General features: G+C 64.6%; 55 protein-coding genes, 1 tRNA gene and 2 pseudogenes (1 of these 58 cut by a window edge). 35 read left to right on the top strand and 23 right to left on the bottom strand.

The window, feature by feature from the left end; translation table 11 throughout:
- Positions 1–1,835: the 5' portion of an alkyl/aryl-sulfatase gene (locus tag BUA05_RS03895; RefSeq protein ID WP_158093681.1), read on the bottom strand. 124 nt of this gene lie to the left of the window's left edge; the window shows 1,835 of its 1,959 coding nt (coding positions 1–1,835); it begins with the start codon at positions 1,833–1,835; its stop codon lies off the left edge, out of view.
- A 183-nt stretch (positions 1,836–2,018) separates the two neighbouring features.
- On the opposite strand from BUA05_RS03895, the gene BUA05_RS03890 reads away from it, so the two are divergent.
- On the top strand, positions 2,019–2,681 hold the full coding sequence (locus BUA05_RS03890) for a DUF2490 domain-containing protein (RefSeq protein ID WP_072673516.1): 663 nt from the start codon (positions 2,019–2,021) through the stop codon (positions 2,679–2,681).
- An 11-nt stretch (positions 2,682–2,692) separates the two neighbouring features.
- Here the strand turns inward: BUA05_RS03890 and BUA05_RS03885 are convergent, their stop codons facing one another.
- The gene (locus BUA05_RS03885) at positions 2,693–4,051 is read right to left on the bottom strand and encodes a sigma-54-dependent transcriptional regulator (protein WP_245790076.1); all 1,359 of its coding nucleotides are present in this window, start codon (positions 4,049–4,051) and stop codon (positions 2,693–2,695) included.
- Positions 4,021–5,703: a sensor histidine kinase gene (locus tag BUA05_RS03880; RefSeq protein WP_072673354.1), complete on the bottom strand. Its 1,683-nt coding sequence runs from the start codon at positions 5,701–5,703 to the stop codon at positions 4,021–4,023. The genes BUA05_RS03885 and BUA05_RS03880 overlap by 31 nt, the downstream gene beginning before the upstream one ends.
- 211 nt (positions 5,704–5,914) lie before the next feature.
- On the opposite strand from BUA05_RS03880, the gene BUA05_RS03875 reads away from it, so the two are divergent.
- The 7 genes and pseudogenes from BUA05_RS03875 to BUA05_RS14890 all read left to right on the top strand — a co-directional run.
- A complete protein-coding gene (locus tag BUA05_RS03875; RefSeq protein ID WP_072673353.1) occupies positions 5,915–7,303 on the top strand; it encodes a dicarboxylate/amino acid:cation symporter in 1,389 nt (462 codons plus the stop codon).
- Positions 7,300–8,262 (top strand): alpha/beta hydrolase, encoded by a 963-nt coding sequence (locus tag BUA05_RS03870; protein WP_245790075.1) that lies wholly within the window; start codon positions 7,300–7,302, stop codon positions 8,260–8,262. Before BUA05_RS03875 ends, BUA05_RS03870 begins: the two co-directional genes overlap by 4 nt.
- 2 nt (positions 8,263–8,264) lie before the next feature.
- Complete coding sequence (locus BUA05_RS03865) at positions 8,265–11,330, top strand: TonB-dependent receptor domain-containing protein (protein WP_084662458.1); 3,066 nt, start codon at positions 8,265–8,267, stop codon at positions 11,328–11,330.
- Between the two features lie 229 nt (positions 11,331–11,559).
- Entirely contained in the window at positions 11,560–12,537 is a 978-nt protein-coding gene (locus BUA05_RS03860) for a M14 family metallopeptidase (protein WP_245790079.1), read from the top strand.
- 89 nt (positions 12,538–12,626) lie between these two features.
- Entirely contained in the window at positions 12,627–13,109 is a 483-nt protein-coding gene (locus BUA05_RS03855; RefSeq protein ID WP_245790074.1) for a (2Fe-2S)-binding protein, read from the top strand.
- Positions 13,109–15,382 (top strand): xanthine dehydrogenase family protein molybdopterin-binding subunit, encoded by a 2,274-nt coding sequence (locus BUA05_RS03850; RefSeq protein WP_245790073.1) that lies wholly within the window; start codon positions 13,109–13,111, stop codon positions 15,380–15,382. The genes BUA05_RS03855 and BUA05_RS03850 overlap by 1 nt, the downstream gene beginning before the upstream one ends.
- A 16-nt stretch (positions 15,383–15,398) precedes the next feature.
- A pseudogene (locus BUA05_RS14890) lies at positions 15,399–15,884 on the top strand (nucleotidyltransferase family protein); the annotation flags it as partial.
- Between the two features lie 26 nt (positions 15,885–15,910).
- Here the strand turns inward: BUA05_RS14890 and BUA05_RS03840 are convergent.
- Positions 15,911–16,915 carry an XdhC family protein gene (locus tag BUA05_RS03840; RefSeq protein ID WP_072673349.1) on the bottom strand — a complete coding sequence of 335 codons (1,005 nt, stop codon included), beginning with the start codon at positions 16,913–16,915 and terminating at the stop codon, positions 15,911–15,913.
- 274 nt (positions 16,916–17,189) lie between these two features.
- Between BUA05_RS03840 and BUA05_RS03835 the strand changes: the two genes are divergently transcribed.
- From BUA05_RS03835 to BUA05_RS03800, 8 genes are all read left to right on the top strand, one after another.
- The gene (locus BUA05_RS03835; RefSeq protein ID WP_143150255.1) at positions 17,190–17,780 is read left to right on the top strand and encodes a helix-turn-helix transcriptional regulator; all 591 of its coding nucleotides are present in this window, start codon (positions 17,190–17,192) and stop codon (positions 17,778–17,780) included.
- A gap of 197 nt (positions 17,781–17,977) precedes the next feature.
- Positions 17,978–18,514 carry a hypothetical protein gene (locus BUA05_RS03830; RefSeq protein ID WP_143150254.1) on the top strand — a complete coding sequence of 179 codons (537 nt, stop codon included), beginning with the start codon at positions 17,978–17,980 and terminating at the stop codon, positions 18,512–18,514.
- Complete coding sequence (locus BUA05_RS03825) at positions 18,511–19,113, top strand: hypothetical protein (protein ID WP_072673346.1); 603 nt, start codon at positions 18,511–18,513, stop codon at positions 19,111–19,113. The genes BUA05_RS03830 and BUA05_RS03825 overlap by 4 nt, the downstream gene beginning before the upstream one ends.
- Before the next feature lie 21 nt (positions 19,114–19,134).
- Positions 19,135–20,175 (top strand): hypothetical protein, encoded by a 1,041-nt coding sequence (locus BUA05_RS03820; RefSeq protein WP_072673345.1) that lies wholly within the window; start codon positions 19,135–19,137, stop codon positions 20,173–20,175.
- 173 nt (positions 20,176–20,348) lie between these two features.
- Positions 20,349–21,083, top strand: coding sequence for a C39 family peptidase (locus tag BUA05_RS03815; protein ID WP_158093682.1), 735 nt, complete (start codon positions 20,349–20,351; stop codon positions 21,081–21,083).
- 12 nt (positions 21,084–21,095) lie between these two features.
- The gene (locus BUA05_RS03810) at positions 21,096–21,947 is read left to right on the top strand and encodes a hypothetical protein (RefSeq protein ID WP_086616496.1); all 852 of its coding nucleotides are present in this window, start codon (positions 21,096–21,098) and stop codon (positions 21,945–21,947) included.
- 32 nt (positions 21,948–21,979) lie between these two features.
- A complete protein-coding gene (locus BUA05_RS03805) occupies positions 21,980–22,570 on the top strand; it encodes a peptidoglycan-binding domain-containing protein (protein ID WP_072673343.1) in 591 nt (196 codons plus the stop codon).
- Positions 22,571–22,587: 17 nt separating this feature from the next.
- Positions 22,588–23,967 carry a transporter gene (locus BUA05_RS03800; RefSeq protein ID WP_143150253.1) on the top strand — a complete coding sequence of 460 codons (1,380 nt, stop codon included), beginning with the start codon at positions 22,588–22,590 and terminating at the stop codon, positions 23,965–23,967.
- A gap of 238 nt (positions 23,968–24,205) precedes the next feature.
- On the opposite strand, the gene BUA05_RS03795 is transcribed toward BUA05_RS03800, so the two are convergent.
- Positions 24,206–24,499: a hypothetical protein gene (locus BUA05_RS03795; protein ID WP_072673342.1), complete on the bottom strand. Its 294-nt coding sequence runs from the start codon at positions 24,497–24,499 to the stop codon at positions 24,206–24,208.
- Between the two features lie 220 nt (positions 24,500–24,719).
- Between BUA05_RS03795 and BUA05_RS03790 the strand changes: the two genes are divergently transcribed.
- The 3 genes from BUA05_RS03790 to BUA05_RS03780 are packed head-to-tail and all read left to right on the top strand — an operon-like array spanning position 24,720 to position 26,241.
- On the top strand, positions 24,720–25,202 hold the full coding sequence (locus BUA05_RS03790) for an Hsp20/alpha crystallin family protein (RefSeq protein ID WP_084662453.1): 483 nt from the start codon (positions 24,720–24,722) through the stop codon (positions 25,200–25,202).
- Positions 25,199–25,450, top strand: coding sequence for a hypothetical protein (locus BUA05_RS03785; RefSeq protein WP_245790072.1), 252 nt, complete (start codon positions 25,199–25,201; stop codon positions 25,448–25,450). The genes BUA05_RS03790 and BUA05_RS03785 overlap by 4 nt, the downstream gene beginning before the upstream one ends.
- Positions 25,447–26,241 (top strand): universal stress protein, encoded by a 795-nt coding sequence (locus BUA05_RS03780; protein ID WP_072673339.1) that lies wholly within the window; start codon positions 25,447–25,449, stop codon positions 26,239–26,241. The genes BUA05_RS03785 and BUA05_RS03780 overlap by 4 nt, the downstream gene beginning before the upstream one ends.
- A gap of 46 nt (positions 26,242–26,287) precedes the next feature.
- Here the strand turns inward: BUA05_RS03780 and BUA05_RS03775 are convergent, their stop codons facing one another.
- Positions 26,288–26,959 carry a response regulator transcription factor gene (locus tag BUA05_RS03775; protein ID WP_072673338.1) on the bottom strand — a complete coding sequence of 224 codons (672 nt, stop codon included), beginning with the start codon at positions 26,957–26,959 and terminating at the stop codon, positions 26,288–26,290.
- Positions 26,949–28,817, bottom strand: a complete 1,869-nt coding sequence (locus BUA05_RS03770; protein ID WP_158093683.1) for a PAS domain S-box protein — start codon at positions 28,815–28,817, stop codon at positions 26,949–26,951. Before BUA05_RS03770 ends, BUA05_RS03775 begins: the two co-directional genes overlap by 11 nt.
- Before the next feature lie 243 nt (positions 28,818–29,060).
- Between BUA05_RS03770 and BUA05_RS03765 the strand changes: the two genes are divergently transcribed.
- Positions 29,061–29,639: a CC0125/CC1285 family lipoprotein gene (locus tag BUA05_RS03765; RefSeq protein ID WP_072673510.1), complete on the top strand. Its 579-nt coding sequence runs from the start codon at positions 29,061–29,063 to the stop codon at positions 29,637–29,639.
- Between the two features lie 639 nt (positions 29,640–30,278).
- Complete coding sequence (locus tag BUA05_RS03760) at positions 30,279–30,641, top strand: response regulator (RefSeq protein ID WP_086616498.1); 363 nt, start codon at positions 30,279–30,281, stop codon at positions 30,639–30,641.
- Positions 30,642–30,987: 346 nt separating this feature from the next.
- Here the strand turns inward: BUA05_RS03760 and BUA05_RS03755 are convergent, their stop codons facing one another.
- From BUA05_RS03755 to yghU, 3 genes are all read right to left on the bottom strand, one after another.
- A complete protein-coding gene (locus BUA05_RS03755) occupies positions 30,988–31,410 on the bottom strand; it encodes a CBS domain-containing protein (protein WP_211277604.1) in 423 nt (140 codons plus the stop codon).
- Between the two features lie 233 nt (positions 31,411–31,643).
- Positions 31,644–31,718 (bottom strand) — tRNA-Gln (locus BUA05_RS03750).
- Positions 31,719–31,792: 74 nt separating this feature from the next.
- On the bottom strand, positions 31,793–32,659 hold the full coding sequence (gene yghU / locus BUA05_RS03745; protein WP_072673335.1) for a glutathione-dependent disulfide-bond oxidoreductase: 867 nt from the start codon (positions 32,657–32,659) through the stop codon (positions 31,793–31,795).
- 177 nt (positions 32,660–32,836) lie between these two features.
- Here yghU and BUA05_RS03740 point away from each other — a divergent pair, with 177 nt between their 5' ends.
- Complete coding sequence (locus BUA05_RS03740) at positions 32,837–34,930, top strand: NAD(+) synthase (protein WP_072673334.1); 2,094 nt, start codon at positions 32,837–32,839, stop codon at positions 34,928–34,930.
- Complete coding sequence (locus tag BUA05_RS03735) at positions 34,930–35,829, top strand: DMT family transporter (RefSeq protein ID WP_072673333.1); 900 nt, start codon at positions 34,930–34,932, stop codon at positions 35,827–35,829. The genes BUA05_RS03740 and BUA05_RS03735 overlap by 1 nt, the downstream gene beginning before the upstream one ends.
- Before the next feature lie 96 nt (positions 35,830–35,925).
- On the opposite strand, the gene BUA05_RS03730 is transcribed toward BUA05_RS03735, so the two are convergent.
- Both BUA05_RS03730 and BUA05_RS03725 read right to left on the bottom strand, forming a co-directional pair.
- Complete coding sequence (locus tag BUA05_RS03730) at positions 35,926–36,522, bottom strand: FMN-dependent NADH-azoreductase (RefSeq protein WP_072673332.1); 597 nt, start codon at positions 36,520–36,522, stop codon at positions 35,926–35,928.
- A gap of 105 nt (positions 36,523–36,627) precedes the next feature.
- Positions 36,628–37,329 (bottom strand): pirin family protein, encoded by a 702-nt coding sequence (locus BUA05_RS03725; RefSeq protein WP_072673331.1) that lies wholly within the window; start codon positions 37,327–37,329, stop codon positions 36,628–36,630.
- A 117-nt stretch (positions 37,330–37,446) separates the two neighbouring features.
- Between BUA05_RS03725 and BUA05_RS03720 the strand changes: the two genes are divergently transcribed.
- Positions 37,447–38,349, top strand: coding sequence for a LysR family transcriptional regulator (locus BUA05_RS03720; RefSeq protein ID WP_072673330.1), 903 nt, complete (start codon positions 37,447–37,449; stop codon positions 38,347–38,349).
- 92 nt (positions 38,350–38,441) lie between these two features.
- Here the strand turns inward: BUA05_RS03720 and BUA05_RS03715 are convergent, their stop codons facing one another.
- From BUA05_RS03715 to BUA05_RS14460, 4 genes are all read right to left on the bottom strand, one after another.
- On the bottom strand, positions 38,442–39,074 hold the full coding sequence (locus tag BUA05_RS03715; protein WP_072673329.1) for a glutathione S-transferase: 633 nt from the start codon (positions 39,072–39,074) through the stop codon (positions 38,442–38,444).
- Complete coding sequence (gene trhO, locus BUA05_RS03710; RefSeq protein ID WP_245790071.1) at positions 39,071–40,009, bottom strand: oxygen-dependent tRNA uridine(34) hydroxylase TrhO; 939 nt, start codon at positions 40,007–40,009, stop codon at positions 39,071–39,073. The genes BUA05_RS03715 and trhO overlap by 4 nt, the downstream gene beginning before the upstream one ends.
- The gene (locus BUA05_RS03705; protein WP_072673328.1) at positions 40,006–41,082 is read right to left on the bottom strand and encodes a branched-chain amino acid aminotransferase; all 1,077 of its coding nucleotides are present in this window, start codon (positions 41,080–41,082) and stop codon (positions 40,006–40,008) included. Before BUA05_RS03705 ends, trhO begins: the two co-directional genes overlap by 4 nt.
- A 709-nt stretch (positions 41,083–41,791) precedes the next feature.
- On the bottom strand, positions 41,792–42,343 hold the full coding sequence (locus tag BUA05_RS14460; protein WP_072673327.1) for a hypothetical protein: 552 nt from the start codon (positions 42,341–42,343) through the stop codon (positions 41,792–41,794).
- A gap of 35 nt (positions 42,344–42,378) precedes the next feature.
- Here BUA05_RS14460 and BUA05_RS03695 point away from each other — a divergent pair, with 35 nt between their 5' ends.
- Positions 42,379–43,143 carry a TlyA family RNA methyltransferase gene (locus BUA05_RS03695; protein WP_072673326.1) on the top strand — a complete coding sequence of 255 codons (765 nt, stop codon included), beginning with the start codon at positions 42,379–42,381 and terminating at the stop codon, positions 43,141–43,143.
- A gap of 125 nt (positions 43,144–43,268) precedes the next feature.
- Here the strand turns inward: BUA05_RS03695 and BUA05_RS14685 are convergent, their stop codons facing one another.
- Complete coding sequence (locus BUA05_RS14685) at positions 43,269–43,478, bottom strand: hypothetical protein (protein ID WP_178139135.1); 210 nt, start codon at positions 43,476–43,478, stop codon at positions 43,269–43,271.
- Between the two features lie 325 nt (positions 43,479–43,803).
- Here BUA05_RS14685 and BUA05_RS03685 point away from each other — a divergent pair, with 325 nt between their 5' ends.
- The 5 genes from BUA05_RS03685 (at position 43,804) to BUA05_RS03665 (ending at position 47,581) form a co-directional block, all read left to right on the top strand.
- Positions 43,804–44,352, top strand: coding sequence for a TspO/MBR family protein (locus tag BUA05_RS03685; RefSeq protein ID WP_072673325.1), 549 nt, complete (start codon positions 43,804–43,806; stop codon positions 44,350–44,352).
- Positions 44,353–44,534: 182 nt separating this feature from the next.
- Positions 44,535–44,786 carry an accessory factor UbiK family protein gene (locus BUA05_RS03680; protein WP_072673324.1) on the top strand — a complete coding sequence of 84 codons (252 nt, stop codon included), beginning with the start codon at positions 44,535–44,537 and terminating at the stop codon, positions 44,784–44,786.
- A gap of 15 nt (positions 44,787–44,801) precedes the next feature.
- Positions 44,802–45,401, top strand: coding sequence for a DNA repair protein RecO (gene recO / locus BUA05_RS03675; protein WP_072673323.1), 600 nt, complete (start codon positions 44,802–44,804; stop codon positions 45,399–45,401).
- A 13-nt stretch (positions 45,402–45,414) separates the two neighbouring features.
- Positions 45,415–46,473 carry a 3-isopropylmalate dehydrogenase gene (gene leuB, locus BUA05_RS03670; protein WP_072673322.1) on the top strand — a complete coding sequence of 353 codons (1,059 nt, stop codon included), beginning with the start codon at positions 45,415–45,417 and terminating at the stop codon, positions 46,471–46,473.
- Positions 46,474–46,477: 4 nt separating this feature from the next.
- Complete coding sequence (locus BUA05_RS03665; RefSeq protein WP_086616503.1) at positions 46,478–47,581, top strand: glycosyltransferase; 1,104 nt, start codon at positions 46,478–46,480, stop codon at positions 47,579–47,581.
- Positions 47,582–47,709: 128 nt separating this feature from the next.
- Here the strand turns inward: BUA05_RS03665 and BUA05_RS03660 are convergent, their stop codons facing one another.
- The gene (locus BUA05_RS03660; protein WP_072673320.1) at positions 47,710–49,056 is read right to left on the bottom strand and encodes a phospholipid carrier-dependent glycosyltransferase; all 1,347 of its coding nucleotides are present in this window, start codon (positions 49,054–49,056) and stop codon (positions 47,710–47,712) included.
- A gap of 42 nt (positions 49,057–49,098) precedes the next feature.
- Positions 49,099–49,506 carry a hypothetical protein gene (locus BUA05_RS03655; protein WP_072673319.1) on the bottom strand — a complete coding sequence of 136 codons (408 nt, stop codon included), beginning with the start codon at positions 49,504–49,506 and terminating at the stop codon, positions 49,099–49,101.
- A 101-nt stretch (positions 49,507–49,607) separates the two neighbouring features.
- Between BUA05_RS03655 and BUA05_RS03650 the strand changes: the two genes are divergently transcribed.
- Genes BUA05_RS03650 through BUA05_RS03640 form a run of 3 tightly spaced genes read left to right on the top strand, consistent with a single transcriptional unit; the run spans position 49,608 to position 51,985 of the window.
- On the top strand, positions 49,608–50,141 hold the full coding sequence (locus tag BUA05_RS03650) for a TetR/AcrR family transcriptional regulator (RefSeq protein WP_072673318.1): 534 nt from the start codon (positions 49,608–49,610) through the stop codon (positions 50,139–50,141).
- A gap of 10 nt (positions 50,142–50,151) precedes the next feature.
- Positions 50,152–51,369: a trans-sulfuration enzyme family protein gene (locus BUA05_RS03645; RefSeq protein WP_072673317.1), complete on the top strand. Its 1,218-nt coding sequence runs from the start codon at positions 50,152–50,154 to the stop codon at positions 51,367–51,369.
- A gap of 10 nt (positions 51,370–51,379) precedes the next feature.
- Complete coding sequence (locus BUA05_RS03640; RefSeq protein ID WP_072673316.1) at positions 51,380–51,985, top strand: 2-hydroxychromene-2-carboxylate isomerase; 606 nt, start codon at positions 51,380–51,382, stop codon at positions 51,983–51,985.
- Positions 51,986–52,110: 125 nt separating this feature from the next.
- Here BUA05_RS03640 and BUA05_RS03635 read toward each other — a convergent pair.
- A pseudogene (locus tag BUA05_RS03635) lies at positions 52,111–52,368 on the bottom strand (GIY-YIG nuclease family protein); the annotation flags it as partial.
- Between the two features lie 165 nt (positions 52,369–52,533).
- On the bottom strand, positions 52,534–53,196 hold the full coding sequence (locus BUA05_RS03630; RefSeq protein ID WP_072673315.1) for a M15 family metallopeptidase: 663 nt from the start codon (positions 53,194–53,196) through the stop codon (positions 52,534–52,536).
- A 218-nt stretch (positions 53,197–53,414) separates the two neighbouring features.
- Between BUA05_RS03630 and apaG the strand changes: the two genes are divergently transcribed.
- A complete protein-coding gene (gene apaG / locus BUA05_RS03625) occupies positions 53,415–53,828 on the top strand; it encodes a Co2+/Mg2+ efflux protein ApaG (RefSeq protein WP_072673314.1) in 414 nt (137 codons plus the stop codon).
- A 39-nt stretch (positions 53,829–53,867) separates the two neighbouring features.
- Positions 53,868–54,668 (top strand): LysR family transcriptional regulator, encoded by an 801-nt coding sequence (locus tag BUA05_RS03620; protein WP_072673313.1) that lies wholly within the window; start codon positions 53,868–53,870, stop codon positions 54,666–54,668.
- 123 nt (positions 54,669–54,791) lie between these two features.
- Here BUA05_RS03620 and BUA05_RS03615 read toward each other — a convergent pair whose 3' ends face one another.
- Entirely contained in the window at positions 54,792–55,382 is a 591-nt protein-coding gene (locus BUA05_RS03615) for a hypothetical protein (protein ID WP_143150252.1), read from the bottom strand.
- A partial coding sequence (locus BUA05_RS03610) for a transposase (protein WP_178139134.1) occupies positions 55,379–55,717 on the bottom strand: 339 nt, incomplete at its 5' end. The genes BUA05_RS03610 and BUA05_RS03615, both read right to left, overlap by 4 nt.

Below are 55,717 nucleotides of genomic sequence, written 5' to 3'. Positions count from 1 at the left end.
AGGAACAGCAGCGCCAGCAGCAGCGCGCGCGGGCCGCGCACAGTGACCTGCGGCGTTTCCGGCAGCATCCCGACGCGCCCGATCAACACCCGGCCATTGGTTTCCAGCATCGCCTGTTCCGCGCGGTCAGTCAGCTCCAGTCCGATCATCAGGCGGCCTATGCCAAACCGTTCAGGCGCAAAGCGGGTGGCAGCGGAATCGAGCAGTTCCTGCGTGGCGACCCCGGCGATCAGATCGGTGCTCTGAGTCGCTGCGCTCCGGACGGTGCCTCCGCGCAGATCCCGCGCTGCGGCAAGGAACTGGTTGCGCCAGATCGCACTTTCGGACTGGTAGCCCTGCTGTTCGTAGCTTTCCGCCAGCAACATGCGCGCTGCCGTATTGTCCGGCTCAGCAAAGACGAGGTTCTGGAGCAGATCGGATGACCAGCGGTAATCTCCGCCCGCCATGGCAGTGCGGGCCAGCGCCAGCACCCGCTCGCCGCCGCCCAGCGCATCGACAAGCTTCGCGGCGCGCTCGGTCGGAGGGTGCGGGTGGAGGTTGGCAGGAACGGCATCATACCAGCCAAGATAGAACTGGTAGATCGCTTTGGCATTGTGGCTGTAGGTGCCGTAATAGCCGTGGGTCGACCATTCCTGCCCGAGATCGCTGGGCAGTGTTACCGCCTCGGCAATCTCGGCCATGGTCTCGCCGCGGTTCATCCGCCGCACGGTCTGATCGTGGAGATAGCGGTAATTGTCGCGCTGCGCCTCGAGCCATTTCGTGCCTTCCGCGCGCCCGAAGATGGGCCAGCAATGGCTCGAAATCACGTTGTCGCTTTTCGGGGCATAGCGTGTCGCCGCCTCGTCGAGATAATGCGCCCATGCCCGCGCATCGCGCACCTTCGCCCCGCGCGGGGTAAGGATGTTGTGCATCGTGCAAGTCGCGATCTCGGCGGCGAGAAAGGTCTTTTCGGGCGCGATGAAGACGTTGAACTCCGCCGGAGCCTCGGAACCCGAGACAATCTGGAATTCAAGCGCGACCCCGTCCACCACCCGTGTCTCGCCAGTCGCGCCAATGGTGGCGGTCGGCGCGATCAGCGACAGGGTCCCGCCCGAAACCGCCATGCCGATCCCGCTGCCCATCTGGCCCTTTGGCCCGGGCTCCATGCCGGTGGCGAACTGATAGGCTGCGCGCCGCAGCATTGCGCCGCCGGCCATGATGTTTTCCGACGTCGCCTCTTCCATGAAACTTTCAGGCGCGATCACAGCCACGCGGCCTTCCGCCGCATCCGCCGGGTCGATCACCCCGCGCACGCCGCCGAAATGGTCGGCATGGCTGTGCGAATAGATCACCGCGCTGACGGGGCGTGTCCCCAGCGTGGCGTTGATGAGCCCCATCGCCGCCCTAGCCGTCTCGACGCTGGTGAGCGGGTCGATCACGATCCATCCCGTCTCGCCCCGGATAATGGTCATGTTGGCAAGGTCGAAGCCGCGCACCTGCCACAGGTTATCGGTGACGCGGTAAAGCCCGTGATGCTTGAGATGGCGCATGTGCCGCCACAGGCTGGGGTGAACGCTGTCAGGGGCCGGGCCGTCGACAAAGCCGTAGGCATCAAGGTTCCAGACCGGATCGCCTGCCGCATTGCGGATGACCGGGTCGGGCAGGCTGGCAATGAATCCGCGGGTGGAGAATGCAGCATCGCGCGTGCCGTCAGCGGGAAGCGCGGCAGCGGCAGATTGCTGCGCGGCAATGGTCGCCTCTGACACGGGCGATGCCGTGTTTGCAGGTTGTGCATTCACACCGGTAGCCGCCAGTATCGCCAGCCCGGCGGCCGCACCCAAACCCGATTTGTTCATTGTTTTCTCTCCTCGTCCCACATTGCTGATGCCCGTGCCGGAAAACACATTCAAGCAATCTTGCAGGCCGAGCATCATCGGTTGACAGGCAGGAAGGCCAAGCGCGGGCTTATCACCAATGCCAATCTGCGGCATGTTACTCCCCATCTCGCGCCGTTCGGCTGGCATGACAAGGAGTTGCCGATGCGTCTGTTTCCGTGCGCCATCGCGGCCAGCCTGCTTGCTACACTCGCAGCTGCAACCGAGGATGATTTCAACATCTGGCTTGGCCAGTTCGTCACCATCAATGCCAGCGATGCCATCTTCGTGCGGGTCGAAGCGCAGGAACGCTTCACCAACGACGCTGGCCGGCTTGGCCAGTTGCTGCTGCGTTCGCTGGTGGCTTACCGGGTCGACAGGGATGCAAATATCGGGGCGGGCTATGCCTTCATCCTCACCGACCCGGTCGGGCCGGGGGCACTCAACGAACATCGCTTCTATCAGGAGCTCAATATCCGCCTGATCGGCACACAGGACGGCGTGACGCTGGATTCGCGCACCCGGCTCGAACAGCGCATGTTCGAGGAGCGCGGTGGCACTGCGTGGCGGTTGCGGCAGTTCGTGCAACTGCGTGCACCGATCAGCGCGGCGCTCAAGCTGGTCTCCTATAGTGAACCCTTCATCGAACTCGACCAAACCGGGGTGCAGCGCGGTGGCCTGTCATTATGGCGCAACTTTGTCGGGGTCTCGATACCGCTTGCCAGACGCGTGGAGCTGGTGCCGGGCTATCTCAACCAGCATGTCGTGCGCGCCGGGCCGGACCGCACGGATCATACGGCCAACGTCAACCTGTTCATGACGTTCTGAAGAACGCGGCTTCATCCCTGACGGAAATCACCGGGCCTGAGGTTGTGGCGCGCGAGCTTGTCGTAGATCGTCTTGCGCGGGGTCTGGAGCATGTCCTGCAGCCGCGTCACATCGCCTCGGCATTGCCGCAGCGCGTCGGCCAGAACGGTGCATTCGAAATCGGCAAGGATCTGTTGCAGGCTGCGTTGCCCCCCATCTGCCGCCGGGCCGGAATCAAGATCCGTCAGACCCAGCATGAAGGCGCGGGCATAGCCGTTGAGTTCGTGCAGGTTGCCTGGCCACGCGTGGGTCTGGACGTGCCGCCATTGCGCCTCGCCGATGGTGCGCGTCTCTTGCCCGAGTTCGCGCGCGTGCTGGATCACGAAATGGCGGAATATTTCGGGGATGTCTTCGCGCCGGGCGGCCAGCGGCGGCAACGCGATGCTGATGGCGCCAAGCTTGTGTTCGAGCGTATCAGCATGGAGGTCCGCGCCGTTCTCGTCAGCGCCCGGATGCCGGGCGATGATGATGCGCAAATTCAGCGGACGCGCGCGATCCGCCCCTATCGGCAGGACGTTGCGCTTTTCCAGCAGGGCCATCAGCCGCGTTCTGAGCTGCCCCGTCACGGCATCGATCCCGTCGAGAAAAAGGGTGCCGCCATTGGCGCGCTCTGCCAGTCCCGTGCGTGACAGGCCCGCACCCGGATCGCGCCCGAACAGCAGCAATTCGGCATCCTCGTGGGTGAGCACCTCGGCATCAATGGTGACGAAGGGGCGGGTGCGACGCGGGCCAAGGTCGTGGATCAGCCGCGCGGCGAAGCTCTTTCCGGTGCCCGCTTCGCCCGTCAGCACGATGTCGATCTCCGAGCGGGCGACAGCCTCGATCACCGAGCGCAGCTTTTGCGCCGCTGATGAGGTGCCGATGATCGCCGATCCGGCGCTGCGGCCCAGTTCCTCGCGCAGGCGCCGGTTTTCGAGCGCAAGCGCACGCCGTCCGGATGCGACCCGCACCGCGCGGATGAGATCGGCCGAGGAATAGGGCTTGGTCAGGAAATCGGCTGCGCCGTTCTTTAGCGCCTCGACCGCCATGGCGATGTCGCCATGCCCGGTCGTCAGGATCACCGGAAGTTCAGGATCAATGTCGCGCAGGCGGGCAAAGAACGCGAGACCATCCATCCCCGGCATGCGGATGTCGGTTACCACGATGCCGGGATGTTCCTCGCTCAGTGCCGCGAGCGCGCTGTGGGCGTCTTGAAAGGCGACCACGTCTGCGCCTTCGAGCATCAATGCCTGAGTGGTGGCATCGCGCAAGGCGGTGTCGTCCTCGACCAGCACGACATGCAGAGGGGCATCGGACGAAGTCATGCGGCGGGGATCATCATGGTGAAACATGCTCCTGTTTCGTTGTCTTCCAGCACCAGATCGCCGCCGATCCGGCCCATGATGTCGCGCGCAATCGCAAGGCCCAGCCCGATCCCCTCGGGCCGTCCGGTGATGAAGGGCTGGAACAGCGTGTCGCGCAGTTCGGTGGCAACACCCGGCCCGTCGTCGCTGACGCTGAGACGGACCTGCTGCCGGTCGGCCGCTACCGCGATGGTGATATGGCCGCCTGTCCCGCAAGCCTGAAGCGCGTTCTGAAGCAGGTTCACAAGCACCTGTTCGAGCTGCACATGCTGGGCGCGCACCATCACCGCCGCTTCGTCATGTTCAGGCAGTACGAGCGTGATGCCGCTTTGCCGGATCTGGTCGCGCAGCAGCAGCAGCGATCCCTCGATCACCTCGGTGAGCGGGATGTCCTTGGGCTCGCTTGGGGTGCGGCGGCTGAACTGGAGCGATTCTTCGGTGATCCGGCCGATCTTGTCCGCCAGCCCTGCGATCTTGTCGAAATTGCCCGCCGCCTCGTCCTTGCGGTCGGCAGCCAGCAAGCGCCCGCCGCTTTCGGCATAGACCCGCATTGCAGCGAGCGGCTGGCGGATTTCATGCCCCAGCCCCGCGGTGATCTGGCCGAGCGTGGCGAGCCGGTTGGCCTGCTGCAACTGCTCGCGCAAGGCGGCAGTCTGCGCCGCGACTTGCGCTGTCGCCCGCTCGCTGCGCTGGCGCAGCCAGATAAAGCCCCCCGCGCCCGCAAGGCCCAGCAGCGCCAGGCCGAGCACGCCGGCAAGCCTGCCATTGGCAATCGCTGTCGACAGGCGCGGGGCCGGGTCGGCGAGCAGATGCAGTTCCCAGCCGACCGGCGCAATTGGCTGGATTTTCTCGATCATCCTGATCCGCGAAGTGGCAGGGCCAGCCCATGGCAGCGCCAGCGTCTCGATCTGCGCGATACCGAAGCGCATTGCATCGCGGGCCGGATCGCGCGCCGGACGTGCGCCAGCGGCGGTTTCCGCCTCTGCCGCCCGAAACCGCCAGTCGGGATTGCTGGCGAGCAGCACGATTCCGTCCAGGTCGGTCACGAACACCCCGTCTTCGGCATCGCGCCATTTGCGTTCAAGGCTGTCAAATTCGACCTTTACGGCCACCACCCCGAGCGGGCGGTCGGCCGGGCCGACCCGTTCTGCAAGATACAGGCCGGGGCGTCGGCTGACGGTGCCGAGCGCGAATTCGGTATGGGTGCCATCGCGCAGCGCCCCGGCAAAATAGTCGCGAAAGCCGTACTCCGATCCGACGAAGCTGTCTGGCCGGTCCCAGTTGCTGGCTGCCAGCGTGAGCCCGTCTGCATCCATCAGATAGATCGCTGCCGCATTGGTTTGCCGTGCCAGCGCGGCAAGGCGGCGATTGAGCACACTGCGCTCGCTGCGGTCGCCAGCCAGCAATGTGCCGACCTCGGGGTCGACCGCCAAGACCCGCGGCACGAGGCTGAACTTGTTGAGCTCGCTCTCCAGCCCGGCCGCGAGGATGGCTGCCTGACTGGTTGCTGCGGTGCGGGTTTCTGCAAGTGCGCTCACCCGCATCGCCCGGTCGAGCCCGAGCATCGCAAGCGCACCGATTAGCAAGGCAGCCACCAGCGCGATCAGCAGCAGATGCCAGCGGCCCAGCCTGTGTCCCATGATGCCTGCGGTGCTCCTCTGGGATGTGCTTGTGCGCTTTTCCGCATTCCGGGCAAGAAATTTGTGCGGATATTCGCACAGGAATGGCGCGCGATCCCGCTAATCCTTTGAATATGCGAACCGCCGATTCTGTGGGTGATTTGCTTGCGAGCACGGCCTTGTGGCCCGATTCTGGGGGTTGAGAGACAGGATCCGGGGAAACCAGCGACCAATGGGCGCGCACGCAGCCATCACACCGGGGGCCATTGCCCTGCCGGCGAAGAAGCCGCTCTATCGCCAGCTTTATGTGCAGGTGTTGGCGGCGATCTTCGTCGGCGCGCTGATCGGCCACCTCGCGCCTGAGGCTGGCACGGCATTGAAGCCGCTGGGCGATGGCTTCATCAAGCTGGTCAAGATGATCATCGCGCCGGTGATCTTCCTCACCGTTGCCACTGGCATTGCCGGGATGAGCGACATGAAGCAGGTCGGCAGCGTCGCGGGCAAGGCCTTTGCCTATTTCCTGTTCTTTTCCACGCTGGCGCTGATCATCGGGCTGATCGTTGCCAATGTCGTCCGTCCGGGTGAAGGGCTGAACATTGATCCGGCCACGCTCGATACTGCCGCAGTCGAAGGCTATGCCAAGACTGCCGAGGCGCAGTCGATCAGCGGATTTCTGCTCAATATCATTCCCGAAACCCTGTTCAGCGCGGTGACGGACGGCAACATCCTGCAAGTGCTGCTGGTCGCCATCCTCGCCGGCGTCGCGATTGCCGCGACCCGCCCGCACAGCGATCTGGTGATGGACGTGCTGTCGTCCTTCAGCGAGGTGGTGTTCAAGCTGGTCCACATGCTGATGAAGTTCGCGCCGATCGGGGCCTTCGGCGCGATTGCCTTTACCATCGGCGAATTCGGATTGGGCTCGCTCGCCAACCTCGCGGCGCTGATCGCGACCTTCTACGTGACCTCGCTGCTGTTCGTTCTGGTGGTGCTGGGGGTGGTCGGTTACCTCACCGGCTTCTCGATCTTCGCCTTGATCCGCTATCTGCGCGAGGAACTGCTGCTGGTGCTGGGCACGTCATCCTCCGAGGCCGCGCTGCCGAGCCTGATGGAGAAGATGGAAATTGCCGGTTGCCGCAAGGCGGTGGTCGGGATGGTGGTGCCGACCGGCTATTCCTTCAATCTCGACGGCACCAATATTTACATGACGCTGGCCGCGCTGTTCATCGCGCAGGCGCTGGGGATCGACCTTTCGTTGTCGGAACAGCTCGCGCTGGTGCTGGTGGCGATGATCAGTTCCAAGGGCGCGGCGGGTGTGACGGGGGCGGGCTTCGTGATCCTTGCCGCCACGCTGTCGGTGGTGCCGAGCGTGCCGGTGGCGGGGATGGCGCTGATCCTGGGCATCGACCGGTTCATGAGCGAATGCCGCGCGATCACCAATTTCATCGGCAATGCGGTGGCGACGATCGTGGTGGCGCGGTGGGAGAACGCGCTCGATCGCGAGCGGCTGGCGGCGGCGATGGCGGGCATCCCCATGCCGCTGCCCGAGGAAGACATCGAACGCCACGAACGCAGCGGCCCGGTGAGCGAGAAGATCGCAGAAATGCTGGAGAAGACCCCGTGATCCCTCGTCGTCATCTGCTGGCGCATGGAGTTCTGCTGACCATGCTGGCCGGAGCCTGGCCGCTTGTGCCGCTTGCCGCCGCGCAAGGCACCCCTGAAGAAATCCTGCTGTGGCCGGGCCGTGCGCCTGCCAATGGCAACGTCACAGGGCCTGAGGTGCTGGGCGACAAGGGCGGTGCCTATGGTGCGGTGTGGAACATTTCCACCCCGCGCATGCGTGTCTATCGCCCGGCCAAGCCCAATGGCGCGGCGGTGCTGGTGGCGGGCGGAGGCGGCTATTTCCGCATCCAGCTGTGGAAGGAAAGCACCCCGGCCGCCGAATGGCTGCAGGCGCGCGGCTTCACCGTGTTCGAACTGATCTATCGCCTGCCCAATGATGGCTGGGATTCCACCGCTCCGTTCATGGATGCACAGCGGGCGATGAAGATTATCCGCAGCCGTGCGAGCGAATTCAGCCTCGATCCCGCAAAGATCGGAATCATGGGCTTTTCCGCAGGCGGCCATCTTGCAGGCTTCACCGCCTATCAGCCCGACCGCGCGCTTTACGCCGGGGCCGATGCTTACGAAAAAGCCTCGGCGCGGCCCGATTTCGCGGTGCTGCTGTTTCCGGTCGTGACCCTGCGCAGGCCCTATGACAACACCCGCACCCGGCGCGAGATCGTGGGTGACAAGGCCAGCACCAAGGCCGAGACCGAATGGTCGCTCGATACCCATGCGGACAAGCACGCGCCGCCCACCATCATCTTTGCCGCCGCCGACGATGCGATCACGCCGCCGGGCCATGGCATTTTATTGTTCGAGAAACTGGTCGCCGCCGGGGCGAGCGCGGAGCTGCACATGTTCCGCGACGGCGGGCACGGCTGGGGTCTCGGCAAACCCGATCAGGTCATCAGCCAATGGCCTGCGCTGTTCGAGCACTGGGCGCGCTCGATTGAAATTATTGAAAAACAGGGAGAATGAATATGTCGACACGGCTTCTGGGCAGGCTTGCTCTGATGTGCGGTGGCAGCCTGATCGCCGCCACCGCGGTTAACGCGCAGGATAATGCCGCGCCAGATGCAGCTGCGGAGGTAACCACTGACGCGCCGCGGCTGGAGCGCGAGATCATCGTCACCGGCACCCAGATCCAGGGTGCCAAGATCAACGATGTGTTGCCGGTGACCGTTGTCGACGAGATCGACATCCAGAACATCGCCGGGGCATCGGGTGATGATCTGTTCCGCGCCATTCCGCAGGCGGGCGGCGTCGCGTTCAACGAACAGAACGATGTGTCCCAGAACAACGCCCGCGGCGATGTCGCCTCGATCAACCTGCGCGATCTTGGCACCGGCAACACGCTGGTGCTGATCAACGGGCGGCGCATGGTGCTGAGCCCCGGCTTCCAGACCGAGCTGCTGGTGCCTGTGGTCAGCGCGGATGCCAATGAAATCGCGCCGGGCAGCGTCCGGCGGCTCGAAGTGCTGCGCGACGGCGCTTCGGCGATCTACGGCGCAGACGCAGTGGCCGGCGTGGTCAACACCGTGCTGCGCGGCAACCGCAAGGGCGGGTTTGTCGAGGCGGAATGGCGCGGGTCGGAAGGTACCAGCCTTTACAGCACCATCTTCAACGGCGGCTATGGCTTCGACTTCGCCGAAGGGCGCGCAAACCTCACATTCTATGGCAGCTATTTCCACGAAAATGGCATGCCGTCTTCCGAGCGTCCCTATTCCGCCGATGACAATCGGCTCCCGCTGGTGGAGGGCACCGATTTCGAGGGTGATACGCAGTTCAACAACCGCAACACCTTTGGCCCGTTCGGCCAGTTCGACATTCAGGCGCCCAACAACGCCACGCCGATCCGCGATGACGACTTCTATCTGCAGCCATCCAGCTTTCCCGGCTGCCGGCTCGATTTCGGCGATGGCCTGTGCGCCCGTAACGGCACCACGCCGACGCCCGATGTGCGTTATAACCGCGCCTTCGGCACCACGCTGATCAGCGAAAAGACCCGCTACAACGCAGCCGCATTGTTCAGTTACGAACTCTCCAACAGCCTTGAGGCCTATTTCGAAGGCACCTATTTCCGTTCGGAAAGCAGCCGCAACATTACCCCCGCAGCGATCCTCAGTGCGGTGCCGGTGGGGATTTCGCGCAATGCCTACTGGAACCCCTTCGGTGCGACGACGCTGCCGGACGGAACGGCCAATCCCAACCGTCTGGCGGGCACCAGCATTCCCGCTGGCGGCGCGGACCTTATCATGGAACGTTACCGCTTCGTCGATGTCGGCCCCCGCACCGTGGATGTCGACAAGGACACCTATCGCCTCGTCGGCGGCCTGCGCGGCAATTTCGGCGCGTGGGATTTCGACACCGGCTTCGTCTATTCCGAAGCCAAGCTGACCGACCTCGAAGGCAACCGCGTCTCGCTGACGCTGATGCAGGAGGCGATCAACCGTTCGACACCCGATGCCTATAACCCCTTCAATGGCGGCTGCGTGACCGGTGATCCGGGTCAGGGCGATTGCACCCCCAACCCGCAAAGCGTGATCGATCCCTTCGTCATCGACGTGTTCCGCCGCGGCGGCACCACCCTTGCGTTGGCAGATTTCAAGGTCAGCAACAGCAGCCTGCTCGCGCTGCCCGGCGGCGATGTCGGGATTGCGGCGGGGATTGAATGGCGGCGCGAAACCTTCTTCGACGATCGCGACCCGCGGCTTGATGGCACCATCACATGGACCGACAGCGTCACCGGCGTGTTCAACGAAAGCGACGTGGCGGGCACCAGCCCCTCGCCCGATACCAGCGGCGCGCGGCAGGTCTGGTCGGCCTTTGCCGAAGCCTTTGTCCCGCTGGTGAGCGAGGATATGGATATCCCGCTGATCGAGTCACTGAATCTCCAGCTGGCGGGCCGGATGGAGCATTTTGCCGACATCAACGAAACCGCCGTGGTCCCGCGCGTTGCGGCCTCGTGGATGGTGATCCCCGGGATCAGTTTCCGCGGTGCCTGGTCGCAAGGTTTCCGGGCGCCGAACCTCGTTCAGGTCAATGACGCCGGCACCACCCGTTCCAACACCCGCGATGATTTCGTGATCTGTCAGGCACAGGTTGAAAAGGGCATCATCGATGATCTCGGCGTGTGTCCGGGGGCGGGCGTGATCAGCTTCCGTTCGGGCACCGACCAGCTCGAACCGGAGGACAGCACCAGCATCAACCTCGGCCTCGTGCTCGAACCGAGGTTCCTGCCCGGCCTGACGCTGACGGCGGATTACTGGCGCGTGAAGCAGCGCGGGCTGGTGGGCACCTTCGGGGATGACAATGCGATCGCGCTCGATCTGCTGCGGCGGCTCACGGGCGGCGTCAACCCCAACGTGGTCCGCGCCGCTCCGACCCAGGAAGAGATCGACCTGTTCGCCGGGACCAGCCTTTCTCCGGCGGGCGAGATCTTGTTTGTGGACGATCCCTATCTCAACCTCGACAGCCGTGTTTCGAAGGGCTGGGATTTCGGTCTGCTCTACAACGTCCCCGATTTCGGCATCGGCAAGTTCCGTCTGCGCTTCAACGCGGCGCGTCTGGACAGCTTCGTCCAGTCAGCCGGCCCTGATGCGCAGGAACTGATCGATGGGGTTGCCAGCGGGGTTCTGCCACCAGAAGTCGTGGTTGGCGGACTTGGCGAAGTGCTCGAGCTCGACGGACGGCCCAAGTGGCGCTTCAGCGGATCGGTCAACTGGGATACCGGGCCGGTCGACCTGTCGCTTTTCGCGAATTACGTCGGCGAGGTCTGGAACACCAGCGTGACCCGTGACAACCCGATCGTGTCGGATAATCCCAACGCGAACTTATTCCGGGTGAATGATTTCCTTACCATCAATGCCGCGGTCGCCTATACCATCGACAATGACACCGCGCTTGATGGTACCCGCCTGCGGTTCGGCATCAACAACCTGTTCGACAAGGATCCGCCGCTGGCTGATGAAACCTATGGTTACCTCAGCGCGCTGCACACGCCGCGCGGGCGGGTGTTCCGGGTCGAACTGCGCAAGCCGTTCTGATGCGGAGTGCGGCGCGGTGGTGAGGCACTGGCCTGTCATTGCCAGCCTTGTCATGGCAACGGGGGCGTGCGCGCATGCGCCGTCCCCCGCGCCGCCCCCGACTACGGCTGCGCCGGCCAGTCCGGCAACGGGAGAGTGCCGAACCGCGTCGGCCAGCCTCCATTTCGATTTCCCAGGCGCGTCGGCTTCGGCCTGCGCGGTCACCGGGGAGCGGGAATTCACCTTGCTGGTGACCCCCGAACATGCGCCCCCGATCAATCCCAGCCCGTGGTATGCATTTCGCTACGAGGCCGAAGGCAGCGCTCCGGTCACCGTGATATTGCGCTATCTCGGCGGGCGCCACCGCTATGCGCCCAAATATCATGACGGCAGCACATGGCGCGATCTGCCGGTCGAGCCGGGTGAAACGGACATGGCGGCAAAGCTGCACCTGCCACCGGGCAAGGCGCTGATTGCCGCGCAGGAGATCATCACGCCGGGCGATGCCCGTGCCGACCTTCAACGCTGGAGCGGGGCAACCGGATCGCCGGTCTTCACGCTCGGCCATTCGCATGATGGGCGCGCGGTGGAGGCGATCCGGCTGGGCCGCGCCGATGCGCCGCGGTTGGTGGTGCTGCTCGGCCGTCAGCATCCTCCAGAAGTCACCGGGGCAATCGCCATGCAGGCCTTTGTTGATCAACTGGTCGCGATGATCGGGGGCAATGCGAAGGAAACCGGCGACCTGCAGTTCCTGATCGTGCCGATGCTCAACCCCGACGGCGCGGCGCGCGGCCACTGGCGCGCCAATCGCGGCGCGGTGGATATCAATCGCGATTGGGGGCCCTTCACCCAGCCTGAAACCCGCAGCGTCAAGACGTGGCTCGATGCCTTGCCGCAGGGCGTGCGCCCGGTTCTGATGGTGGATTTCCATTCGACCCGCAGCAACCTGTTCTACGTACAGGGTGATGAGGCAAGCCCGCAGCAGCGGCGTTTTCGGGCGGCATGGCTGGATGGCCGCGAGACGGCCTTTGCCAGCTACCCCTTCACGATCGAACCGCGCAACGCCAATCCGGGCAGCGGCACGGCCAAGAACTGGTTTCACGCCACCTATGCGATCCCCGCCTATACCTACGAGGTCGCCGACGACGCTGATCGGGATGGAGCACGCAGCGCGGCCATGGCGCTTGCATCTGCCTTGCCTGCCGCCCTTGCAGCGATGGAACGCTAGCGCCTCGCACCTTCGTCGTCTTTCCCATGGCCTGCGGGGCAACGGGTTGCTATACACAACCCATTCGAGGAAACGGGGAGTTCTGCGCAGTGGCAATTGCCTTTACGGTCAATGGCAAAGGGGTGAGCGTCGAGGCCGAGGCCGATACGCCGCTGCTGTGGGTGCTGCGTGAGGATCTGGCGCTTACCGGCACCAAGTTCGGCTGCGGGATCGCCGCCTGCGGGGCCTGTTCGGTCCATGTCGACGGGGCGTTGACCCGTTCGTGCAGCGTCCCCGTCAGCGAGATTGCGGGCAGGGCGGTGACCACCATCGAAGGGCTGAAGGGCGCAGACGGCACGCTCCACAAGGTGCAGCAGGCCTGGATCGATGCGCAGGTCCCGCAATGCGGATATTGCCAATCGGGCCAGATCATGGCCGCGGTCGCCCTGATCGAGCGCAATGGCACGCCGTCCGATGCCCAGATCGACGAGGCGATGACCAATATCTGCCGCTGCGGCACCTATCCGCGTATTCGCACGGCGATCCTCGCCGCAACCGGCAGCGCCGCTGCGGCCGTGCAGGGAGAGGCATGATGGCCGACAATCCCAATCCCGACATCGAAGAGACCGAAGCCGCCGCCGCGCCCATAGCGCCGGTAAAGAAGAAGGGCGTCAAGCGGCGCATCTTCCTGGTCGGATCGGCGCTGCTGGTGGGCGGCGGCGCGTTCGGCCTGTACTGGGCCGACAGCAGCGCGCGTGCCCGGGCCAAGGCGCTCACCACCGCAGAGGGCGAGCACAATTTCCTGACCTGGATGAAGATTGCCGAGGATGACACGGTCACGGTGTTCTCTCCGCATATCGACATGGGGCAGGGCACGCACACGGCGCTGGGCCTGATGCTGGCCGACGAACTCGATGCCGCGTGGGACAAGGTCAAGGTCGAACAGGCGCCGTCTGATGTGGCCTTTTCCAACACCGCGCTGGTGCAGAGCTTCCTCGGCGAAATGAGCGGCTATCCCGGTGTCATCAACGCGTTGCCGGTGGCGGTGATCGGGATGTTGACGCGGTCGCAGAAGATCCAGATTACCGGCGGTTCGTCGGCGGTGCGCTTTACCGGCCAAGGCGGGATGCGCGTTGTCGGCGCGGCCGTGCGGCTCGCACTGATCGAGGAGGCGGCGAGCCGGCTGGGCGTGCCTGCGGGCGAATTGACCACGGCTGACAGCGTGGTGACGCATGCCGCATCGGGCCGCAGCTTGCGCTATGGCGAACTGGCGGCAGGCGCGGCGGAACGCTCGCTCACCCGCGATCCGGTGCTCAAATCGCGCAAGGATTACAAGCTGATCGGCAAGCCCGTGACCCGGCTCGACATCCCGGCCAAGGTCGATGGAAGCGCGGTTTATGGCATCGACTTCACCCTGCCTGACATGCGCGTGGCGACCATCGCGGCGGCGCCGGTGCGCGGCGGCAAGCTCGAATCCGTCGACGAGGCGCCCGCGCTGGCCATGCCGGGGGTTGAGAAAGTGGTGACGCTGGACGACGCGGTGATCGTCGTTGCCAAGGGATACTGGCAGGCCTTGAAGGGCCTCAATGCGCTCTCGCCCAAGTTCACCGATGGCGGTCATGGTGCGATGTCGACTGCGGCGATCTACGCTGCGCAGGACAAGCTGCGCGAAGCGGGCAAGCCCGATGGCGAAGCGGGCGCGGGTGATGTCGATGCGGCGTTGATGGCGGCGGGCGACAAGACCATCACCGCCGATTTCCGCGTTCCTTTCTTGCACCATGCGATGATGGAGCCCTTCGCGCTCACGGCCCATTTCAAGGATGGCAAACTGCACCTGTGGGGCGGGTTGCAGGACCCGATCGGTGCGCGTGATCGCGCAGCCGCGGCTGCGGGGCTGGAGATGGATGATGTGATCTTCAATCCGATGATCATGGGCGGCGGCTTTGGTCGGCGGTTTCCGGGCGTGACCGAAATCATCGATCAGGTCACGGTGCTGGCCATGCAGGTGCCCTATCCGGTCAAGCTGATCTGGAGCCGCGAGGAAGAGGTCCGCCATGGTACCTATCGTGCGCAATCCTCGGCCCGGCTGTCGGCCACGCTCGGCGATGATGGCCGGATCGCGGCATGGCGCACCGATTACGTTCAGGGTGACAATTCCGAAAGCGAGGCGGGCTTCATCTATCAAGTCCCGGCCACTTCGCGCCGCCATTTCGGTTACACCTCGAACCAGATCGACGGCCCGTGGCGTTCGGTCAATTCAACCCAGATCGGCTTTTACAACGAAAGCTTCATCGACGAGCTGGCCGATGCCGCGGGCGAAGATCCTTACCAGTTCCGCCGCAAACATCTGCCCGAAGGTTCGCGCCACCAGAAGGTGCTTGACGCCGTGGCCGAACGGTCAGGCTGGGGTGCGCCCTTGCCCGAAGGGGCCGGGCGCGGGATCGCGATTGTCGAAAGCTTCGGCACAATCGTGGCCGAAGTGATCGAAGCGACGGTCAAGGACGACGGCAGCCCGAAGGTGCTCAAGGCCTGGGCGGTGGTCGATTGCGGCACAACGGTGAACCCGATCAACGCCGAAGCGCAGATTGCAGGCGGCATGATCATGGGGCTCTCGTCAGCCATCGGCGAGGCCATCACGCTGGAAAAGGGCGCGGTGGTTGAAAGCAATTTCAACGATTACAATCTGTTGAAGCTGGTCGATGCCCCGCCAATGATCGATGTCCACTTCATCGAAAGCGATGCGGCGATGGGCGGGATTGGCGAACCCGGCGTGCCGCCGGCCTCGGCCGCGCTAGCCAATGCGCTGTTCGCGGCGACCGGAAAGCGTATCCGCGCCCTGCCTTTGCTGACGCAGGCGAAGGCCTGATCACCGGACGCGCACCATGACCCTTGAAGGCTGGGGTGCACTGGTGCTCGCGGCAGGAGCTGGGCGGCGTTTCGGCGGAGGCAAACTGCTCGCGCTGCTCGGCGGCGTTCCGGTGATCCGCCGCACGCTCGACATGGTGCTCACGGCAGGGTTCGGTGAGGTGGTGGTTGCCGTCGGCGCCGATCACGAAGCGGTTGCGGGCGCGGTTCAAGGCCTGGCGTGCCAGATCGTGTCAACGCCTGACTGGGAGGATGGCATGGCCGCCTCGCTGCACACCGGCCTTGCGGCGCTTGCCGAGCCGGGGAAGGGCCTATTCGTGTTCCTTGGCGATATGCCGCTGGTGCCGGTTCACCTGTGCCCGGCGCTCGCCGGCATGGCAGAAGAAGCAGGCTATGCTGCCCGTCCGCGCGTGGGCGGCAGGCCCGGCCATCCGGTCGCCTTTGCTCCAGCGGCGCTGCCCGATCTGGCGCGGCTGACGGGCGATCAGGGCGCGACCGGATTGCTCAATCGGCGTAGCGCAGGGGTGGCCTATCTCGATACTGATGCGATGGGCGCGGTGCTGGATATCGACAATCGTTCAGATCTCTCCGCTGCCGAGCGGGCGTGGAAGGCGCACGCCACCTGTGCCACCAGCGACAGCGCGATGTCGCGCGGAGCCTTGCCGAAGCCGTGAAGCCCGATCGGCGCGTGGAGCCGGGCAATGTCTGCCTCGCTCACCCCGTGGCCGCGAAGCTTGGCTATGCGCGCCTCAAGCCGCGCCCTTGCGCCGATCGCGCCGACATGGAACGCATCCGAAACCAGCGCAGCGGCCAGTCCGCGCTCGTCATCCTCGCGATCATGCGAAAGCACCGCGATCGCGGTCCAGCGGTCGATGCCGATCGCAGCAAGTGCCTCAGGGGCAGCAGCGCGGTGATAGGCAATCCCGGGAAAGGGCGGCTGATCGGGGCCACCCGGCGTGATCAGCACCGCCTCCATGCCCGCCTGCACGGCCATCGCCGCAGCGGCCAATGCGGTTCCATCTTCGCCGATCAGGACAAGGCGCGGGACGGGCTCGAACAGTCTGGCATAGTGTGCGCCATCCCATGCGAAAGCCGGTGCATCGCCGCCAGCCACCACATTGCGGGTTGCGCCATCACTCTGCCACAGCACCGGACGGCGCGTGACATGGCTGTCCAGCAGGGATGCCACCGCCTGATCTGTGGCCGCGACCGGTTCGACCAGCACCGTGATCCCGCTGCCGCAGGCAAGTTTGATGTCGATCCACGGGCTGCCCTCGCCATAGCGCAGCCGCCGCGCTGCGCCCGCCGCCATGGCCTCGCGTCCATGGCGGGCGACATCGGCTTCGATGCAGCCGCCCGAAAGGAAACCCCAATAGTCATCGGCGCTGATCAGCATCTGCGCGCCCGGATCGCGCGGGGCGGAACCTGAAATCTCGACCAGTGTGGCGATTGCGCAAACCTCTGCGCGCTGCTGCACATCGGCCAGCGGCACCCTGATATCGTCAATCTGGCCCGCCAGACGCCAAGTGGTCATCGGTTGTTGGTTCCCTGCTGCCGCGCGACATTAGAAGCCCAAAGCAATTGCGGCAATCGCAAGCCGGAGCCTGCGGCACAAGGCCGTTCTGCGATCCGGACGCATCTCCGCCTCCGCGTCTGACCTGCAACAAAGAGAGACGCGACAGGGCCTATCGGGAAGTTTGCGGATGGCCGATCCTTGCGAAATTCAGGCATTTCCAAGGTGCATCGTTCAAGCCGTGTCCGCTGCGCGTTAGCGGATGGCGGCCAGCAGCCAATCGCAGGGGACCCAGATGACCACCGCCCACAAGACCAGTTCGCATTCAGCAACAAGCCCCGAAGTCGCATCCCTGCTCGACTGCCTGACGCGCCTCGATGGCAAGGCGCGCGTGATCGTTGATCGCGGCGGCAAGGTGCAGGCGAGCTCGCGCAATCCGCTGCCCCAGGCAAGCGAGGCGGAATGGGACCGTGCCAGAACCCTGTGGCCCGATGGCCAGGGTGCGGCCCGCGCGGGAACCATTGCGCGGCTGCTGGCGGTGCGCGGCGATGAGACCGAGATTGCCGTCATGGAGCCGCCAGCTGGCGGCCCGCCTCTGCTGGTGCGGGCAGCGGCGGTGGACGAAGAGCATGTGTGCCTCGTGCTCGCCATCCCCGGACATAATGGATTGCCGCGCATTGCCGACCTGCAGAAGCTGTTCGGCCTAACGGATTGCGAGGCACGGATCGTTGCCGACCTGATGGAGGGCCGCGCACCGCAGGCGATTGCGAAAAAGCGCAGCAACTCGATCCACACGATACGGGCGCATATCCGCCAGTGTCATCAGAAGATTGGCGTCAAAACCAAAGAAGAAATGTTCAGCAGAATAACAAGTTTCTGCATATAGAAAATTTTGACTAGCCAATAATCGCGATGGACGAAATTTATATTGTCATGATGCAATAGTTAAATTTTGTTTAGTATAAAACCGTATTTTTGAAACCCTGCATTTCATCGATCCTTACAGACAATCAATGGCCGCATAAGTTTTTGGATGCGAACATTATTTTCGCTTGCCCGATCTGGCAGGCAACAGGAGGGATCATGCCACAGGCCCATTGCGCCGCTGCACATCGACTGGCTTCGGGATTGGTGCCGGGATTGGTGCCGGGATTGGTACCGGGATTGGTGGTGGCCGTGCTGTCTGTCGGCCTTGCGCAACCGGTGCTTGCCGGTGATCAGGCCGCGTCAACCCTTCCCGCGCCGGCTCCCGCCAAGGAAGGCGAGATCATTTATGCCCGCGATGTGGGCCACGCCATTGGCGATCCGCATTTTCCCGGCAGAAGCCATGCGACGGTGACGGCGCCGACCGGGGCCATCACCGGCACCATCGCGCTCGGCCTTGCTCCCTTGACCGATAGCGAGACATCGCGCGTCACCAGTTCGCTGCCGCTGACAGCACCGCTGGCCGCGATGTCGGACTTCGCGCCGCTCGGCGGGGGTGCGCAGCCATCGCAGACGGGCGCGCTTGTCGCCTCTGAAACTGCGAGTCTTTCAGGCGGTTCGGCCATCGGTCAGGCAATGGGGGCGCTGTCAGGCGCGCTTGGCAGCCTCTCGGCCATTACCGGAGGTCGCCCGTGAGCCGTCTCGCGCTGATTGCGCTCGCTGCGGGACTGGTCTTGCCGCCGGGCAGCCTTGCCGCAGAAGCCGGCGAACAGCCGGTTGACAAGGTGATCCTGACCGGCGGCGAGGGCGCAGGCCATAGCGGGCGGCTAGCTGTCAACATCGTGGCGGGAAACCGCAACCAGCAGGTATCAAGCGCGGTTATCGCGATCGGCGATGTGGCTCTTGGTCAAGACCGGATCGTCCAGCACGCCGATGCGGGCAGCGCCGATCGCGCCACCCGGATCGTGCTCGGGCCGGGGGCATTTTCGGGGCTTTCGGGCCTTGCCAGTATCAACATCACGGCCGGAACCCACAACCAGTCTGCCAATCTGGCGGCGCTGGTGATCGGCCAGGCGGGCGCGCTGACGGACCAGCAGCTCCAGCAAACGCGCGCGCCGATCGAACCATCCGGGGGCACGGCACTCGCCGCGACCGGGCCGAACGACCTCATCGCCATTGACGATGATGCCTTCGGTCAGGGCAGCGGCGTGTTCCAGGCCAACCTGATTGGTGGCGAGAGGAATTCCTCTGCCAACACCTTCTCGCTGACCGTGACGGCCAGCGGGCAACCCTGAGGTAAATGAAGGAGAAGTGAGATGAAAAAGCTATTGCTTGCAACCACGGCGGCCGCAGCATTCGTTGCCATGCCCGCCATGGCGCAGAACCACAACGGAGCGCCGCTCGATGTCGAGGTCGATGCCAGTGTCGACATTGAATACAGCAACAACATCGACACCAGCCTCACCACCGATGCGACCTTCGTCAAGCTGGTCGGCATTCTCGGCGGTGCCTTTGTCACCGGCGAAATCGCGGTCGACAGCGCGGCGGTGGCGATCACCGATGCCAAGCAGCTGCTGCAAGGTGTTGCCGTCACGTATCGTGAGGAGAACGAGCTCAACGGCGAGAACGGCTATGTCGATCCGGTGTTCGGCCCGGGCTGGAGCGAAGCGGGCAATGACCCGAATGACGGCCTGATCGATGGCGTGCTCGAACCGCAGATCCGGGCTGGCTATTTCGCCCCGGTGATCAACACGGTCGATAGCTTCGCGATCGATTCCTCGGGCAATACCGGGATCAACCTGGCTGCCGGCTACTTCAACATGCAGATGAACTCGGCAACGCTGGCGACCTCGAGCAATGCTTCGGATGATGCCGTTGGCGGCTGGTCGGAAGCTTCGACCACCGCGTTCCAGTCGCAGCTCGGCGTGAGCCAGCAGGGAACGCCGGGCTTCACCTCGCCGGGCGATGATCCCGAATTGGGCGGTGACAATAACAACTTCCGCGACCGCAATTCGGTGCTTGGCGGGACGATCGCCGGTTCGGGCAATATCGGTGTCAACGCAGCGGCGGGTAGCCTCAACCAGCAGGCCAACCTGATGACCCTCGCGGTGGCGAACGATACGACCCTCGCCGAAGCCAATGCCGGGCTGATCCAGACCTCGACCCTGAGCTTTGTCGAGCAGCAGGACAGCCAGAATCTGGTCACCGGCCTGGTGATCGACGGCACCTCGGGCAACGTCGGGGTGAACTTCGCCTCGGGCGTGGGCAACCAGCAGCTCAATGCTCTGACCATCGCCTCCTCGGCGGGCGGTGCGCCTGCCAATGGCGGCGGGACCGGCGGCGGCGATCCGGACTGATCGTCGTCAGGCTACGGGCTTCCGCCACATTGCGACCCATGGGCGGAAGGCCACCGGCAGATCCAGGTCCCCCCGAGCAAGGATCTGCCGGCCGTGACGGGGAAGGGCTTCGCGCCCTTCCCCTGATCACCTGGGGGGAAAAACAATCAGGGGCGCGATCAGGGGAGAGGGTGATGGCACAGATGAAGCATCCGATGCAGACACGGCTGGCGTTCGTTCCCGGACTGCTGGCCTGCGCTCTGGCTGGCGGCTGTTCGACAGTGCCCGAAGGCACGGCAACCCCGCTATGGCTTGGCGCGGTGAGCACGACCGCTCCCACGCTGGCTGTCTCTCTCGACAGCTGGAAAGATCGCAAATTCACAAACCTCGTGCGCCAGCGCACCGATTTCAGCTGCGGCGCGGCCGCGCTTGCGACCATCTTCAACTACGCCTTTGGCCGCCAGACCACCGAACAGCAGGTGCTGGTCAACATGCTGCGCGTCGCTGATCCCGACATCGTGCGGCAGAAGGGCTTCTCCCTGCTCGACATGAAGACCTATGCCCAGTCGGTCGACTATCAGGCCGAAGGATACCGGGTCGATTACGCGACGCTGCGTGAACTTGAAGTGCCTTCGATCGTGCTGCTCGACATCCGGGGTTACAAGCATTTCGTGGTCGTCCGCCGCGCCTGGGATGACCGGGTGGCGATCGGCGATCCGGCGCTTGGCAACATGACCATGACCCGCCCGCGGTTCGAGGAGGCCTGGAACGGCATCCTCTTTGTCGTCTCGGGCGAAGGCTACGTTGCCGACAACATCCTGCTCAACCCGCCCGAGCCGCTCTCCGCCAAGCGCCTGCTCGAGCTTACCGCGACAATACCCGGCGCCGAGCTGGCCGAATTCGGGTTCGGCCCGCGAATTTCGTTCTGAAGGAACATGACAATGTGTACGTTTCGCAAGTCTGACCGCGCCAAGGCCCGGCGCAGCTCCACCCTCATCGCGCTCGCCTGCGCGCTGGCTGCGGCCCCGGTTGCCGCCGGCAAGCCCGACCTTTCGGCCCTTGGCGGGGCGATGCTGGTTGCCGACGACGAGCTGGCCGACATGCGCGGCAAGTTTGTGACCCCGCAATCGGTCTCGTTCTTCGGGATCACCATGCTCACCAGCTGGCAGGATGCGAGCGGGGTGACCACCCTTGCGCGGCTGCTGTTCAGTGTCGATTTCCTGCCGGGCGGCAATGGCGGGGCGCCGGTTCCGCAACTGATGATCGCGTGGTCGCGGGGTGGCGAGACGGGCGGCGATCCGGGAATGGATGTCACCGATATCCACGAAGGTTACGTGCCCTATATCCCGCCGCAGGATGCCTTTGGGGTGGGCGCGCTGGAGACCTTTTCGGGGGCTGCGCAGGCCAATGTCATCGCCGGGGCGGATAATCGTGCGCTCAACGGGATGCAGGTGATGATCGTGCCGTCCTCGGCGGTGCCGGCGCTGTCGCAAGCGGGGATGAATGCCGCTGGCGGCCCCGTCGACATCGCCTTTCCCGATGGTGACCGGATCCACTTCCGCATGGCCGACAACCAGCTTGGCATCATCATGAGCGGCAATGGCGGGCTCGACAGCACCAGCCAGCTTGCGGGCGGCGATATCGGCCAGCTGCTCCAGCAGACCATTCTCGTGAGCGACAGCAACATGATCGAGAACCGGGCGTCGGTGATCTTCGGCGTCGATGCCTTGCAGAATCAGCAGATCGTGCGCGCGCAGGAGGCGCTGAGCGCAATGAAAGGCCACGGCTTCTGACGAAGGCGGGCCACAATCGGGGAGACATCGAGATGAAAATGCATTTGCTTGCGCCAGGCCTTTTGGCGGTTGCACCGCTGGTTGCGGCCAACGCCCAGGACAACCCGCGCCAGTTTGCCGTCGAAGGCGCCGGAATGCTGACCTGCGAGCGCTTTATCGCGGCACGGGGGGATACCACCTCGCCCGATTACCAGCGCATGATCGGCTTCATCGAAGGCTATCTGAGCGCGGCCAATCTCTACGAGCCCGATACCTTCGATCTGACCCCGTGGCACAATGCCGCCGCGCTTGATCTGATCGTCGAGAACCACTGCGCGCAACACCCTGAAGACCGGCTGGTCGGGGTGACGCAGCGGATGGTGGGGGGGCTGCGTCCGTACCGGATCGCGCGCTTTTCGCAGATGCTCGAGGTGGGCGACGGACAGAACCGTGCCTTTGTTTACGAGACGATCCTGCGCCGCGCGCAGGCCGCGCTGCAATTGCGCGGGCTTTACTCAGGCGCCGAGGACGGCACCTACACGCCCGCCTTGCGCGACGCTTTCCGCGATTTCCAGCGCAGCGTCAGGCTCAATGAAACCGGCGTGCCGGACCCAGCCACCCTGTGGAAACTGCTTAATCCATAATGATCGGGAGAAGGATGATGACCAGGAAGTTTTCGTATCCGATGACCGCGATGGTTGCGATTGCGGGTGTGCTTGCCCTGCAACCAGCGGTTGCTGCCGCCCAAGACTTGCCGGATGGACCCGGTGATGTCGAAACCTTGCGCGAGGAGGTCGAAAGCCTGCAGCAGCGCGAAGCAGAGTATCGCCGCCGGCTGGCCGAGCTTGAGGCGCGGCTGGCGCTGATCGAAAAGGCCGAAGCCGTGCCACTCGCCTCGATCGAAGCGGCCGAGGCGGCGGAACTGCGCGGAGCCTATATCGCGCCGCAGAAGCTGGCGATCCCCGATGATCCGGCGCTCGCCTTCTTCCGCAAGCAGGACCTTGATCGCGGTTTCGTGCGAGCGGCGCAGGATGAACCTGCGCCGGGCAGCGGGGTGGAAGGAGAGGAACCGGATCGCCGTTCTCCCGCCCCCAGCGATGCGGTGGTCGAAGTCGCGCAGGAACAGCAGGGCCGCTTCGGCGACCGGCTCGGTTTCGACCTCGGGCTGGGCTATTCGCATTTCGATAACGCGCGGATTTCGCTCAATGGCTTCCTCGCGCTTGATGCGATCTTTCTTGGCACGATCAGCATCGATCAAATCAAGTCGGATATCTTCACCTTCGATCCGACCATCCGCTACGGTATCACCGACCGGCTGTTTGTCGATGCCAACGTGCCGTTCCTCTACCGCACGTCCAATTTCCGTTCCGGCGGGGCGGGAGGCTCGGCCTCGGCGCTGGTCGAGCGAACGGTTCACGACGAAGGCTTCGGCGATGTCAGCATCGGGGCGAGCTACCGGGTGAAGGCCGAGACCCTGCGTTCGCCCGATGTGGTGGTGAGCGCGCGGGTCAAGTTCCCGACCGGGCGCGATCCCTTCGGCGTCGATTTCATCGAGGTCGAGAACACCGAAGGCAATCTGCAGGTGCCGGATCGTCTGGCCACCGGCAACGGGGTCTATGGCGCATCGCTCGGCGTCGCAGTGCTCAAGACAATCGATCCGCTGGTGGTGTTCGGCAACCTGACCTATTTCCGCAACTTCTCCCGCGATTTCGATGATATCGACGAGAATCCGGGTGATCTTCCCGGACGGGTCGATGTGGGCGATGCGTGGCAGTTCGGCGCGGGGCTGGCCTTTGCCCTCAATAACAAGTCGAGCATCTCGATGTCCTACAGCCAGCGGCTGGTACAGCGCACCCACCTGACCCCCGAAGCCCAGGAACGCCGCGCGGTGGTGGGCAGCCAGGCCAATGTCGGGATCGCCAATTTCGGCGCGACCTTCACGCTCGGGCCGCGCCTTGCGCTTGTCACCAATCTCGGGATCGGGCTGACCGATGACAGCCCGGACATGTCGCTGGCGATCCGCCTGCCGTTCCGGTTCTAGGGGAGGTTTCGCCCTTTCGGAGCTCCTGACGCGACCAGGGCGCTTCGGAATGGTCGGAAGGCGCTCTGGCTGGCAGTCGGCGCGGCTTTGCGTGAAGTGCAGACAACCGGGAAGCGCTTTGGGGGCAGCACGCTTGCCGCGATTGCCTGCACCGCCACTCAACCACAGCAGTGCCGCCATGCCATATCCGTGAATGCCCCGAGGCTTTGCCGCACCCGGTTTCAGCGCCGAACGGAAATCAGGACGTCTCGCCTTCGCCCTGCGGCTGTTCATCCGCAGTGGCGGCCTCGGGCGCAGCGCCTTGGGCTGGCACCGCGTCAGGGGGGACATTGGTCATCGGGGTCTGCGGCAGTTCGACTTCGACACCGCCGGGCGCGGTCGTCCATTCGGTGCTGGGCGGCGGCGCGGACGCAGCGCGATTGCCGCTCATCTGGTCGAAATAGTAATATATGGCTGCGGCGATCGCGACGCCTGCCAGCACGATCAGTATCCACGTGGTCGTGCGTTTGGGTTCAGTCTTGTACGAGGTCATGTGATCGGCCTTTCATCCATCTTGCGAGGTGATTTCTGCGAGACTCTGCGGCCCGGCCCACTGCGCCCATCCGGTAATTTCCGGAAGTGCGCAGGTCTGTAGGTTTACCGATCCCGCCTGCGCCGCGGCGCGGATAGTCTGCCTGCGTGCTGACCGGCCTGACCAGTTGCCGCCACGGTGGCGGCACGGGGCTGCAAGGGTCAAAAGGAGGAAAACAGCGATGAACAGACAGGCAATGGCGGAGATGCGGCCATCTCCCGATCAAGGCGTTTCGACAATGTTCCGGCGCCTGCGCCACGAGATCGACCAATTGTTCGATGATCTGACCATGCCGGGCCCTGTCCGGCGCGTCTTCCAGCTGTCCAATGGTACGGATTTCAGCCCGCTGGTTGAGCTCAAGGACAAGCAGGATCATTACGAACTGGCAACCGAACTGCCCGGTCTCGAGGACAAGGACATCAATGTCGAATTTGCCGACGGCGTCCTGTCGATATCAGGCGAGAAGCGCGCCGAATCGCAGGAAAAATCAGGCGACAGCCTGATCAGCGAACGCAGCTATGGCGCATTCGAACGGCGGTTGAGCCTGCCTTCGGATGTTGATCCCGAACGGATCGAGGCGAAGTTTCGCCACGGCGTGCTCAAGCTCACGCTCGGCAAGGACAAGCAGGCGACGGGCCGCGTCCGCAAGATCGCGGTCGATTGAGCGTGACACAAGCGCCCCATGTCAGCGGCGGCATCCCGCCGCTGCCGCCCGACCGGATCTCGCCGGATGAGCCGCCCGGGATCATGCCGGTGCCGCCCGAGCCTGCGCGGCCCGAACTGCCCGAAACCGCGCCACCTCTGCCCGATAGTGACGAGCCGGGGCGGGGGCCTGACGAATATCCGCCTCCGCCCGATGATGCGTCCTTGGGGCGCAGGCGGATCGATAGGAACGCAAGGGGTGCCGTATGAAGAACATATTGTTGCTGGTGCATGATGATGCCGGACAGGAAGCGCGCCTGCAGGCGGCGCTTGATGTGACCCGCGCGATGGGCGGCCATCTCGAATGCCTCGAACTGCGTCATCTGCCGATGCTGGCGATGGGCAATTACTCCGGCGGCGCAGAGGCCGTCGCGCTGGTCGAGCTCGAACGCGCCCAGCGCGCGTTGCGCACCCGAATAGAGCAGCGGCTGGCGGGTGAAGACGTGCGGTGGTCGTTCGGTCTGAGCTTTGATCGGCCGGTCGATGCGCTGGCCCACGGGGCCGATCTGGCCGACCTCATCGTGCTGTCGTCGCGGCTGGAGGAAGATGGAGACGAGGATGTCCGCCCCCAGTCCCTGCCGATTAAGTCCGGACGGCCGCTGCTGGCGGTGCCGCCTGCGGTGCGCGGTGTTGCGCTAGGCAAGCCGGCGCTGATCGCGTGGGACGGGTCAGACCCCGCGATCGAGGCGGTGCGTGCCGCGGTGCCCCTGCTGCGCTGCGCTGCCGAGGTGGTGCTGCTGGCCGTCGATCCGCCCTCTGGCAGCACGCCAATGGCGACGATTGCAACTTACCTGTCGCGTCACGGCGTGGTGCCGGAACTGGTCGAACGGCGCAGCGATGATACGGTTGCAGCGGTGCTGGTCGATCATGTCCGTGCGATCGACGCCGGGTTTCTGGTGATGGGTGCCTATGGCAGCCCGCGGCTTGCGCAGGCGGTGTTCGGCGGGGTGACCCGGACGATGCTGAAGACCTGCCCGGTTCCGCTGCTGCTGGCGCATTGATCCGATTGCGCGCGCGAAGGTCTTCGGCATCCTTCGCAGCGCCCGGTCATTCGCCCTGGCGCTGGTGTGCGATCAGCGTATGCGCTTCAAGCCAGCGGCGTTCGGAACCCAGCCCGGCGGCAAAGGCGATGCGCAGGGCATCGGCAAAGCTGTGCACGCCCAGCTTGTCCATGACATTGGCGCGGTAGACTTCCACCGTGCGGGCGCTGATGCCAAGGTCATAGGCGATGGTCTTGTTGGGATAGCCGCAGGCCAGACCGTCGAGCACTTCCTGCTCGCGCGTTGTCAGGCGCCCTAGCTGGGTCTTGGCCCAGTCGGAGCGATTGCGCTGCTCCTCGCTATTGCTGATTATCTCCAGCGCCGAATTGACAGCGGTTATGACACTTTCGCGGTCGGCGGGCTTTTGCAGGAAATCGATCGCTCCGTTCTGCATCGCCTGCACCGCCATGGCGATATCACCGTGGCCAGACAGGATGATGATCGGAAAATTGAAGCCTTGGACTTTCATCTCCTTCTGCAAGGCAAGCCCATCCATCCCCGGCATGCGGATGTCGATCATGGCGCAGGCTGGCACCATCTTCTGGGCTTCCTTGAGGAAAACCTCCGCACTGGCCCAGCGTTGCACCTCGTAGCCTGCATGGGACAACAGGAAATCGAGTGATCGCCTTACCCCTTCGTCATCATCGACGACATGGACAAGCCTGTGCTCACTGGGCATCGTCATTCTCCTGCGTGAAATGTGGAAGGGTGAAGACGAAGGCCGCCCCACCGCCGGGTGCCGGTTCGTACCAGATCCGTCCCCCATGGGCCTCGATGATGGAACGGCAGATGGGCAGACCCAGTCCCATGCCGTCGGTCTTGGTGGTGCTGAAAGGTTCGAACAAGCGCGCGGCCCGGTCAGGCGATACGCCCGGCCCTGTGTCGCTGACCGTGCAGCGTATCTGATCGGCTTCAGCTGTGATTGCGACGGTGACCTTGCCGTTTGCGCCGACCGACTGGATGGCGTTCTTGGTCAGGTTGAGGATGACCTGCTGGATCTGCACCCTGTCGACCAGGATCGGAGGGATCCCGGCCGCGCAGTCGACGTTGCAGCCAATATTGCGATAACGGGCCCTTGCGGCCTCGAAATAGACCGCATCCTCAGCCAGCTTGGACGGGTCTTCCAGCGTTTTTTCCAGATCCCCGCGTGACAGGAACCCGCGCAAGCGGCGCAGGATGTCGCCTGCGCGCAAGGCTTCGCGTCCGGCCTCGGCGAGGGCTTCGGCCAGAACCACTCGGCTGGCTGGGTCGCCGTTCTTCAGGATGTCGGCAGCGGTCTGGACGATGTTCGTGATCGCCATGAGCGGCTGGTTGAGTTCGTGGGCGATGGTGCTTGCCAGCGTTCCCATCTCGTGGACGCGCGATATATGGGCCAGTTCGCGCTGCAATTGTTCAAGCTCGGCGTCGGCCGCCTCTTTCTCGCTCAGGTCCTGCATGAAGCCTGCGATCATCTGCTGCCCGCCGCCAAAGGCCTCGGCAATCTGGAGCGTATGGGGAAATTCGCTGCCGTCCTTGCGTCGGCCGATCAGGCGGCGTTTGCTACCCATCATCCGGCTTTCGCCGGACTGGCGATAGTGCCGCATGTAACCATCATGCGCCTTGCGTTCACGCTCGGGCATCAGCATCGAAACGTCGCGACCCAGCACCTCACTTGCCGAAAAGCCGAACATGGCCTCGGCGGTCGTGCTGAACAAAAGGATGCGGCCACTGATGTCGATCACCACCAGGGCTTCGGGGATGGTTTCGAGGATTGATCGCAGCAGCACGGCATTCGCCTCGAGCGAGCGGGCCTGAAATTCCTCGCTGGTGACATCGCGCACAACCTCGCCGAAGCCGCCCGGCAGCACATCGTCGCCTTCGATCCGCGTGATGATCACTTCGGCACGAAAGCGGGTGCCATCCTTGCGCATCCGCCAGCAGCGGTCGCGGAACACGCCGTTCCTGCGGGCAAGATCGATCTGGGACGCGGGTAGTCCCTCAGCCTGGTCTTCCGCATTGAACTGGAAGCCATAGGTCTGGCCCACCGCCTCGGTTTCGCGCCAGCCGGTCAACCTTTCGGCTCCGGAATTCCAGATTGTCACCTGACCCTGTTCATCGAGCAGGGCCAGAGCAAAGCCCTCGGCGCTGTCGACAAACAGCGACAATTCCTCTTTCAGCACCCTTGTCCGCAGGGTCTGTTCCATTTCGGCAGTGACATTCTCGCACACCAGCATGGCGCCGCGCACCTTGCCCCTGGTGTCGCGCCACGGGGCGACGTGCGAGCGGAACCAGTATTTTGAACCGTCGGATGTTTCAGGCGCAGCAGCCTCGCTGGAGAAACTTTCGCCGGCCAGCGCTCGCTCCAGATAGCCGCGGAGCAGCGTGCAGCCATTCGGGATCAGGCCGTTGCAGTCGTGTCCGACCGGATCGGCAGCGGGTACCGGGAATTGTGTCAGCCAGCGCGCGTTGACCATCACGCAGCGCAATTTGGCATCGAACACCGCAATAGCGGCCGGTATCTGGTCGATCAATGGACCAGCCAGCCGTGTATAGGGCACCCGCCCCTGACCGCCTATGGCATCCCCCTGTCGCATTCCCCTCCTGCCGATCTCGTATATTAAAGCTTCGGTAACTTTTCCAGAGAGACGGATGTGAAAGCCGTTGGCACTCGTAATTATCCGGGGTTGCGCGTTCCATTTGTGCGAGGGTCGGCGTCAGGCCCGTGAATTATCGGATTCCCGCAGCGGTTCATGATGCGATGTTCGATCGCGCACAGAAAAATCACCGTGGGAGCGATTGTCATGAACACTATCATCAGGCCGGCTTTGCTGGTTCTCCTCGCTCTGGTGCTTGCGGCTTGTTCGCGCGCCACGCCCTATCAGCCCGAATCTGCTTCGAGTTCGGTCCGGGGCGGCTATTCGCACTCGCAGATCGGCCCTGATCTGTTTCGTGTCCGGTTCAACGGCAATGCCCTGACCTCGCGCGAAACGGTCGAGGCGTACCTGCTTTACCGCGCGGCCGAACTGACGATCGAGCAGGGCGGGGACTGGTTCACCGTGCTTGACCGTGAGACCGAGCACACCGTCACCCGCGAAATCCGCCGCGATCCGCTTTACCGTCCCTGGTTCGGCCCGGATTATGGGGCGTGGTCGCCCTACTGGAGCTATCGTCTGCGCGGGCGGTCATGGTATTACTGGGACCCGTGGCTTGCCCGTCCGTTCTGGGCTGACGGGATCGATCAGCGCGAGATCGACGAATACGAAGCCAGTGCGGATATCCGGATCGCACAGGGCGATGTCCCGGCAGATGATCTGCGCGCCTATGATGCACGCCAGGTCCTGACCGATATCGGCCCGCGCGTGGTCCGCCCGAAAGGCTGAACCACTTTGCGGATATTCTGACGAAGGCATCCAAGGGTAGCGGCCGATTCTGGCCCAGCGCGATGCCTTTCGTGGTCACCATGCTGCGGTATTGTCCGCAGCGTGCTTCTGGCGTTGGCCCGGAATCGGTGCTGTCTGGATAATCGGGAATGGTCGCAAATTCGCAGTCCATCCAGCTTCGTCCCGCGCAATCGCACGGGCGCCCCGGCTCGCGAAAGTTAAAGAGCGCGGGCCTGAAAGCATCGGCCTTCAGACCCGCGAGGTGATCGGGGGGATAGTGTTGCGAAACCCGCGGGGTTCCCTGACCCGTGATGCCCGAAGGCATCTCGTTTTGGGAACTCCCGCGAGCCGCGGTCGTACGATCATCGCGTAGCTCTGGGCCAGAATCATCGCTTCCGGTCAGATTCAAAACGAAGCTGTTGCTCCCGTCCGACAATTTCGTTTTAGGGCATCGACCCGGCGCGTTTTATCGGGAAATATCCCTAGCCACATGCAGCGTTCCGCAATGCGGCGTGCGCTGCACTGTCTCCAGTTCCTTTGGTGAATTGGCCCCTCCGGTTATTTGCCCCTCCGGTTATTTGCTAAGCGCCCTGACCGGCAACGCGCGGCAGATTGGCCCGGCAGGAAGGGGAATATCCGATGCCGCACGCACTCATTATCGATGACAACATCGCCATCAGCCGCGCGATCCAGCACTATCTGGGCGAGCTTGGCTTCGGCACCTTTGATCACACCTTGACCGAACATCAGGCCTTGGCAGCGGCGCGGCACCGCAGGCCTGACATCATCGTGATCGGGGACAGAATCGCAGCCGGTTGCGCCATCCGGGCTGCGCGGGCCATCTGTGAGGATGGGGACATACCGGTGCTGATGGTAAGCGGCGATCCTGCGCTCGCCTCGCGCCGGATCGCGCATGCCAGCAGCCATGACGGGCCATTCCGGCTCAACCAGATCGACGAAGCCGTGGCGCTTGCCTTGCATGGCGGCCCGGCGGCCCATTAGAGCGCCTTCGAGCCGGGCGTATCACCCGGCGAACCGGAAAGCGCGGCAATCCGGAAATCTGGAGCGGTTGATCCGCTGCAATCGCATTGGAAGCCGCTCCAGCCACCAATTCCCTGTCACCTTGACGCAGACGACTTGGCCCGGCGCAACGACCGAGAAGGGGCACTGCGCCGGGTCAAGACCGGGGGCGTGTTGTCTTGAAGGTTGTCTTGAAGGGATCGGGCCTTATGGGATGGGGCCTGATGGGATGGGGCGCCCGCAAGCTCTCCACAGCGCCTTACGGGGCTTTGTTCCGATCCTTGCGGGTTGTCAGCCCGGCGGTCGCCATCATCCTCGGGCGCCAACCTCAGGCGTGATGCGCCGAAACCGCCTGCAAGGTTTCGCCTGCCAGCGATGCGGGCGCGCTTGCGGCAACATCGCCAAGCGAGAGCATCCCCACCATCCGGCGATTTTCGTCGATCACCGGGAGACGGCGGACCTGCTTGCGTTCCATGATGCGCACGGCATCTTCGAGATTCTCGTTCGCGGTGCAGAATATGATCGGTTCGCTCATCACGTCGCGCGCGGTGAGCTGCAATGGATCGGATTTCTCGGCAAATGCGCGCACGGCGATGTCACGATCGGTGACCATGCCGATCAGGCGATCATCTTCACCCACCGGCACAGCGCCGATATCCTCTTTCTCCATGCGCTCGGCAATATCCGCGAGCGGCGCATTCGGATCGACCCAGCTTGCCCCGCGATGCATGACTTCGGCAACCTTGACCATGACAATTTCCTTATCCTTGCTGTGCCGTCGCAGTTTGCGTGGCAGTTTTCCGGGAGGTCAATTTGCGCCCGACGGATAAGCGATTCCCTTCGTAAATGTCCCGATCCCCGCAGACGAAAACGCAAAATGCGCACAGCGCCGCCGGCGTCACATGCGCCGCAGAATCGAACCGCACGGGTTAGCCCACGCAGAGCGTGCACTCTCGGGTCATGAAGCGGAAAATCGCGGGGAACTGGCTGGGGTGGCAGGATTCGAACCTGCGCATGGCGGTACCAAAAACCGCTGCCTTACCGCTTGGCTACACCCCAGCAGAGCCGCGCTCTATAGCGCGTGATTTTGCGTTGTGAAGGGGCGGCGATGCGGATTGGTGCCGCCCTCGCATTCAGAACGTCCAGTCGAGGTTCTTGCCATCGAAATCGCCCGGTCCGCGGCGTTCGCGCAGCTGGGTATCATCCTCGCCCCAGGTCTTGTTGACGATCCGCCCGCGTTTCACTGCCGGGCGCGCGGCGATCTCGCGTGCCCAGCGGGCCACGTTCTTGTATGCGTCGATCGCAAGGAAGGTTTTGGCATCATTGTAGATCTGCCCCGCCACAAACGGCGCAAGCCACGGCCAGTTGGCGATATCGGCAATGGTGTAGTCATCCCCGCCCAGGAACCGGCTATCCGCGAGCCGCTGGTCGGCGACATCGAAGATGCGCTTCACCTCCATCGCATAGCGGTTGATGGGATATTCGTATTTCTCCGGCGCATAGGCATAGAAGTGGCCGAACCCGCCGCCGATGAAGGGGCCGGTGCCGACCTGCCAGAACACCCAGGACAAGACCTCCGCGCGGGCCGCCGGATCGGCGGGCAGGAAGGCACGGAACTTTTCGGCCAGATGGACGAGGATCGCCCCGCTTTCGAACACGCGGAACGGCACGGGGCCGCTCTTGTCGATCAGCGCCGGGATCTTGGAATTGGGATTGGCCGCGACAAAGCCGCTGGTGAATTGTTGGCCTTCGCCGATATTGATGGTGAAGGCGTCATATTCGGCCCCGGCATGGCCCGCGTCGAGCAATTCCTCCAGCATCACCGTCACCTTCACCCCGTTGGGCGTGGCGAGCGAATAGAGCTGGAAGGGATTGTCGCCTTCCGGCAGCGCCTTGTCCTCGCGCGCCCCTGCGGTCGGGCGGTTGATCCCGGCAAAGCGCCCGCCGGACACGGTATCGGGGTTCCAGACCTTGGGCGGGGTGTAGGTGGGATCGGCCATGGGCGTGCGGCTCCTTGTTGGTACTGGATCACTTGCAGCCTTGTTCGCACAGGCGCAAGCTCCGGTGACAATCGAATGGCTTGGCTTGACCAAAGCAGGACTTTTGCGGCGCATGCTAGGAAGCGAAAGGATTAGGCGCTAGAGGCAGCGGACAACCACCCGGAGCGCGCGCCCATCATGAGCGAGACATCGCACCCCTTTTTCGACATGCACGCCCACGGCTTTGTGCGGGTGGCGACAGCGACCCCCTGCGCGCGCCCGGCCGATGTCGCCTTCAACACCGCAGGCGTGCTGGACGAGGCGCGCAAGGCCCACGCCGCGCAGGTTGATCTGGTGGTGTTCCCCGAACTGACCTTGTCATCCTATGCGATTGATGACCTGCTGTTGCAGGACGCCTTGCTTGACCGGGTCGAACAGGCGGTGGCCGAGGTGATTGCGGCTTCGGCCGAGCTTGCGCCGGTCTTGGTGCTGGGCGCGCCGCTGCGGCGCGGGGGCAAGTTGTACAATTGCGCGCTGGTGATCGCGGGCGGCGAATTGCTTGGCGTGGTGCCCAAGAGTTTCCTGCCCAATTACCGCGAATTCTACGAAAAGCGTTATTTCGCGCATGGCCGGGGCTGCACCGATCTGTGGATCGCAGTGGCGGGCGAGGAAGTGCCGTTTGGCACCGATCTGGTGTTTGCCGCCGCCAATCTTCCCGGCTTTCGTTTCGGGGTCGAAATCTGCGAGGATTTCTGGGCGCCGATCCCTCCGGGGATGACAGCGGCGCTGGCTGGCGCGCTGATCCTGTGCAACCTTTCCGCCTCTCCGATCACCATCGGACGCGCGGATGATCGCCATCTGCACTGCCGATCATCCGCCTCCCGTGCCATTGCCGCCTATGTCTATTCGGCCAGCGGCCACGGCGAGAGCACCACCGATCTGGCATGGGACGGGCAGGGCGTGATCTACGAAATGGGCGATCTGCTGGCCGAAAGCGCGCGGTTTGATCTTGCGGGCGAGTTATGCGTGATCGATATCGACACCGACCGCATCGCTGCCGAACGCCTGCGCAACCAGACCTTCACCGATGCGGCCGAGGCCGCGGGCCACCCCGAGGATTCCTATCGCCGGATCATCTTCGAGCACGCCTATGCCGGGGGCGATATCGGCCTTCTCCGCCCGGTCGCGCGCTTCCCCTTCGTGCCCCACCGGCCCGAACGGCTGGACGAAGACTGCTACGAGGCGTTCAACATCCAGGTCGACGCGCTGATGCGGCGGATCGAGGCGACCGGCGCGAAAAGCCTCGTGATCGGGATTTCGGGAGGGCTCGATTCCACCCACGCGCTGATCGTGGCCGCCAAGGCGTGTGACCGGCTGGGCCTGCCGCGCACCACCATTCGCGGCTACACCATGCCGGGGTTCGGCACGTCGCAAGGCACCAAAGACAACGCCCACCGCCTGATGGAAGCGATGCAGATCACCGCTGGAGAAATCGATATCCGTCCGGCGGCGACCAAGATGCTGGAGGATATCGGCCATGCCTTCGCCAGCGGCGAGCCGGTGCATGACGTGACCTTCGAAAACGTGCAGGCGGGCCTGCGCACCGATTACCTGTTCCGCCTCGCGGGCCAGCATCATGGCTTTGTCGTGGGCACCGGCGATCTGTCCGAACTGGCGCTGGGCTGGTGCACCTATGGCGTGGGCGATCACATGAGCCATTACGGGGTCAATGCGGGCGTTCCCAAGACCCTGATCCAGTATCTGATTCGCTGGGTGATCCAGACCGGCCAGTTCACCAATGCCTGTGGCGAGGTGCTGGGCGCGATCCTCGATACCGAGATTTCGCCAGAACTGGTGCCGCCGGGTGCCGACGGGCAGATCCAGTCGACCGAGGAGCTGGTGGGACCGTATGAATTGAACGACTTCTTCCTCCACCACGTGATCCGTTACGGCCAGCGCCCTTCGAAGGTGGCGTTTCTGGCATTGCATGCATGGCGGACGCGCGATGGCGGGCTGTGGCCGGCGGGCTTTCCTGATGCGCGCAAGAACACCTATGATCTGGCGACCATCGCCGATTGGCTCGACAAGTTCCTGCACCGCTTCTTTGGCTTTTCCCAGTTCAAGCGTTCTGCGCTGCCCAACGGGCCGAAGGTGTCTTCGGCCGGCGCGCTGTCCCCGCGCGGCGACTGGCGCGCGCCATCGGATGCGGTCGCCACCGTGTGGCGCGAGGAATTGCGTGAGAGCCTGCCCTCCGATGTCGTGGACGAGGTATTCGGCGACACTGCCACCTGATGCCCGCAAACCTGCCTCTGTCGGCGCTGGCGATCATGTTGTTCTGCAACATCGCCTGGGCCATGAATGTCGTGGTCAGCAAGATTGCGGTGAGCACGCTCGGCCTGCCGCCGCTGTTCTACACCGTGCTGCGATCGCTGATGGTGCTGGTGGTATTGTTCCCGCTGCTGCGGCAGATCCCGGCGCGCCTGCCGCTGGTGCTGATTGTCGGCTTTGCGGTCACCGGAGGCAGTTTCGGCCTGCAGTTTGTCGGGTTGCAGACAGCCAGTCCTTCGGCGGTGGGAATCGTCAACCTTGCGGGCGCGCCGCTCACCGTGCTGTTCGCGATCCTGTTTCTGGGCGAGGAAGTGCGCTGGCGGCGCGGCATTGGCATGGCGCTGGCGCTGGGCGGGGTGGGGCTGGCGATCGGTTCGCCTTCGGCATCGGGCAGCCTTGTGGGCCTCGCCTTCGCGTTCGGCGGCGTGCTGATGGGCGCCTTCGCCTCGGTCTTCGTCAAACGGCTGGCGATTGGCTCGGTCGCGCTTCAGGCCTGGGCGGCGCTGGCCTCGCTGGCGGTCATGCTGCCCGCGACACTGGCGCTGGAAAATGGGCAGGTCGAGGCAATGCGTGCGGCGCCGCTGGCGATTGGGGCCTGCGTCGTGTTTGCGGGGCTGGTGGTCTCGGTTGGCGCGCATTCGGCTTATTTCAAGCTGTTCCAGACGCATGATGCCAACCTGATCGTACCGCTGACGCTGCTCACCCCGCTGCTGACGATTGCCTTCGGGACATGGCTGACGGGCGATGAGATCGGCTGGCCATTGCTGGCGGGCGGTGCCCTGGCGCTGGTCGGCGTGGCGATCATCGTGATCCGCCCGAGCCGCAACATCTTCAAACCGCTGCTGGTCCGTAACCGGCTCTGACGGGCGATCCTGCCCTGTTGCGTCACGCAAGCATCAATTTCGGCACTTATGGCCCCGTGCCGCTACCGCAAGAGTAACGCGTGGTGATGCGCGTTATCAGGCAGCAAGTCCGATGGCGGCGTCCTGTGCCGCGGCAATCTTCGCCTCGCCGCCTTCGCCCATGATGGCGTCGGCGGCGACGATGTCCACGTCGGCGATGCCGAGAAAGCCGAGGAAAAAGGTCAGCCAGCGGCTCATGAAGTCGATATCGCTGCCCACCGGAGTGCCGCCGCTGGCGATGGCGAGATAGGCCTTCTTGCCCGTCAGCAGCCCTTCGGGGCCGGTTGCGGTGTAGCGGAACGTGGTGCCCGCCCGCGCGACCAGATCGGCCCATGCCTTGAGGCTGGCAGGCGCACCGAAATTGTAGATCGGCGAGGCGATCACGATGATGTCGGCGGCCTGCAATTCCGCGATCAGCGTGTCAGCGATGGCGGCAAGGTCTGCCTGTTCGGGCGTGCGCTCGGCAGAGGGAGTCAGGTTCGCGGCGAAGCGTGCGGCGCTGACATGGGGCAGATCATCCGCGGCCAGATCGCGGGTGATGACAGCAGCGCCGGTTCTGGCGGCAAGGCCATCGACAAGCCGCTGGCCCAGCCCGCGCGAAACGCTCTCGCTTTCGCTGCGGATGCTGGCGGTGAGGTAGAGAATGGTGCTCATGGCGGTGATCCTTCGGTGCAAGGCAGGGTGGAGCCGGCTGGCGAGGGGGGGGCCAGCCGGCTCCGGGGGTAAATCTTCCCTCCCCGAGAGGAGGGGGAAAGACGCTCAGGCTGCGTCGACCAGCACCACTTCGCTGTCTTCGAGCGCGGTGATGGTGACGCGGTCGAGCGCGGTGATGGCGACACCGTCACGTGCCTCCGCCTCGACCTCGCCAATCCGGACCTTGCCGGTGGCGGGCACGAGGTAGAGCCGGCGGTCTGCCGAACGTGGCACGTAGGTCACGCTTTCTCCTGCCTTGATCGTCGCGCCCAGGACCCGCGCATCCGCCCGGATTTTCAGTGCGTTGTCATCATCCGCCGCGCCGCTGGCAAGCGGGACGAATGCGCCTTCGCGCCCCTCCCTGGGGAACTGGCGGGCCCCCCAGCCCGGTTCGCCGCCGCGTTCATCCGGGATGATCCAGATCTGGAACAGCGTGGTTTCCGTGTCTTCGAGATTATATTCCGAATGACGCACGCCGCTGCCCGCGCTCATCACCTGCACATCGCCCGCTTCGGTGCGGCCTTCATTGCCCATCGAATCGCGGTGGGTGATCGCGCCGGTGCGAACATAGGTGATGATTTCCATGTCGTTGTGCGGATGGGTCGGAAAGCCGGTGCCGGGGGCGATGCGGTCATCATTCCAGACCCGCAAAGCGCCCCAGTGGACGCGGGCGGGATCGTGGTAATTGGCGAAAGAGAAATGATGATGCGCGTCAAGCCAGCCGTGGTTGGCAGCGCCGAGGGTGTTGAAGGGACGCAGTTCGATCATGGCGTGTCTCCCTATTTCCGTGGGGTGTCCTTGTTGGGAATGAGATAGGCGCAGCGAATTGAACGGATAAGTGCGATAAAACTTGTCAAGATGTTCGGATTATCCGAACATGTTTCTATGAAGATCGGTGAACCCACGCTGGATCAATTGCGCATTTTTGTCGCCGTGGCCGAATATGGCAGCTTTGGCGGCGCGGCGCGGGCGATGGGGCGCGCTGTCTCGGCGGTCTCTTACGGCATTGCGCAACTCGAAGCCCAACTGGCGGTCAGCCTGTTCGACCGCGAAGGATCGCGCCGCCCGGTGCTGACGGCGGCGGGCGAGGGGCTGCTGGCCGAAGCGCGCGGGGTTGCAGACGGGGTGGACGCGCTGCTGGCCAAGGCGCGCTCGCTCCATGCCGGGCAGGAACCTGCGCTGACGCTGGTGGTCGATGTGATGGTGCCGGCTGAAGTCACCGCGCGGGCGCTGGGGAAGTTCCGGCAGATATTCCCGACCTGCGCGCTGACCTTGCGGATCGAAGGGCTGGGTGCGGTTGCCGCGTGCCTGATCGAGGGCGGGGCGAATCTGGCGATCGGTGGCCCGGTGATCGGCGATCAACCTTCGCTGGAACGGCAGGCGGTGGGCGCAATCGATCTGATCCCGGTTGCGGCGCCGTCCCACCCCCTTGTGCAAGCGGGTGTCGCACCGGGAGAAAGCCGCCGCCACCTGCAACTGGTGCTGACGGATCGTTCACCGCTGACCGAAGGCCGCGAATTTTCCGTGCTTAGCCCGCTGACATGGCGGCTGGGCGATCTGGGGGCAAAGCATTCGCTGCTGAAAGAGGGGCTGGGCTGGGGCAATATGCCGCGCGCCATGGTGGCAGGCGATCTGGCGGCCGGGACGCTGGTGGAGCTTGATCTGCCCGAAAAACCGGGCGCGCATTATGGTCTTTCAGCCTTGTGGCGGCGCGACACCCGGCTTGGCCCGGCGGCAAGCTGGCTGGTCGAAGCGTTTCGCGACGGGTTGGCGGCTGGGGAGGGGTGAGGGGTGGTTTGCGACCTGGTGGCAATAATGGATCAGGACAACCGACCTTCGGCTTGCGACCCGTTGCGGTTATCCGGCAGCGCGCCATCTGCTTATGGTCCGAAACGGATCGGCGCGTGGTCCGCTTTCCATGGCACGAATTTGGGCATGATGCTGGCGAACAGGTCTGATGCCTTGTGCTGTTCCAGCCACGCCTGAAGACGCGGCAGGGGTTGGGCGGCGAACCATTCGGGATCGATATGGGCGAACTGGCGGATGAAGGGGAACAGCGCGATATCGGTCAGGCTGCGCGTGTCGCCGCACAGAAAGGGCGCGTTCTCCAGTCGGGCCTCCAGCGGGTGGAGCAGGGCGAGTGCTGCGGCGCGGTGATCGGTGCCGTCCTCTTCCTGATACCGGCCCGGATATTTGGCGCGGTCGAGGTGGTGTTTGAAGGTGCCATCATTGCGCCCGATCAGCGCCGCATCATCGCCCGCCAGCCAGTGTTCGGGGTCGTTTTGCGCCAATGCCCAGCGCATGATGGCGAGGCTTTCGTCGATCACGGTTCCATCGCTTAGCACCAGCACCGGCACGGTTGCCTTGGGGGAGGCTTCGATGAGTTCGGGCGGCTTGGCGGCCAGCTTCACCTCGCGCAATTCCACCGCGATTTCCGCCGTCCACAAGGCCATGCGCGCCCGCATCGCATAGGGGCATCGGCGGAAGGAGTAGAGGACGGGGAGCGCGGTCATTGCGCGTCAGGTTTGGGGGCAGGCCGCACCGCGCCGACGTGCAATTCCCCGCGCTGCCGGGCCAGCGCATCCTGCCGCTGGCGTTCGGCGTAACCGGCGCGTTGTTCGGGTGTGCGTTCGGTGATGCAGGCGGGGCAGCTCACCCCGTCCTTGTAATCGGGATGGGCGAGGGCCGCGGCATCGAGCGGGCGGCGGCAGGCGCGGCAGAGCTGGAAGGTGCCTTGTTCAAGCCCGTGGCGCACTGTCACCCGCTCATCGAAAACAAAGCATTCACCCTGCCACAGGCTTTCGTTCTCAGGCACTTGCTCGAGATATTTCAGAATGCCGCCCTTGAGGTGATAGACCTCGTCGATCCCCTCGGCGCGCAGAAAGCTGGTCGATTTCTCGCAGCGGATGCCCCCGGTGCAGAACATCGCGACCTTCTTTTTGCCTTCGAGGAGCGTCTCGCGGTGTTCGCGGAACCATGCCGGAAAATCGCGGAAACTCGGCGTCTGCGGATCGACCGCGCCCGCAAAACTGCCGACCGCAACTTCGTAATCATTGCGGGTGTCGATCACGATGGTGTCCGGATCGGCGATCAGCGCGTTCCAGTCATGCGGATCGACATAGTGGCCGGCGGACAGGGTGGGGTCGATATCGGGTTCGCCCATCGTGACGATCTCTTGCTTCACCCGCACCTTCATGCGGTAGAACGGCATTTCGGGTGCGTGGGAGAACTTCACGTCGCAATCAGCGCACCCCGGCAGCGCACGGATATGCGCGATCACCTGCGCAATCGCGTTCTCGCCGCCCGCGATGGTGCCATTGATCCCCTCGCGGGCGAGCAGCAACGTGCCCTTGATCCCGACCGCCTCGCACGCGGCGAGCAGGGGGGCGCGCTGGGATTCAGGATCGGGAAAGGGCGTGAACTTGTAGAGCGCGGCGACTGCAATCAAACCCGCATCACCCAGGCATGCGTATCGGCGATTCGCCCGGTCTGGATGCCCACCAGTGTTTCGCGCAGCTTCGCGGTGGTCTGGCCGATGCCGCCTGCGCCGATGGTGAACGCGCCCTCCGGCCCGGCGACTGTGCCGACCGCGGTGACGACCGCCGCCGTGCCGCAGGCCATCACTTCGACCAGATGTCCGCTTTGCGCATCCGCGCGCCACTGGTCGATGGAGTAGGGGGCTTCGGATACTGTCAGCCCTTGTTCGGTCAGCAGCGCCATCAGGCTGTTGCGGGTGATGCCGGGCAGGATCGTGCCGGTCAGCGGCGGGGTGATCACCGTGCCATCGGCAAAGACGAAGAACAGGTTCATGCCGCCCAGTTCCTCGACCCACTTGCGTTCGACCGCATCAAGGAACAGCACCTGATCATGGCCCTTGGCAAAGGCCTGCCCGGTGGGGACCAGGCTGGCGGCGTAATTGCCGCCGCACTTGGCCGCCCCGGTGCCGCCGGGGGCGGCGCGGGTGTAGTCTGAGATCCAGATGCTGACTGCCTTGGCCCCGGACTTGAAGTAATTGCCCGCCGGGCTGGCGATCACGATGAACTTGTATTGCTTCGCCGGGCGCACGCCGAGGAAGGCCTCGGTCGCAATCATGAAGGGGCGCAGATACAGCGCGCCGCCCTCGACCGCGGGGAACCAGTTGCCATCGGCAGCCAGCAATTCGCGGATCGCGGCAAGGAACAGCTCGGGCGGGAGATGGGGCATGGCCAGCCGCTCGGCAGAGGCGTTGAAGCGCGCGGCGTTGGCTTCGGGCCGGAACAGCCCGAGCCCGCCGTCTGGGTGGCGATAGGCTTTCAGCCCTTCGAAAATTTCCTGCGCATAATGCAGCACGCTGGCCGCCGGGTCCATCGGGATGGGCTGGCGCGGGCCGATATGCGGGGTCTGCCAGCCGCCCAATGCCTCGTCATAATCGATCACCACCATGTGATCGGTGAACACCGTTCCGAAGCCGGGATCGGCGATCAGCGCAGTGCGGGCGGCATCGGGCGTGGGGGCGGGGTGGGGCGTGCGGGTGAAATGCATGATTTGCGCCTAATCCTGCAAACGTCCCAGAGCAAGATGAGTGTTTGACGCGAGAACGGTCGCGCAGCGACCGCAAGGCCGACCGGCCGGCCGCAGGCGCTCCGAAGCGAAGCGAAGGAGGCGCGCCGAGGACGAAGGCGCGGAGGCGCCTTCGCAAAACATGGACGATCGGGCCAAAGGCCCGCAAGGCCGACCGGCCGCCCGCAGGGGCCCGTAGCGCAGCGTAGGAACAGCCCCGAGGACGAACCCGCGGAGGCGGCTTCGCAAAACAAATATGTAAAGGGCAGCTCCGCGCCCCGGAAAATGGGGGGCTGGAACTGCCCTTTGCATGGTCAGCGGCCGGAAGTGCCGCTCACGAAGCCTTACTCGGCCTGAGGATTACCGAGTATGCTCCGTAGGGATCTTCACCGACCTCGCTACTGAACCATGAGACATCGGATCACCTCCTTTCACGCTTGTGAGCCAGACCCGCCGTTTCACCGGGGGCCGAGAGCCGCGTTCCCCGCTGGCCTCGGGATGCAATGTGAATCATGGAAGTGACAGTGACAAGTCTTGTATAAAACTTTTCCCGCGTCATACTCTGCCTCCGCCGCGCAACACCGTGGCCCGCTGCGCCTGAGGGAGACCTCGGGCGTTTTTCGTTTGAGCGGCGGGGTGTGGACAGGCTGGGGGCAAGCCTGTGGATATTAATGTATGGAATCGGGAGGGATCACCCCCGGCAATCCTCGATCACGCGGCTGACTTCGGCCCATGCGGGCAGGTAGAGCGGCGATTGGCCATCGGTTTCGACTGCAAAACGCCCCTTGCTGAGGGCCATCGCATCAAGCAGCGGATCCTGCGGGTAAAGCGGAATGATCATGTCGCGGTCACCGGGCCGGGCTTCCACTGTGCGGGTGGCGGTTTCGGTACGGATCGTGACCAGCGGGCGCGCCGCGCCGCTTTGGGGCAGCGAAAGGGCCAAGTTCCGGGTGGCCGTGATACAGACCAGCCTGACCATCGGCGCATTCGTGGGGCTCCAGAAGCCCGCCTCAGTGTCTGATCCTTGCGTGCCGTAGCGCCAAGTCCCCGGCGTCGCGGGCGCATCCATCCAGTCGTCACTCGCCATCGCCTGCACCGGTGGTGGCGGTGCGGGAGCGGGGGCAGGTGCCGGGCGGGCGACCGGAGCGGGCGCAGGCGCTGGTGCAGGCGCATCGACTGATGGCACGCAAGCAGCCAGCGCGAGGGCGCAGGCAAGAGCGGGGACAAGGTTCGCAGCTTTCATGCCCGCACTTTGTGCGCTAGGAGCGGCTCTTGTCCATGCCCGATCATCCATCCCGCCCTGCCAAGCCTGCAAAACGCCGCGTCGATCAGCTGCTGGTTGATCGCGGCCTCGCCGAAAGCCGTGCGCGGGCGCAGGCGCTGGTGATGGCGGGGCTGGTGTTTGCGGGCGAGACCAAGATCGAGAAGCCGGGGCATCAACTGCCGGAGGATGCGAGCCTCGACGTGCGCGGGCGCGATCATCCGTGGGTCAGCCGCGGCGGGATCAAGCTGGCCCACGCGATTGAACATTTCGGGCTCGACCCGGCAGGCGCTGTGGCGATGGATATCGGATCATCGACCGGCGGATTCACCGATGTGCTGTTACAGAAAGGCGCGGACCATGTGTTCGCCGTGGACAGCGGCACCAACCAGCTGGCGTGGAAATTGCGCGAAGACCCGCGCGTCACGGTGCTGGAACAGACCAGCGCGCGCATCCTGACCCCTGCGATGATCGATCACCCCTGCAATTGGGTGGTGTGCGATGCCAGCTTCATCGGCTTGGCCAAGGTGCTCGAACGCCCGCTGGAATTGGCCGCGCCGCAATGCCAGTTGGTCGCGCTGATCAAACCGCAATTCGAAGTCGGGCGCGAAGAAGTGGGCAAGGGCGGGGTGGTGCGCGACCCGGCGCTGCACAGCCGGGTCTGCGATGCGGTTCACCAATGGCTTGAAGGGCTGGGCTGGGCTGTTTCAGGCCTTGTCGAAAGCCCGATCACCGGGCCGCAAGGCAATGTGGAATTCCTGATCAGCGCCCGGTGCGGCTGAGCCTGCATCCCGCAAAAAGACCTGTATCGCGCAAAAGAAAAGACCGGCAGCGACCTGATGGTCACTGCCGGCCTGTTTCTGTGCGTCGTCCGGTGTTTCACACCGGAACCGGCAAAAGCTGGCGATTACTCGGCAGCAGCTTCTTCAGCCGGGGCTTCTTCAGCAGCAGCTTCTTCAGCCATCGCTTCGCCTTCAGCCGGGGCTTCTTCAGCCATGGCTTCTTCGGCAACGGCGGTTTCGTCAGCGGTGGTGTCGGCTTCTTCGGCGGCCGGCGAACAGGCGACGGTGGCAACGGCGAGGCCGGCGACGGCGATCAGTGCAGAAAACTTCTTCATGATAATTCCCCTATATGGCCGAATGGACGGCCCGTGATAAACGGAAGCGCGCGGGTCTGATACCTTCCTGCCGCCACCACGCTTCCGAATCGCGGCAGGAATGTGGCATGGCCTAGCAGAGGGATATGGCATGGCCCAAGCCTTTCATTGAATTTCCTGTTCGGACAGCAAGCTTGCCGTCCGCCGTGTGAACATGTGGTTCATTGCGGGTCAGATTCCCGCGCCGGGTTTGGCGCTGGTGCGCGGCTCTGGTATCGGAGCCGTCGACGGGCGGGCGCGTCAGAATCGTTTGTGCGCTGGTACTGCGCCGGTACAGGGAGACCAAATGAATATCCTTGCTTCCAAAGCGCAATTGCGCGCGAGTTTTCTGCGCTGGGCGCTGTTCCTGGTGCCGTTGATACTGCTGATCGGCTTTGCCGCGGGGCAATTGGGCGGGCCGGACACGCCATGGTTTGCAGGTCTTGCCAAGCCGGCGATCTACCCGCCGCCCGCCGCCTTCGGGATTGTGTGGAGCATCCTGTTCGTGATGATCGGCCTGTCGCTGGCGCTGGTGGCAAGCGCCTGGGGCGCACCGGGGCGGGCGCTGGCGCTGGGCGTGTTCGCGCTGCATTTCATCGGCACGCAGGCCTGGACTGCGGTGTTTTTCGGCATGCAGGACATGACCGCAGGCCTTGCGGTGCTGGGTTATGGCGTGGTCAGCCTGCTCGTTGCTCTGCCGCTGATCTGGCGGGTGCGCCGCAATGCCGGGCTGCTGCTGCTGCCCTATCTGGCATGGCTGTGCTTTGCGAGCGCGCTGAATTACCAGTTCATCGCCGCCAACCCCGACGGCGGCCAACGCGGCGGCAGCGGAGCGGAAACGCGGGTCGAGTTGTAGGGCGCGCATTCGGTCGTGCGCTTTTCGGACGGCGAAGTCGTCCGCGAGGCCGACCGGCCGCCCGCAGCGACGCGCCTGAAGGGCGCATGAGCGAGGATTTCGCATCGCGGATGCGATGCGGAACACAAAGACGCTCGAGGAGGGTGCTTGCACTTTCGTGCAAGCACCCCCAAAAAGAAAGAATGCAAAGCCAGAACCCGATCATCGCCGACCTCGTTAAACTCGCCAACAGTGCCGCCGGAACGATGGCGGGCATGTCCCGCGAGGCGCGCGAATCCGCGCGCGAGCGGCTGCGTGAGGCGATGGGCGGGATCGATTTCGTTTCCCGCGAGGAATTTGACACGGTCAAGGCCATGGCCCGGAAAGCGCGTGAACAGGCCGATGCGCTTGAGGCGAAGGTCGCCGCGCTGGAAGCCAGGCTCCCCAAGAAGTAACCGGCCCGCGCGCGCATGAACTTGCGCAGCATCGCCGTTCTGCTCGCCAGCCGTCAGCAGGGTGAAACGGGTGCGATTGCGCGGCTGATGACCGCTGAATACGGCCTTGTCGCCGCCTATGTCGCGGGCGGACGCGGGCGGCAGATGCGCGCGGTGATGGTGCCGGGTAATCGCGTCGCGCTGGAATTGACAACGCGTTCGGCCAGCCAGCTGCCCTTTGCCCGGCTGGAACTCGAACATTCGCGCGCTGCCTTGATGACCGAGCCATTGCCGGCCGCCGCGATCCAGTGGGCCTGCGCGCTTACCGCCGCAGCTTTGCCCGAACGTTACCGCGCCCCTGCGCTTTACCAAGCGCTGGAGGCGCTGCTTGATGCGATTGCGGTGGCCCCTTCGGCGCGCGGCTGGGTGAGCGGGCTGATCGCCTATGAAACCATGTTGCTGGGCGAAATGGGATATGGCGGCGACCGCCCTGATCCGGGCGCTGATCTGCCCGCCCAGCTCAAGGCGCTTGGCCAGCTTGAGGCACCTCTGGCGAACTCGCTGCTTGCAGGGCGAAAGGGCGATGTTATGGCCGCCCGAAGGCTGCTGACAGAGCGGCTCCAACGCATGGCCTGAAAGACAGCTACTTATGAAGATTGCAATCCTGCCCGGCGACGGGATCGGCCCCGAAGTCACGCGCGAAGCGGTGGCGGTGCTTGAATGCCTGGCGCTGCCGGGCCTGACCCTGTTCGAAGGCGATGTCGGCGGCATCGCCTATAAGCGTCACGGCCATCCCTTGCCGGACGAGACGCTGGACATGGCGCGCGCCGCGGATGCCATCCTGTTCGGCGCGGTGGGAGATCCCACCTGCGATGCGCTGGAACGCCATTTGCGGCCCGAGCAGGCGATCCTTGGCTTGCGCAAGCATCTTGGCCTGTTCGCCAACCTGCGCCCGGCGCGCGTGTTTGCGGGGCTGGAGCATCTTTCGCCGCTGCGCGCGGATATTGCCGCCAGCCTTGATATGCTGATCGTGCGCGAGCTGACCGGCGATGTCTATTTTGGCGCGAAGGGCCGGCGGGTGAGCGAGACGGGTGAGCATGAGGGGTGGGATTCGATGTCCTATTGCGACAGCGAGGTGCGCCGCATCGCCCATGTCGCCTTCCGCGCCGCAGCAGCGGGCGGGCATCTGCTGACCAGCGTCGACAAGGCCAATGTGCTGGAAACCAGCCAGTTGTGGCGCGACGTGGTGATCGAGGTGGCGGCGGATTATCCCGCGGTCGAACTTGATCACATGTATGTCGATAATGCGGCGATGCAGGTGGTGAGCCACCCGGATCGGTTTGGCGTGGTGCTGACGGGTAACCTGTTCGGAGACATTCTGTCCGATCTGGCAAGCGCGGCGGTCGGCTCCATCGGCCTCTTGCCAAGCGCGTCGCTGGGTGAGCGCGAAACCGCGTTCGGCACCTTTGGCCTCTATGAACCGATCCACGGCAGCGCGCCCGATATCGCCGGGCAGGGCAAGGCCAACCCGATGGCAACGATCCTGTCTGCGGCGATGATGCTGCGCCATTCCTTTGGCCGCGATGCCGAGGCCGGGCGGATCGAGAATGCCGTGTCAGCTGCGCTGGCCGATGGTGTCCTCGGCGGCGATCTTGGCGGCAGCCACGGCACGGCGGCGATCGGCGAGGCGGTGCGCGCGCGCCTGTGATGTGATGGCGCTGGACCTCGCGATCATCCTGCCGACCCTGAACGAGCGCGGCAATCTTGCCCCGCTGGTGGAACGGATTGCGGCAGCGATGGGGGATGTGGGCTGGGAGGTCATCATTGTCGATGACGACAGCCGCGATGGCACCGCCGAGGAAGCCCGCGCGCTGGCACTGGGCGATCCGCGCATCAGGGTGATTCAGCGGATCGGACGGCGCGGGCTGGCAAGCGCCGCGATCGAGGGGTTCTGCGCCACGGCTGCGCCTTTTGTGGCGGTGATGGACGCTGACCATCAGCATGATCCTGCGCTGCTGCCCGCGATGCTGGCGTCGCTGCAGGCGCAAGCGGCGGAGATTTGCGTTGCCAGCCGCTTCGTCCCCGGTGCCAGCACTGCCGACTGGGCCGCGCCTGAACGTGAGCGGTTGTCCGCCTTGGCCAACCGCGTCGCGCGGCGGCTGACGGGGGTGGAACTAACCGACCCGATGAGCGGCTATTTCATGCTGGAAACCGCGCGCGCCCGCGCGCTGGTGCCGCGCCTTTCAGGGATCGGGTTCAAGATCCTGCTCGATCTGCTGGCGACCGCGCCAAAGACCCTTGGCACGCCTATGCGGGTCAAGGAATTCCCCCTCCAATTCGCCGCCCGGCGCGAAGGGACAAGCAAGCTCGACCGTGCGGTATTGTTCGATTTCCTCGCCGGGCTTTATGACAAGACGCTGGGGCAGGTGATCCCCACCCGCTTCGCGCTGTTCGGCACGGTTGGCGGGCTGGGCGTGATCGTGCATTTTGCCGTGCTGTCTGCGCTATTGTTCGTGCTTGGCGAAGGCTTTGCGCTGGCGCAGACCGCAGCAGTGCTGGTGGCGATGAGCTTCAATTTCTGGCTCAACAACTGGCTGACCTATCGTGACAAGCGGCTGAAGGGCTGGAGCGCGGTGCTGCGCGGCTGGCTGGGCTTCTGCGCCACCTGCGCGGTGGGAGCCTTCGCCAATGTCGCGGTGGCGACATTCCTTGAAGGGCGGGGCCTGTTCTGGGCGCTCGCCGCGCTGGCGGGGATCGTGGTGGGGTCGGTCTGGAACTACGCCCTGTCGAGCCGTTTTGTGTGGGGGCGTTTTTGATGGGCGTTCAATTCACGGCGATTTTCGGTCGCGAAGCGACCGCAAGGCCGACCGGCCGCCCGCAGCGACGCGGCCTTCAGGCCGTATGAGCGAGGATTTCGCGCGCCGGAGGCGTGCGGAACACAAATTCACCGCCACCCTGCCAGCCAGGTCCATTTCGCGAAACTCGCCGCGCCTTCCAGCGGCGCTGCGGCGAGCACCTTGTAGAACAGCGCGAACAGCCCTGCCGATCCCGCCAGCATGCCCCATGCCAGCCAGCGGCCCAGTCTCTGGCCCAAGCCCGCCCGCCGCAGGTCGGACAGCGACAGTGCCAGCGCGGCCAGCAGGAAGAAGTGCGGCACGAAATAGTGGTAGTAGAACTGCACCGGCTTGGGCGCGATCAGCCACAGGCCCAGCGCCGCGCCATAACCGATCACCACCGCCAGCTTCGTCCAGTCGCCGCGCCATGCGCCGCTCGCCAGACACCACGCCAGCGCGGGCAGGCCTGCCAGCATGGTCAGCGGATTGCCGATCAGCAAGACCCCGCGCTGCGACCCGTCGATCACCTCGTATAGATACCAGATCCCGCGCGTGTTGAGCAGCCATTGCGGCCACGTGCTCTGGTAATTATGCGGCGTGATCACCTGCTGTTGCAGGCTCAGGATCTCGCGGTGAAAACCGATCAGCCCGGCTTCTGCAAGCGGCGATGGGCGCAGATAGCCCCCCAGCCACCAACCCGGCGCGAAGGTGAGAGCATAGGCCAGCAGCGGCACAATCCCGAGCCACACGAACGCCTCGACCAGCGTGATTCCTGGCACCGGTGCGCCCCGGCGGCTCATGAACAGACGCCGCCGTCCGGCCGAAAGCCGCGCCGCGAAAAAGGCCAGCCCCGGCAGCATGGCGAGGGGAATCGCGTTCCATTTTGCCCCCATCGCGCAGCCCAGCGCCAGCCCGGTGAGCGCCAGCCGCCAGCGGCCCTTTTCCGGCTGCGCGCAAGCTCCGGCGAATTGCCACGCCGCAACCGCCAGAAAGGCGGCCATGAAGATATCGAGCATGGTGATGCGCGATTGCACGAACAGGTGGAAACCCGTGGCCAGCAGCACTCCGAAGGCGATGGTGGCGAACCGATCTTCGCTGGCATGCCACAGCGCCCGCATGCCCGCGAACAGCACCAGCGTGCCGCAGGCCAGCGGCATGATCCGCCAGCCCAGCGGATTGTCGCCCAGCAGCGCCATGCCGACTGCGATCAACTCCTTGCCCAGCAACGGATGTTCGCGATTGAGATAGGTGCCGGACCCGGTCTCCATCAACGCCAGCAATTCGCGCGCGGCGGGCAGATAGTGAACCTCGTCGAAGAACGGGATTGAAGGGATCGCCAGTCGCCAGCCCGCCAGCAACGCGTAAAGCCCGGTCAGCGCCAGACACCATGCCAGCGGGTCGCGCGGGTGAACCGGCGCGGCGGTGTCGGGCGGGGAGAGATCGCGCGCCTCGGCCATGCGGCTGCGATTAGGCAGCGGCAGAGCCTTGGGCAAGCGGGATTATGCCGCTGTCTCGGCCCCCGCGCGTTCGATCCAGAACAGCCGCGCGCACATCGCCAGCAATCCGATGCTGGCGGTGGCGACCACAAACAGCGTCCACAGGGGCAGGTTCATCCCTGCGGCCCGCGCACGCGGCGCAATCAGGAACAGCGCGATGGTGAGGGAAATCAGCAGATCCAACCAGACCTGCACACCCCACAGGTTGCCGGTGTGGTTGACGATCACCGGCACCACCCCCTCGACCGCGATGGTGACAGCGGTAAAGGCGGCAAACCCCGCGCACAGCATCGCTGCAAGCGCCGGGCTGCCGATCGGTTTGTCCTTGGCGACAATCCAGCCGATGGCGACCAGTGCAACGACAAGCCCGCCCACGAACAGGCCGAGAAATGGGGTGAGTGCTGGTTCCATGGCGCGAATCTCCGAAGCATGTAGCGAGTGCTACGCCCGCTTGTAGCTAATCGTAGCACTTGCTACAAGACGTCATGCCACTCGCTCCGAAAAAACCCCCGATGTCGAAAGAAAGCCTGCTGCCACTCCTCGCACGGCACGTGCTCGCCCATGGTCTGGGGCAGGCCAGCCTGCGTCCGCTCGCCAAGGCCGCGGGGACGAGCGACCGGATGCTGATCTATCATTTCGGCACCAAGGAAGCGCTTTTGGCCGATCTGCTGGGCTTTGTGGCCGGCACCTATGCGCAAGCGCTCGATGCGGCGCTGGGCGGCGAGCGGGCAGGAACAAGGGGACAGGCGCTGGCGCGGATCCTTGCCCATGCCCAAAGCGAGGCAATGCAACCCTTCATGGCGCTGTGGTGGGAAATCGTCGCGGGAGCCGCACGCGGGCTGACCGGCTTTGCCCTGGCAGCGCAGGCGATCATGAGCGAATTGCTCGGCTGGCTGGAAACGCAGATGCCCGAGCGCGACCCCGACCCGCGCGGCGGCGCGCGTTATCTGCTCGCCCTGATCGAAGGCACTCTGATGCTCGATGCGGTTGGCCATGGCGAAACGGCGCGTGAAGGCCTGCTTGCGAGCGGGCTTTCACCAGCCTAAGCAGCGCGGCATGAAGAAGACCACCGGAATGGATCGCGCCGCCACCCAGAACTGGCGCCCCGCCACCAGGGCGCTGCGCGGCGGCACCTGGCGCAGCGAACATGGCGAGACCAGCGAGGCGCTGTTCCTCACCTCGGGCTATACCTATGACGACGCCCAGACCGTCGCCGACCGGTTTGCGGGCGAGGCCGAGGGCATGACCTATTCACGCCTCCAGAACCCGACCGTCGCCATGCTGGAAGAACGCATTGCGTTGATGGAAGGGGCGGAGGCCTGCCGCGCACAGGCAAGCGGGATGGCGGCGATGACGGCGGCGCTCCTGTGTCAGCTCAAGACCGGCGATCACGTGGTCGCCGCGCGCGCCGCCTTTGGATCGTGCCGCTGGCTGTGCGACCAATTGCTGCCCAAGTTCGGGATCGACGTCACCATCATCGACAGCGCCGACAACGCCGCGTGGGAGGCCGCGATCCGGCCCAATACCCGCGTGTTCTTCTTCGAAACGCCGGCCAATCCCACGCTTGATATCGTCGATCTGGCCCATGTCTGCGGCCTCGCCCGCGCGCATGGCATCACCACCGTGGTGGACAACGCCTTTGCCTCGCCGGTCTTGCAGCGTCCGATGGAATTTGGCGCGGACGTGGTGGCTTACAGCGCGACCAAGCTGATGGATGGGCAGGGCCGCGTGCTGGCGGGCGCGATTTGCGGATCGAAACAGTGGATCGATGAAGTGCTGATGCCGTTCCAGCGCAACACCGGCCCGACGCTGTCGGCGTTCAATGCGTGGGTGGTGCTGAAAGGCCTCGAAACGCTACCCTTGCGCGCTTTCAAGCAGTCCGAGCAGGCCGTGGCGCTGGGCCGGTTCCTTGAACCGCGCGTGATGGCGGCGGGCGGCCACCTGCTCCACCCCGGCTTGCCAAGCCACCCGCGCCACGCGCTGGCATCCGCGCAGATGGATGCGACGGGGCCGATTTTCGCGCTGGATGTCGGCACCCGCGCACGGGCCTTCTCGCTGCTCGATGCGCTGCAACTGATCGATATCTCGAACAATATCGGCGATGCGCGCAGTCTGATGTGCCACCCGGCCTCGACCACCCACGCGAACATGGGCGACGAGGCGCGTGCGGCGATGGGCGTGACCGAAGGGCTTTTGCGGATCAATGTCGGCCTCGAAGATATTGCCGATCTTACCGAAGACATGGACCGGGCGCTTGGCGCTGCCGGGATTTGAAGGACGACACATGACCAAGCGCATTGAACTCGTCTTCGATTTCGTCTCCCCCAACGCCTATCTGATCTGGTGGCCGCTGCGGGAAATTGCCGCGCGCCACGGGGCCGAGATCGACGTTGTCCCCGTGTTCCTCGCCGGGATGCACAAGCTCACCGGCAATGCCCCGCCGATGATCCGCGATGGCGAGGTCAAGGGCAAGAACGCCTATGCCCAGCTGGAAATGGACCGCTTCATCGCGAAGCACGGGTTGACGAAATATCGCCTGCACCCGCATTTCCCGTTCAATTCGATCACCTTGCAGCGGATGCTTGCAGCAGCCTGCGAAGACGGGCGCGGGGCGGATTTCGTCGAGGCGCTGCTGGCGCCGATCTGGGAGGATGGGCTGGACGTGTTCGACCCGCAAGCGATCGGCGCGGTGCTGGGGGCTGCGGGTTTCGATGCTGCCGATCTGTACGCCCGCGCGCAGACCGACGCGGTCAAACAGGCGCTCGCCGCCAACACCGATGCGGTGGTCGAACGCGGCGCCTTCGGGATACCCACGATGTGGGTGGGAGACGCAATGTTCTTCGGCAAGGAGCGGTTGGGCCAGATCGAGGAGTTGCTCGACGAGGGGTGAGGGCGAGGGCGAGGACTCGGCGGCAGCTTTCGGGTTTGCACAAAGTCGGTGCTCATGACCGATTGTGGGTGGTTTTCTGCCCTTTTCGTCATCCCAGCGAAAGCTGGGATCGCTTTCGGTCGTTTGATCTGCTCGAAAAGGTCACCCCATTCAGGGTTGCTCTTTTCAATCTGCTCGATCTTCCATGCACGCTTCCATGCCTTCATCGCTTTTTCTCGGGTGATGGCGTCCGCGATCTCGGCATGAGGCTCCGCGTAGACCAGTCGGTCAAGTCCATAACGACGGCAGAAGGCGGAACCCTTGCCTTGCTTGTGTTGCATGATCCGCGCGGGCAGGTCGGCGGTGACGCCGATATACAGCACGCCGCCGCGTTTGTTGGTCATGATGTAGACCCAGCCGCCGATTGCCGTGAGCTAGCACGCGGGCGAGAGCGATCCCAGCTTTCGCTGGGATGACGGTAAAGTCCGTTCCGGGGTCGCTTGCTGAACGTCCGCAATTACACCGTCAGGTTTGTAAACGGACTTTCTTTTGCGCCGCCCGCAAAACCTTCATCCCGCCGTCACATCCTCCAGCGGCACGTCCATGATCGGGTAAAGCCGCCAATCGGCCCAGTCGTAGTGCCACCATTCATTGGCGAGCGGCACGAAGCCTTCGGCCACCATCCAGCCTTCCAGCATGCGGCTGGCGGCCAGCGCCTCTGGCGGGGCGGCGGTGTTGCTGCGATAGGCGGCCGGGGTGAAATCGTCGTAGGGGCTGGGCATCGCCACCTCCGCGCCATCGCGGTGCAGCGACAGGTCGAGCGAACAGCCGCGATTGTGGCGCGATCCGCTGGCCGGGTCGGCGACGAATTCGCGTTTGTCGGGCGGGGTTTCGTCCCACATCATCTTGGTGATGCGCCACGGGCGATAGGCGTCGAAGATCAGGAGGCCATAGCCTGCCGCCTCGGCGTGGGTCTGCACCCGCACAAGCGCCTCGGCCACCGGGCGCTGCGCCACCGCGCGGGGCAGCGGGTAGAGCACCCGGCCCATGAAATTGGCAGGCGTGGCATAGCGGATATCGAACCGCAGGCGCGGATCGAACCGGGCAAGGTCGACCAGATCGGGCCGCGCCGTCGCCGCAGGATCGACCGGCATGGCAAGGCTCGCCCCGCCGCGCCCGGCACAGCCCGCGACAAGCCCCGTCAGCGCCGCTCCGCCGATACCCCGCAGCATCGCGCGGCGTGTCAGCCCAATCTTTGCTGCGGCTGGATAGCAATGCAAACCTGTCACTCCTCTTTGCGCCGACCCATACCATGCCCGCTCGCGGGGCGGCAGGCGAGCCATCGGGCCGGTTGCAGCGCCGGAATCTTGCCACCCAGCGGGATACAGGGTGGATTAACCGCGTTGAGCCTCTTGTGACCCTGCACAGAATCGCTACGTTGAGGCCCGATATGAAAGAGCTCTTCCAGCACGCCGCCACCACCGATGGGGTTACCGTCCGGGTGGCCGTCAACTACCTGCCCGAACAGTCTCACCCAGAGGCGGGCAAGTGGTTCTGGGTCTATCATATCCGCATCGAGAACGGCAGCCATGAACCCCTGCGCCTGCGCACCCGCCACTGGCGCATCACCGACGGGCGCGGGATGGTGAACCACGTCGATGGCGAAGGCGTGGTGGGCGAACAGCCGCTGCTCGACCCGGGGCAGAGCCATGATTATGTCTCGGGCTGCCCGCTGACGACGCCGTTCGGATCGATGGAGGGGTTCTACACCTTCACCCGCGCCGATGGTTCGCCGCTTGAGGTGCGGATCCCGTTCTTCCCCCTGTCCGCGCCCGAAACGGCCGAGGGTCGCCAGCCGCGCTGAGCCTTGCCCTGAGCCGCTGGCGGGCCTAATCCCCGTCGCGTGAAGCGCACCCATCTCCCCCTCAATGCCCTGCGCGTGTTCGACGCGGCGGCGCGGCATCTGTCGTTCACCCGCGCGGCGGATGAACTCGCCGTCACCCCTGCCGCGGTCGGCCAGCAGATCCGCGCGCTGGAGGATGTGCTGGGCGTCGTCCTGTTCCGCCGCACGTCCAAGGGGCTGGAACTCACCCCGGAAGGGCTGGCCGGGCTTGATCCCTTGCGCGAAGGTTTCCTCAGGTTCGAGGAAAGCGTCGATGCGATGCAGGCCGGGCAGGCGTCCGACCGCTACACCATCGCTGTCCCGCGCGAATTCTACGCCGAATGGCTCGCGCCGCGTCTGGCGAAGTTTCAGGCGGGAACGCCCGGCGTGCAGTACATCCTCGCGCCCGACGAACACGCCGATTTCACCGAGGCGAACCTCGATCTCGCCATCCGGCTGGTCGATGGGCCGGGCGAGCTTGAGGGCGTGCAGCTTGCCCCGCCGATGCGCGTCACCGTCGCCGTGCCGGAGAGCCGCGCCAATGACTCTGGGCCGTGGATCGACTGGCCCGGTATGCCGCTTCCGCAAGGCATCACCCCCTGCATCAAGGCGGGAAGCCCCGGACAGGCGCTGGCTTCGGCGGTGGCGGGGATGGGGCGCACGGTCCTGCCGCTGGCGCTGGCCGAAGCGGCGATTGCGCGCGGCAGCCTGATGGTGCTGGACGGGCCGGAGCCTGCCATCCGCACCTACTGGCTGCTCGCCCCCCCGCCGCAATGGCGCGCCAAGAAGGTGCGGGCGCTGGTGGGGTTTCTCAGTTCCTGAGGAGCGCACCTGCCTGCGCGGGCGCGCTTTCCTCGTGTTTTTGTGTTCCGCACGCCATCCGGCGCGCGAAATCCTCGCGCCTTCGGCGCTGCGGGTGCGGGCCTGCGGCCCGTGACAGCGCTTTCAGGTGAGGTCGTCTTCTTCGTCGGAGTAACCCGCTTCGCTTAGCACGTCGGCTCGGATCTGTTCGTAGAGCCAGTGGCCGGGCCCGACATCGCGCGCGTCGACATATTGCGCGTGGCGGTGGCGGATCACGAAGGCGAGCATTGAATTGACGCGCGGGTTGGAGAAGCCTTCGGCCAGCGCGCGCTCGATCGCGCAATCCTCCAGCCGCAGCACCCCCCATTCGAGCGCCTCGTCCCATGCGGCCGCAAAGCCCTCCGCGCCCGGTTGCTGGCGCAGCTTGTAAAGCGCCTCGAGCGAGCGCCCGATATGGATTGCCGCCGCCTTGACGATGCCGGTCTCGGCGAGCCGCGCAACAAAGGCGCGCTGGAGATCGGGCGTGATCGAATTGCGGCGCGGTTGCTTGTGGCGAAAAGGCGGGAAGTCGAGCAGCGGATCGGTGTCGGATATGACCGCCGGTTCGAACTCCCACGCGACCTCGGAGGTGGCCTGGCGCGGGATCTTGCGCTTGTTGCGCTTGATGGGGGCGGGGGTTTCGTCGGAGAGCATGGGGGAGGGGTGGCAGGGTTTATACCAACCTGTATAGATCATGACCCATGTGCCCAGTTGCGGCGGCCGATGGTCATGATGCGCCAAGGCTGGTCGATGAGCTTGTTCCAGGCCTCGCAGCAGTGGTCGACGATGTTGTCGTAGGACTTGAAGACCCTGTTCGATAGCCAGTTGTCGCGCATGAACTGCCATATGTTCTCGACCGGGTTGAGCTCGGGGCACTTGGCGGGCAGCGCGATTATGCTGATGTTGCCGGGGATCTCAAGCTTGCCGGTGGTGTGCCATCCGGCCTGATCCATCAGCACGACCGCGTGAGCCCCGGGCGCGACAGCGAGCGATATCTCGGCCAGGTGCAGTGCCATGGTCTCGGTGTTGCA

Source organism: Erythrobacter sanguineus, from assembly GCF_900143235.1.
Lineage (GTDB): Bacteria > Pseudomonadota > Alphaproteobacteria > Sphingomonadales > Sphingomonadaceae > Erythrobacter > Erythrobacter sanguineus.
The sequence above is the reverse complement of the archived record's forward strand: the minus strand, read 5'-3'. Positions and strand labels throughout refer to the sequence as shown.

Bases quoted from the DNA above. Each gene is read 5' to 3' on its own strand.
- yghU (WP_072673335.1), bottom strand. From the start codon at position 32,659: ATGGCCGATCCCACCTACACCCCGCCCAAGGTCTGGAACCCCGATACC.
- BUA05_RS03885 (WP_245790076.1), bottom strand. From the start codon at position 4,051: ATGTTTCACCATGATGATCCCCGCCGCATGACTTCGTCCGATGCCCCT.
- BUA05_RS14685 (WP_178139135.1), bottom strand. From the start codon at position 43,478: ATGAAGAAGTTTTCTGCACTGATCGCCGTCGCCGGCCTCGCCGTTGCC.
- BUA05_RS03880 (WP_072673354.1), bottom strand. From the start codon at position 5,703: ATGGGACACAGGCTGGGCCGCTGGCATCTGCTGCTGATCGCGCTGGTG.
- BUA05_RS03650 (WP_072673318.1), top strand. From the start codon at position 49,608: ATGTCGAAAGAAAGCCTGCTGCCACTCCTCGCACGGCACGTGCTCGCC.
- BUA05_RS03780 (WP_072673339.1), top strand. From the start codon at position 25,447: ATGAAGAACATATTGTTGCTGGTGCATGATGATGCCGGACAGGAAGCG.
- BUA05_RS03740 (WP_072673334.1), top strand. From the start codon at position 32,837: ATGAGCGAGACATCGCACCCCTTTTTCGACATGCACGCCCACGGCTTT.
- BUA05_RS03805 (WP_072673343.1), top strand. From the start codon at position 21,980: ATGAAAATGCATTTGCTTGCGCCAGGCCTTTTGGCGGTTGCACCGCTG.
- BUA05_RS03800 (WP_143150253.1), top strand. From the start codon at position 22,588: ATGACCAGGAAGTTTTCGTATCCGATGACCGCGATGGTTGCGATTGCG.
- BUA05_RS03680 (WP_072673324.1), top strand. From the start codon at position 44,535: ATGCAAAGCCAGAACCCGATCATCGCCGACCTCGTTAAACTCGCCAAC.
- BUA05_RS03765 (WP_072673510.1), top strand. From the start codon at position 29,061: ATGAACACTATCATCAGGCCGGCTTTGCTGGTTCTCCTCGCTCTGGTG.
- BUA05_RS03830 (WP_143150254.1), top strand. From the start codon at position 17,978: ATGCCACAGGCCCATTGCGCCGCTGCACATCGACTGGCTTCGGGATTG.
- BUA05_RS03655 (WP_072673319.1), bottom strand. From the start codon at position 49,506: ATGGAACCAGCACTCACCCCATTTCTCGGCCTGTTCGTGGGCGGGCTT.
- BUA05_RS03760 (WP_086616498.1), top strand. From the start codon at position 30,279: ATGCCGCACGCACTCATTATCGATGACAACATCGCCATCAGCCGCGCG.
- BUA05_RS03815 (WP_158093682.1), top strand. From the start codon at position 20,349: ATGGCACAGATGAAGCATCCGATGCAGACACGGCTGGCGTTCGTTCCC.
- BUA05_RS03835 (WP_143150255.1), top strand. From the start codon at position 17,190: ATGACCACCGCCCACAAGACCAGTTCGCATTCAGCAACAAGCCCCGAA.
- BUA05_RS03660 (WP_072673320.1), bottom strand. From the start codon at position 49,056: ATGGCCGAGGCGCGCGATCTCTCCCCGCCCGACACCGCCGCGCCGGTT.
- BUA05_RS03820 (WP_072673345.1), top strand. From the start codon at position 19,135: ATGAAAAAGCTATTGCTTGCAACCACGGCGGCCGCAGCATTCGTTGCC.
- BUA05_RS03875 (WP_072673353.1), top strand. From the start codon at position 5,915: ATGGGCGCGCACGCAGCCATCACACCGGGGGCCATTGCCCTGCCGGCG.
- BUA05_RS03730 (WP_072673332.1), bottom strand. From the start codon at position 36,522: ATGAGCACCATTCTCTACCTCACCGCCAGCATCCGCAGCGAAAGCGAG.
- BUA05_RS03645 (WP_072673317.1), top strand. From the start codon at position 50,152: ATGAAGAAGACCACCGGAATGGATCGCGCCGCCACCCAGAACTGGCGC.
- BUA05_RS03795 (WP_072673342.1), bottom strand. From the start codon at position 24,499: ATGACCTCGTACAAGACTGAACCCAAACGCACGACCACGTGGATACTG.
- BUA05_RS03705 (WP_072673328.1), bottom strand. From the start codon at position 41,082: ATGCATTTCACCCGCACGCCCCACCCCGCCCCCACGCCCGATGCCGCC.
- BUA05_RS03640 (WP_072673316.1), top strand. From the start codon at position 51,380: ATGACCAAGCGCATTGAACTCGTCTTCGATTTCGTCTCCCCCAACGCC.
- BUA05_RS03790 (WP_084662453.1), top strand. From the start codon at position 24,720: ATGAACAGACAGGCAATGGCGGAGATGCGGCCATCTCCCGATCAAGGC.
- BUA05_RS03720 (WP_072673330.1), top strand. From the start codon at position 37,447: ATGAAGATCGGTGAACCCACGCTGGATCAATTGCGCATTTTTGTCGCC.
- BUA05_RS03665 (WP_086616503.1), top strand. From the start codon at position 46,478: ATGGCGCTGGACCTCGCGATCATCCTGCCGACCCTGAACGAGCGCGGC.
- BUA05_RS03865 (WP_084662458.1), top strand. From the start codon at position 8,265: ATGTCGACACGGCTTCTGGGCAGGCTTGCTCTGATGTGCGGTGGCAGC.
- apaG (WP_072673314.1), top strand. From the start codon at position 53,415: ATGAAAGAGCTCTTCCAGCACGCCGCCACCACCGATGGGGTTACCGTC.
- BUA05_RS14460 (WP_072673327.1), bottom strand. From the start codon at position 42,343: ATGAAAGCTGCGAACCTTGTCCCCGCTCTTGCCTGCGCCCTCGCGCTG.
- BUA05_RS03755 (WP_211277604.1), bottom strand. From the start codon at position 31,410: ATGGTCAAGGTTGCCGAAGTCATGCATCGCGGGGCAAGCTGGGTCGAT.
- BUA05_RS03630 (WP_072673315.1), bottom strand. From the start codon at position 53,196: ATGCTGCGGGGTATCGGCGGAGCGGCGCTGACGGGGCTTGTCGCGGGC.
- BUA05_RS03685 (WP_072673325.1), top strand. From the start codon at position 43,804: ATGAATATCCTTGCTTCCAAAGCGCAATTGCGCGCGAGTTTTCTGCGC.
- BUA05_RS03840 (WP_072673349.1), bottom strand. From the start codon at position 16,915: ATGACCACTTGGCGTCTGGCGGGCCAGATTGACGATATCAGGGTGCCG.
- BUA05_RS03725 (WP_072673331.1), bottom strand. From the start codon at position 37,329: ATGATCGAACTGCGTCCCTTCAACACCCTCGGCGCTGCCAACCACGGC.
- leuB (WP_072673322.1), top strand. From the start codon at position 45,415: ATGAAGATTGCAATCCTGCCCGGCGACGGGATCGGCCCCGAAGTCACG.
- BUA05_RS03715 (WP_072673329.1), bottom strand. From the start codon at position 39,074: ATGACCGCGCTCCCCGTCCTCTACTCCTTCCGCCGATGCCCCTATGCG.
- BUA05_RS03775 (WP_072673338.1), bottom strand. From the start codon at position 26,959: ATGCCCAGTGAGCACAGGCTTGTCCATGTCGTCGATGATGACGAAGGG.
- recO (WP_072673323.1), top strand. From the start codon at position 44,802: ATGAACTTGCGCAGCATCGCCGTTCTGCTCGCCAGCCGTCAGCAGGGT.
- BUA05_RS03615 (WP_143150252.1), bottom strand. From the start codon at position 55,382: ATGATCTATACAGGTTGGTATAAACCCTGCCACCCCTCCCCCATGCTC.
- BUA05_RS03890 (WP_072673516.1), top strand. From the start codon at position 2,019: ATGCGTCTGTTTCCGTGCGCCATCGCGGCCAGCCTGCTTGCTACACTC.
- BUA05_RS03850 (WP_245790073.1), top strand. From the start codon at position 13,109: ATGGCCGACAATCCCAATCCCGACATCGAAGAGACCGAAGCCGCCGCC.
- BUA05_RS03695 (WP_072673326.1), top strand. From the start codon at position 42,379: ATGCCCGATCATCCATCCCGCCCTGCCAAGCCTGCAAAACGCCGCGTC.
- BUA05_RS03810 (WP_086616496.1), top strand. From the start codon at position 21,096: ATGTGTACGTTTCGCAAGTCTGACCGCGCCAAGGCCCGGCGCAGCTCC.
- BUA05_RS03735 (WP_072673333.1), top strand. From the start codon at position 34,930: ATGCCCGCAAACCTGCCTCTGTCGGCGCTGGCGATCATGTTGTTCTGC.